The following is a 46,351-nucleotide window of genomic DNA, read 5'->3' as shown; positions in this document are numbered from 1 at the left end:
GAGGCGCTGGCGCACGGTCTGCTCGACGAGGACATCGGGCGAGAGCAGGCCCGCTTGCACGAGTAGATGCAGCGCGGCCGCGGTGGCGTCCTCGTCGCGGCCGATCTCGTCGAAGATCAGGCGCGGCGCGGGCTCGTCGACACCGAAATTCACGTCGACGAGGTCCTCGATGACGTGCGCGTTGGTGATATCGCGGATGAGCTCGGCCTCGGCCTGCACCGACTCGACGAAGGTGTTCTGCTGCACCGATGCCAGCGCGTACGAGCCGCCGCCGGACAGGTTCAGGAAGTGGGCGAGACCGCTGATCGCGATCATCTGGTCGTGGTAGGCGACCGCGGCGCGGATGTCGGGCAGATTGCCCTGCACGCCAAGCAATTCCAGTTTCGCGCCGTAGGGCAGGCCCGCGCCGGAGTGCTCGCCGACGCGGTACGCCTGCGCCATCTCCGCGAGCTTGTCGACATCGGCCTGCGTCGCGCCCTCGGCCGCGGTGCCGACCGGCACGCCGACGCCGTTGCGCCGCGCGGCGACTGCCTCGATACGCAAGAACTCGTCTTTGAGCAGCCAGTGCTTATATGACGGGCGGAGCAGCGACTTGCCGATCCACTTGCCCGGTTCCATTTGCCGCGAGTACACGACCAATCGACTGATCGGGATCGTCAGCGGCGAGACGCCATAGACCACGGTGCCCGTCGAGGCCGGTGCCGCCTGCTCGATGGACTCGAGGCCACCGTCGAGGGCGACATTCCACGCTGAGATGGTGGCCTGTGGGCGCGGCGCGAGCTTGTGCAGCCACACGCGGCCGTCGCCGTAGTCCCGATAGACCTGCTCGAAAACGCTGTGCCCGAACTGGAGCGACTCGAGGGCCCACACGAGGTGCTGCGACCACGAGAACCGCCCCTTGCGGCGGATCGGCTCGGGCAGGTCGTCGCCGCCGTCGATCGGTAGCCCGAGATTGCGGGCGACGAACTCGGTCACCTCGTCGCGCGCGCCCGCCGACGCGATCCGCCAGCGGGTGCGCCGGATCGGCAGCCCGATCGCGGCCAGCAGCGACGTCACACGCGAGTCCTCGCGCTCCATGCGAGTGTAGATCCCGATCGAGGCGGGCCATTGCAGTTCCGGGACGCGTTCGAACTGCTCCCACTGGGAGAAATCGCCGACCCCGTGGCTGCCGTGTTGGCCGTAGACGTAGCCCTTTTCGCGAAAAGCGGGCTTGGCGGGCTTGATCTCGGTCGGCACCGGTCACCTCCTCAGAACGCAGTAGCGAACACGTCGAGCTCGGGCGTGGTTGAGGCCGCGGCCCTGCCGGGCGTACCTCGTGACGGGGTCGGTGGCGGGGCGAGGATCGTGCCGTAGGTCAGCAGCGCCCAGCGGGCCAGCGACACCGCTTGCAGGGCAATCGCATTCGGGGCGTTGTAGTCCCAGCGGAACGCGCCGCCCGCGAGCGGAACCGTGGGCGTGGTCTTGAGCGCCTCGGTGAGGCGGGGGTCGTCGGCGTGCGAGATGCCGCCAGCGGTCGCGGCGTCGACTAGTCCACCGGCGGCCTGTGCCGCCTGCATCTTCGTGGTCAGTTCCGGCGCGATGCCGACCTCGGTCAACTGCGAGGTGAGCGCGGCCGCCGGACTTGAGCTGTTGATCACCACCGCGCACGGATCCCACCGGTCGACCAGGTCGACGATCCGGGCTACGACCGGGCCGGGCGGCCCGTAGTAGCCGATCTCGACACGGACGCGTTCGGGCTCTGCCGCGGTTCGGGTGGCGGCGGCGATGAGGCACACGCGCCGGTCGTTCGACATCTCCACCGCGAGCGCGATCGGGCCGCGCACGCGAACCTGACCGGTTTCGGCCAGGCGCGCCCACAGCTCGAGGTTGATCTTGGGTTCGACCTCGTCGACCTCGCTCGGCCAGTCACCGCGGCCGAGGTACTCGACGTCGAAACTCTTGCGTCCGGCTTCGGTCGAGAACTTGCGCAGCTCGGCGGCGAGCTTCTTGTCGGTCTGGATGACGCCATAGCTGGGGTTCGCGATGCGCCAGGTCTTCGGGTCGGCGCGGTCCAGATGCGCCGGTGCCATCCATTCGGCGAACAGCAAGCCCTCTTCGCCCTCGAGGCCGCGACGACGCACCGCCGCGAGCACCTTGCCGTTCGGGTGCTGCTCGGCGTTGACCGCGCTCGAGGTGTAGATCGTCTGCGGATCGCCCGCGGCCATCTTCGTCGGCGACAGCGCGGCCATATCGGCCTCGGTGAGGTCGTATGCCTCGTCGTAGATCTCGAGGTCGACCTTGTCCAGGCCGCGCCCGGCGTTCGCCGAGCGGGTGGTGAACACGACCTGTGCGCCGGACTCGAGCACGATCGTCCCGCGACCCTGCGAGCAGGTATGCGACACAACGTGTTTGAGCATCCACGGCGTCGCCTTAACGATCGCCCAGGTACGTTTCCACAGCGATTTCGCTGTCTCCCACTGCTGGGCGCTGAAAATGATGTTCTCGCCGAGCTTGAACAGCCCGTAGAGAACGCGCAGCGAGAGAACGAGGGACTTGCCCGCCTGGCGCGGCACGATCAGGCAGCACTCGGGGTGTGTCCAGGTGCCGTCGGGGTTCTTGGACAGGATCCGCTCGAGCGACCAGCGCTGCCAGGGCATGACGCGGATGCGCATCGCCGACCGGCGGCCGAGTTCGGCGGCCTTGCGACCGAGTTCAGGGTCGCCGGGGGTGTAGCAGACCGATTCGGGGCTCTGCCGCCCGGTCAGTTTCGGCCATTCGGCGGCGATGATGTCCGCGAATGCCGCGTCGATATCGACGTCAGAGATCGTCGAGAGGGTCATATCCACCGGTGCCGCCCTCTTGGCCGCGCCGTCGCGCGATCTCGGCGAGCATCTGCCGGAACACGGTCGCCAGCTGACGCGCCTCGGTCAGCGCGGAGTCGATCCGGACCTCGAGCACGGTGTCATCGCCGCCGCGCGCGGTCACCAGCCGCGCCCACAACTCGTCTTCGCCGGAGATCAGGCGGTCGAGCCGGTCGAGCCGGTCCTTGATCCGAGCGGCCTCGACGATCAGCGCGGACAACTCGGCCGAATCGCCCTCGGTGCCGAGGGATTCGGCCAGCAGCGCGCCGCCAGCGGCGAAATCGGTGTCCACGACCACCCCCCGTGCGCCGTAGGTTTCGCCCCTCGTACAAAAAACATGACTCACCGCGGCGGAGTCAGGCGGCCGGGGGGTCGAATAATCGCAGGTCAGGGCGTTTTACCAGGTCAGCGCGTTCGCTACGGGCCCGGTGCGCGACCGTTCCGGCGGTGTCACCGGGGGCCGGTGACCGCGGTCGGGCTGCCCGGATCCAACGCGGTCGGCGGCGGCTGGCGGTCCCTGCTCGTACCACTGTTTGACGACCTGCTGCATACGCCAGGGACGTTCGCGCTTGACCCGCTCCATGACCACCTCGCGGCCGGGGTCGATGACAACCACTTCGGCACCGCGGGCCCGGTATCGGGCGAGCAGCGCGGGCGAGGGAGTCGAGTGGATCAGGTAGACGTCGCAGCCGGTGAGGGCGAACGCGCGGTCGATGGCGGCCTGCCGCGCGGCCTTCGTGACGGCGGTGACGGTCGGCGGGTGGTCGTGTCCGTCCTCGGTGCGTGGCGAGAGCGCGCAGGCGAGCCGGTCGAAGTCGATGATGACGTCGTCGTCGTGCGCGCGCTGGCGGCACCATGTCGACTTACCCGCGGCGGGTGGTCCGATGACGACGTAGATCATGCGGGCCCGCCCCAGTCGAGCGTGTTGTCGGCGTGCCCGCCCGTGCGCCGGGTGAGCGCGGGCCGGAGGTGGTCGCGGGAGCCGTCGCCGCGTTCCTTGTTGCACAGATCGTGCAGCAGCCGGTCGGCGACGGTGCCGCCGTGGGCCCGCGACAGCGTGTGGTCGGCGGCGAGCTGCTGCACGCGGTACATGGGCTCCCCGCACCACCAGCAGGGCGTGCCGTCGCGGTGCCGGGCGAGCAGCGCGGCGCGCTGCTGCTGGTGCCGCCAGCCGAGGCCCTTCTGCGTAGTGGTGCGGCGCGCCATCAGCAGTGTGTGATCGCAACGATGTCGCGGCTGCACACGAGTGTCGGGGCGAGCTGCTCGTATAGCTCGCCGTGGTCGATGTACACGTGGTCGACCGACAGGCCGCGGCCGCCGCCGTTGTGGACCACGCTGGCGTAGCTGCGGAAGACGATCGACCCGCCCCCGGGCGCGGCGACCCGCTGGCTGCCGTAGGTGCGCCAGGCGGTCTCGCCCTCGCGCAGTTGACCGGCCACGGCCGCGACGTGATCGGCGATCGTGTCGTTGCTCGCTGCGACGACGAGAACGACACGGCCCTCGCGCATATCGGCGAGGGCGCGGTCGAGTGCGGTGGACATCAGTTCAGCCACAGCGGGTTACGGAGTCCAGCCGGGTACGTCGAGCTGCACAGCCTTGACGAGGTCGCCGACGAATCCGGGGTTGCCGTACGGGAGAATGCCGCCGTCACCGAAGATCACGGCCTGCGAGGGCTCCAGGTCGCCGTACGCGGCGTAGTCCCGAACGATCGGCCCCTTGGCGACGAGTGCACTGGTGTACGCCCGTACCGCTGCGGTGGTGGTCGCTTCGGTTGGGGTGCCGCCGAGGACATAGGCGGGGTCGTCGACACGGATGGCCTGATACAGCCGCCCCGCTTCCCGCTGAAGCCGGTTGGCGACGGTGTTGGAATCGTAGTTTTCCCACCGGTCTTTCGCCTGCACGACGGCGAGCGCGTCAGTAAGGAATGCCTTGGTGTTGGCGAGTTGGTCGGTCACGGTGTCAGCCCTTCGCGGTGCCGTAGTACCACCAGGCCAGGACGACGTCCGGCCACAGCGGCGCGAGTATTCGCAGTGTCGGAAAGTGCAGGATCATTTCTCGGCCCTACCTTGGGGAGTTCGATCGCCTGCCGCGCAGGTCACGAGCGTGTGCAATCTGCTTCTGCCGAACCTGCGCGGTTGAATAAGCGCGACAGAGCGCCCTTCGGCATGCTCGGCGATGATGGCGGCGGCGAGTTCGCGCGCCCACGGCGCGGCCGTCATGCCCTCGGCGGCCAGGACCAATGTCCCGGCGTCGGCTCCTCGGCGTAGGGCACGTCTGCCTTGTCAGAGGTGCCGTTGCCGTACAGGACGTGCAGCGAGACGTGCGGGCAGCCGTCGCGGCCGAGGGTGGCGTCGCAGCCTTTCGCCTTGGTCACGATGGCCGCGAGGGTCTCGGGCGGGTGTTCGCCGCCGGGTGTCCCGTAGGTCTGGTAGTGGACGATGCGCCCGACCGTTGGATGCATCAGAAAATGGCGTCGAGCAGGGCGAGGGCGATGGTGCCGAGGCCCTGGGCGACCTTGCCCCAGTCGACGGCGGTCAGGGCGGCGGAAAGGGTGGTCAGCATGGCTACTCCTCGAATGCTGTTGCGGGGGAAGGGGAATGCAGCGCGCAGCAACACCGCCCGGCGTTGTCGCGGGACCGGGTTTGCGGAGCGGGGAGGGGCTCGTTGGGTGCGCTTGCCGATTCGGATAGTGCCCTCGGTTGACGCGCTGCAAGCATGAGAAATCCCCACCCTGACCGTTTTTGGGGTGCCTTGGTCAGTGGCGGGGATTTGTGCCAACAGTAGCGACCAGGCGGTTTGCTCGCAACATGCCTGCGCGGCACGACCGGCCGAGGGGGCGAGTTCGGTGCGAGCTTCCTCGCCGCAGCGCTGTACAACGATACGCGAATGCTGTATTGTGATACATGTCGGGAGGGATTGGAACCGCCCGACAGACCGAATACAAGTCACAAGGAGAACGCAATGGACAACCGCCAGGCATTCGAAATCCGCTTCCAGCTCCGCGCGCAGGACGTCTACAACCGGCTCACGAAGCGGCTGCCCGCGAACGTCTTCCCGCCTATCGAGCTGGAGCCCTACATTCCAGGTGTCGTCACTCCCGAGCAGCTGATTCAGAGCGCGCAGCTCGCTGTGAACGCCATCCCGGACACCCTCGGCGACGGCATCATCCGCCGCCTGCTGTCGGACTGCCTCGAGGATTGGCTGAGCGGGATGGCGCTGTACAAGATGAGCACCGCCGACGACGGACAGTTGTGGATGGTTCGCTCGGCGCTCGCCGCCGCGAACCGGGCAACGGACCACATTGAGCGGGTCGAGGAAATCCTCCAGGCCGAGCAGGACGACCAGGAGTAGCGAGTCGCGGGGGTCCGGGAAACCGGGCCCCCGCCCCCGTATGAACGATTGGCCGACGGGACGGGGCGCAAGCGCCCTGAAATTGGAATCCCGTCGGCCAGACCGAACACCCACGAAGGAGTGCACTAGCGATGGTAGACGCGACGCCTACGCCCCCGCCAGACGCGCCCCCGCTGACGACAAGCGAGATCGCACAGCGCTACGGCCGAGCACTGAACACGGTGCAAAAACACTGGGTCACGCACCAGGATTGGCCCGCGCCGGTCGGCAAACGCGGCCGATGGAAGGTCTACGACGCGGCCGCCGTCGACGCTGTGGTGCGCGCGCTGTTCGTACCCGAGGCGAGCGAGCCGACCGGAAACCCTGACGAGCTGCTCACGCGCGCCGAGGTCGCCGCCTACCGGGGTATCGCAGAGTCGACGCTGCGCTCGTACATCACGCGCGGGCAGTTCATCGAGCCCGACGACACGACTGGCGGCGTGGACCGCTGGCGGCGGTCGACTCTCGACGCGCACCCGCCGACTCGGCGGCGGCGCGCTACACGCGCGGATCGTTGACGAGCCGGAAGTCGCGCAGGCCCTTCTCGTCGCCGATGCCCGTGTATTCGCGCCCGCACACCTCGCGCAGCGGTAGGTCGCAGTCTCGCGCGATCTCGACCGCGTCAAGGGTCATGGGCGCGTTGCCGTCGTGCCAGGGCGTGAGGGCCTTGGCTTCCTCGCCGACGGTAAGGATGACGCGAAACTCCACGCGCCCATCAGGCCGTACCGAATAGGTACGCGCCGGGGTGTTCCACTCCCACAGATCGCCGCTCACTCCGTCGTCCCTCCGAGCTCTGCTCTGATCGCCAGGGCCGCCGCGTCCAGCGCCCGTACCGCGTTCTGTAATGCAGCCCGATAGCCCGCGTCGGAGGTGTCGCGACCGATCGCGCGCAAGTTCATGATGTCCGACAGTCGATCGGCTGCGGTGTCGAGCTGCTGGAAGAACGGGTCTGTATCCGGATCGCTCATGCCGCCGATCCTCCCTCGTCATCGCCGCGCCGCGCCAGGGCCCGGACATCGCCGAGCCGGAATACCGGCTGGTCGCGCTCGCCGCGCGGGTGGTCGGTGATCCGGACGCCGTACCGGTCGGCGTGCAACCACCCGCGCGGCTCGATCTTGCCCTCGCGCCGCCACCGGTACAGCGTCGTCCGTGGCACTGGCTCACCGACGGCAGCGAGGATACGCAGCACTTCGCCGAGGGTGTACAGGTATTCGTCGGCGGCCGAGGCCGCCGCACGTTCCAGGGTGCGCACGTCGTGCTGTGTCCGGCACCGGCGGCACCGGACCCAATCCACGGTGCGTTCGGCGAGCAGCTCGGCCGCGCACGTGCTGCCGTCGCGCAGGATGCCCGGACAGGGGCCGAGGTAGCGCAGATCCGGCGGCAGGTCGACGACGCGGCGCACGGCGGTCGTCGCACCGGTGATGTCGGCGAGCATGTCCCCAGCGGCCTCGTGCGCCCGTAGCTCGTGCGGGTGGCAGGCCATCCACACCGCCGCCTGCTCCAGGGCGCTGGCGGGCTCGGTGAGCGCGTCGGCGTGCCGGTGGCCGAGGCGGGCCCGGGGCCGCCCGGTGCCGGTCGCCGGGTCGCGCACGGTCCATCGCACAACGACGCTGTCGGTCCGGTCGGCGGCGCTGCGGTGCCCGCCGGCCATTCCATCGTGGCGCGGGACGGCCCGCCGGCCATTGGCGACCATCTGCGCGAGCGCCGGTGCGCCGATCGGGATGTCGACGCGCAGCCAGTCGGCCAGCACGCGCGCCCACGTGCCGAGGGTGCCCTGTAGTCGCTCGAGGGCACGGTCGCCGCGCAGCTCCGCGCCTACGGGGTCTTGCGGTGCGTCTTCGGGTGCGTCGCGGGCGACGGACTGTACGAGCATCGGCGAGCCGGTCGGTCGGGTGCCGGTGTGCTGTGTGGCGAGGCGGCCGAGTCCGGCGCGGGTGATGGTGAGGTCGGCGAGCAGGCCGGGCACGGCGAGTAGCTCGTCGACCAGCCGTGCGCCGCACAGCGGGCACAGCGGTAGCGCGTCCGGCACGGGCCGGTCGCACCCGGCGCACAGGACGTCGTCAGCCATGGTCATGCCTCCTCGGGTCGTTGTCCGGTCAGTAGCGCGACAAGGTCGCGCATGGTCATGAGCACCCATTGATCGCCGAATTGCCTGGTGCCCATGCGTTTCGCGACGACCAGGCCGACGAGGGCGTCGTCGTTGCCACGCTCGGTCTCGGCCTCGCGGGTCCATTCGGCGGCCTTGATCTGGCCGCCGTGGTCTTTGCACTCGACGACGATCCGGCCGCCGCCGAGGGTGCGCAGTCCGGCAATGTCGCCGCGGTCGCGCGCCCCGTTGCGGACGCGGCGCTCGATCCGGTCGTCGTCGAGCGCGTCGGCCAGGCCGCGGGCGACGAGGGTCTCGAACGCGCTGCCCGCCTGGCGGGCGCTGCGGCGTGAGCGGGTCACAGCGTCACCACCAGGACCAGGCCGACAGTGGCGAGCATGATCACGAGCGTGCAGGCGAGCCCGAATCCGACCGCCTGGAAGCGTTCGCGCCACACCGCGTTCGGTGCGGCCTGTCCTGCGATGGCGAATGCGGCGATGGCGACCAGCCAGACGCCGATGGGGACGGCTGCGCTGTTCACGCGATGACCCCGATCTCGCGCAGCCGCCGCTCGACGCCCTCGTGTAAGGCCGGATCGCTGTAGGCGGCGACTACGCACTCGGTCACGTATTCGGCGGGCAGGACAGCGGCAGCGACGCCAACCAGCCGGGCAATGTGGTCGTTCATCGTGGCGTCGAAGTGCCCGCCGATGTACGCCGCGACCACACGCCGCTGTAACTCGCGGACGGTGCCGCGCAGGTTGAGCAGTTCGCTCGCCACGGCGTCGATGACGGTCTCGAGTTCTTCCTTGTCGATCGGGACGTGCCCGTTCTCGATCCAGTCGGCGAGCTGCTCGTCGGTGATGGGTTCGGTCACGGTTGGTCTCCTTGGTCGAAGTCGAGGGCGGGCTGTTCGCCCCGCGGCGTGGCCTGCAGCTGCGCCTCGCGGATCCGGCGTTGGGCTATGTCGGCGAAGTGGGCGACGAACTCGATGCCGATGAAACGGCGGCCCTCGAGGATCGCGGCGACGCCCGTGGTGCCGCTGCCCATGAACGGATCCAGGACCAGGCCGTCTCGGGGTGCGATCTTGACCAGCTCGCGCATCACCTCGACCGGCTTCTGGGTGATGTGTTCCCGCTCGCGCGGTGCGCTGATCTGGAAGAACCCGTCGTAGGCGTTGGGGAGAGTGTCCAGTGGCCGCGGGCCCGCGGTGCCCCACACGACGTACTCGCAGTTGTTCGCGAATCGGCCCTGCACCCGGCGACCGTTCGGCTTGTGCCAGGGGACGATTCCGCGCCATACGAATCCGCCTGCCTGCATGGCGTCGGTTGTCACGGGCAGTTGTCGCCAGTCGCAGAACATCGCGAGGACGCCGCCGGGTTTGGCGAGGCGTAGGCATTCGCTGATCCAGAGTTGGCACCAGTAGGCGTAGCCGCGCTGATCGCGGTTGTCACCGGCGAATGCCGCGAGCGCGCCGCCGCCGGTGCCGCGATGAATCTGCTCGGACTGCACGTATTTCGTGTGCACGTCCATCGTTCGATCGCTCCGTGTGAAGCCGCCCGACGAGTAGGGCGGGTCGGTGATGATCGCGTCGGCGCAGGCGTCGGGCAGGTCCGCGAGCACGGCCAGCGCTTCGCCGCGGTAGAGGCTCGCGCGGTCGTCCTGGTAGCTCAGTGCGGTCATGGGCGTAGCTCCTCGACGACGGCAGCGTGCCGGGTACGGATTGCGGGGTCAGGCATGGTCGGGCTCCTCGGTCGGTCGGGGTTCGTCGTCGGGGATGCGCGCGAGCCACTGCTCGAGCGTCATGGGGGTGTGGTCGCAGCGGATCGCGGGCAGGTCGTGGCCGACGAGTTCGGGCGGCTCGTTGCGCCAGCCCTGGGCGTCGCATTCGCGGCACGCGTCGAGTGCGGCGCGGCGCTGGCGGCGGCGTTCGGCCGCGGGGTCGGGCTGCGCGGCGCTCCAGGCTTCCCACCGCAGTCGAGCGTCACGGCACGCACCGCACGGGGCTTGCGTGCCGAGGGGGTGGCGGTCGCAGTGGGGGGAGGGTGGTTCGTTGCTCGCGGGCGCGCTCGCGCGTAGTGACGTTCCCCCGTTACGCAACCCACCAGGTGATGGGTCGTAGGTGGAGGGTGGTCTGGTAGCTGGTAGGAAATGGACCGAATCGGATTGGTAATCCGATTGGTAATCCTCGTCCGGTGAATCACCAATCTCATCAGCGGAATTGGTGTTGTCCACCGATCCGGCATCGTCGTTCGGCACCGACGCGGCATCACCGTTCGCGACCGGTCCGGCATCGGCATTCGGCTCCGGTGCGGGATTAGCGTTCGCGACCGCATCGGCAACGGTCTTCGCGACCGCATCGGCATAGCCGATCGGTTCGGCGTAGGCGTAGGCGTAGCCGACCGTTTCAGCATTGGGGCGGCGAAGGATTCGCGATAGCCCTTCGGCCGAGATGGTGTGCGTCCACGATGACCAATCGGGATGCTCGGCGTGTTCGCGCGCGATCCCTGTGACGACCATGGCCCGCAGCTCGGGTGATGCGACATCCTGGTAGGCGCGGATGACCGCTATGGCGGCCTTGGGATTACGCATCGACTCGTCGTGGCGCACATAGGTGCGCGCGAGCGCTTCCTCGGTTTCGAGGTCGAATAGCGCGAACCGGTGCCGCTCCAGATCGGCGGCCGCGGCGAGGATCCGCTCGAGGGTCATGTCCTTGGCCTTGCGCAGCAGCTTGCGCGGCCGCCAGTCCATGACGCCGCACGCCGACATGGTCGGGTGGGTGAGCATCACCCGGAAGTAGAGCCATTGCGCGTCAGCGGTGAGCGCGTCGAGGTCGGGGTCATCGTTGATGCTGAGCTTCAGCGGGGCGTACTTACGCGCCACGGCGCGCCTCCTCTGAGTTCGTGGGGTTGGGCTCCGCGGCGGCGAAGTCGAAGCCGATTTCCATGGGCTTGGACAGCCGGGCCCTGATCAGTGGCAGATAGTCGGGCTCGCGCTCGATCGCGATGCACCGGAGATGTTCATGAATGCACGCCTCCGCGGTCGTGCCGGATCCGGCGAAGGGGTCCAGCACGAGACCGCCCGGCGGCGTGACCAGACGCACGAGCCACCGCATCAGCTCGAGCGGCTTCACGGTCGGATGCCGAATGCCGTTGACCTCGGGGCGTTCGCTGGCGTCAGCCTTGGCCGTGTACTTGAAGACGGGAAAGAACTTGGACGCGCCGCCCTCGTCGTAGGTGACGCGCTCGCCAGCCGTCCCACGCTGACTGCCGCCGTACCCGAGACCGGACCGCATCGCGGGGGCCACGCCCGGCGGGCGGTCGCCACTCTGGCGGTCAAGCTCGGCCGCCGCCGCCTCGTCCAGCACGACGTTCGCGGGCCAACGGCCAACCACCACGGGGCCGGGAACTCTGGCGGTGTTGTGGCCTCTCATCGACGAGTTGCCGCTGACCGGAGTACCTGCGGACCTCTCGGACTGTCGCTCTCGGTTTCCCACGCGGCAACCGTCGATGTTGAGCGCGCCGGTGCCGTGCTCGACAACGTTCTGCGCCACCGTGCCGCGGATCGGCTTACGCGCCAACACGATCGGCTCGAATGCGGGCTTGAGTGCAGTCCCCCATCCTTCCCATTTCTGCGCAGCCTCGGTTGCCGCTGCGGTGGCGATCGGTATGTATTCGCGCCCGTCGTCCTTGATCCATGAGCCCGTGCGGCCCTGGTCGGCACCGGGGATCATCCGCTTGACCGGCTGACCGGACGCGAGGACTTCACGCTCGGCACCGGCGGCCTTGTCGATTGCGGCCGACACGTCGAGGGACTTCGGGAATCCGGACCCGTAAATCCACATCAGGCTGTCGCGAATCTCGAACCCCGCCAACCGAATCGCCAACGCCATCAAGTCGTGCGTGCGCGAGCCAGCGAAGGCCACGAGATAGCCGCCGGGCTTGATCACTCGCAGACACTCATCCCATACCGCTGGGGGCGGCACGAAGGAGTCCCACGCCTTGCCCATGAACCCGGACCCGGCAGGGGTCCATGATCGGTCGCCGTCGAGCCAGTTCCGGACCGCGTCGGTGGTCTGAGCCGGGGAGGTGGCCGAGAGTCCATAGGGCGGGTCGGTGACGACGGAATTGACCGAGGCATCGGGTATATCGCGGAGCACGCCGAGGCAATCGCCCGGGTAGACCGTTACTGCGGCGTCGGTATAGAACGGCTTCACAACAGCGCCTCCGGGGTAAACAGGGTGGGTTCGGGATCTGGGCGACACTGCTGGCACAGGCGGTCGCGCGGCACCGGTACGTCGGGTGCCCAGGGGATGCGGCATTCGCGGCAGTCCATGAGGACGAGGGGGCCGTGCTTGCCGACTCGGTAGCGGTGAGGGATCGGGCGCGGCGGCGAGGGCCGCGCCGGGCCCGCGGCCTGGACGCTGCCAGGCCACGGGCCGACGACGACCGTGCGGTCGGTCATCGCAAGGCGTTGACCGACCCGCTGAGGGGCGCGTCGCTGGCGGTGTCGCTCACGGGGTTTCCTCCGGTGTGATGGGTTGGACGATCGAGAGGATGTGCCGCCGGATGTAGGCGCGGGCGGCCTGGCGCTCGGCGTCGGTGAGAGTCGCCGCGCCGGTCACAATGGCGTTGACGACGGTCATGAGTTGCTGGTGGGCGACCAGTTCGCCGAGGCGGCGCTCGACGGCGAGCAGCGCGGTCGCGGTCGCGAGGCCGTTCATGGTCGCGAGCATCGCGATCGAGTCGGCGTCGACCGGCTCCGTACTTTCGCCGAGTTCTCCGCAGGTCTCGCCGATTCCGGCGAGCAGCTTCTCGGTGCTGACGCGCTCGGGGTTCGCGGTCACTGCGCGCCGCCGTCGGCCTCGGCGTGCACGACCTCGGCCGCGGCGACGACGCGTTCCTCGAATGCCTCCACCGAGCGAGCGTCAGCCAGCTCGGCGAGCAACCAGTCGGCCTCGGCGTGGGTGAGCGTCGCACCATCGGTGACCTCGCGGCCGAGGATGCTAGAAGCCAGTCGCAGCCGGTCGGCCCGGTCAGTGAGACCGAGGGCCGCGAAATGCTGGTCGGCCTGGGCGAGCTGCTCCGGGGTGATCAACGGGGCGGCGGCCTTCTTCGCACGGCCGCGCTTCGCTGGCGCGGTGTTCTCGGCAGGTCCGGCTGTGACCGTCGCCGAACCCTGCACCGGCGGCGTGTCCGGATTCTCGGCCGGATCGGTTCGCGGTACCGACCTGTCATCCGTGGTCGGGTGCCACGGCTGCACGGTCGGGCCCGTCGATGCAGTGGCGGTCAGCTCGCCCGCACTGAGGCGCTGCGCTTGTGCGCGGACTGGCGCAGCCTCGCCGTTCGGGTCGATGACGAGCGCTGCATCCTCGAGGTGGAGGTTGGAGAAATCATCCGGGTAGGCGCGACGCCACGCTTGGGCCTCGGCGCACTTCGCCAACTGGTTGGCTGGCATCTTCGACCACATGGCGTTCGGCCGTGCCTGGCTGCCGTAACCAGTGGTCTGGACGAATTCGCTGTAGTTGGCGATGCCGGTATACGGCTCGCCGTTGACGAAGATCGTGTACTTCGCGGCGGCCGGGGGTTTGGTGCCGCCGAGCCATACATCGGACCAACCGTTGCCGTCGTGCCAGTACGGGCCATCCAAGCCGAGCCGGTCGCCTGCCTGCTTCGCGGCCCGCTTGCCGTTGAGGCGGTAGCCGTCGATACCGGTCTGGATCGTGTACTTCGTCTCGTACCGTTCGGGTTCCCCGTTGTACCCGCCGACCTTCGTTCGGCGGCCGATGAGATGGATCTGTCTGGAGAACGGATCGAGGCGGGTCACCTGACAGCGGTGGTGGAACAGGTCGAGCTGCGCAACCGGCACATCCTCGAGGCCGAGCTGTTTCAGCGCAGCGACCTGTTGCGGGGTGAATTCGGTTTGCTCAGCGGTCATCTCGATCGCCGATCGTGCGGCGACGCGGGTTGCGATGGCGTTGGTTTCCTGCGTGGCGAGCTCGGTGCTCATGCGTATTCCTCTCTGCGGTACGCCCGTTCGGGCAGATCAATGGGGAGAAGGCCGGTGGCATGGGTCGGCCACTCGTCGACCGCGCTACAGGCGGCGTAGATGTCGAGAGCGCGACGGTTACGGCGAGCACCGAGTTCGACCGCGCGGGCAGGCAACTCGACGACGTAGACCTCATGTGGCGGCGCGGTGCAGACGACAATGAACACGAACGCGGTGTCGATGCCGTTCTCGCCGAAAACGGCTTGGTACCAGTCTTGTTGGCAGTGGTAGCCGAACTTGTCGACGCTCCACTCGAAGTCGTTCGGGCCCGATTCTGACGAGGTCTTGAGATCGCCGATGACGGCCGAACACTCCCCCGTCCAGTGCACCCAGTCGCCGCGAGCCCGCATCATGACGCCGGTTTCCGGATCGCGGCAGTACGCGGTCAGCTCGGGCACACCCGAGGCGAACAGCTGCGCGGCGTAGGGGTGTGCCATGACGTTCGCAGCAGCGGCGTGTGCGGTTGCGAAGTCCTTTGGTCGCAGCGGGATACCGCCCGCGGCCCGGATGCGTGCCACCTCGGCTTTGGCGTCGTTGGTGCTCCACTTGTCGTAACCGCTGTCGACGACCGGCGCGCCGGTGCCGAGCACGATGGTGTGGACCGCAGTACCGAGGTCGAATGCATCCGTGGGGGGATCCGGATTGTCCTGCTCGAACTTCCAGCGCCATGGCGTCACCTTGAGCAGCCGCCGCGCACCCGATGACGACAGACTGTTGCGGTCGCCGTGGTAGACCGCTTCCGGCACACCGGAGTACAGGCCCGGCGCGGTCGGCGCGGCCGTGCTCATATCGCCCACCTCGCCGCGTCGGCGCGAGCGTCGGCGACGGCCTCGGCGCGGTCCGCCAGCGTGCTCGGCGCGGCCTCGAACGGCACCCACACCGCCAGGCACAAGAGCACTTGGATCATTCGCTCGGGATCCTGGCGGCACTTCGCGACGAGGGAGTCGTACAGGAATTTCGGGCCGACGTCCGGGTCGCGCACGTCCTCGCAGACGCCGAGTGCTTGCTTGGCGATCTCGTCGTGATCGTTGTGCCGCGCCATCAGACCGACATCGCTTTCTGGCATGGCCGACACCGGTAGCGGTACTCGCGCCCGTGCGAGGTGGTCGCGGTGATCGGCAGTTCGCCGCCGCAGTCCTGGCAGCGGCCCGGTGCGGTCTCGCTGGCCGCGTCGAGCCCGAGTATCGCGAGCAACTCCGCACAGTCGGCGGCGTCGGTCGCGTTGCTAGCGACGACGCGTCGGGCGCGGGTCCGCTGCTCGGCCGTCGGGCCAGGGGCAAGCGGGAGCCCGGTGTCGATCATGTCTCGGCTCACAGCGCCCCCATGGCGTCGGCGACCGCGCGGTCGTGCGCCCGGTCCTCGGGCTCGTCGGTGACGAGCGGCCCGTCGGTGCGCTCGTCGACCCACGTATCCATCACGAGGCGACGCAGACGCTCGGCGAGCCTCACGGGATCCACTCCAGCCGGAGCACCCGCGAGTTCGTCGGCGAACTCGAGGACGCGCGTCGTCAGGTCGCGCGGCGAGGGCTGCGGTTGCATGAGTCCGCAGTCGACCGTGCTCATGAACGGCTGGTCAGGGTCCGGCGTCAGCAGCGCGAGAACCGCCGCGTGGTCGACCTCGTGGGTCCGGTCCGCGTACGCGTAGATGCGATGGTTGACGGCGATGCGCCCGTCGCTCGGGTGCACGGTCGCGCAGTCCGGCATGTCGGCGGTCTCGACGATGAGCTGTCGGAGGTCGGACAGGTAGATCTCGCCGACGGTCGGTTCGGGCTGCAAGGTGACCGTTGCGTCGGCGAACCGGCTGGCGTCGATGCGGTTGCCGGTCTCGGGGTCTGTCCACGGCGTCACCGGGTCACCGCCTCGGCGCGGACGCGGGCGAGTTCGCTGGTGGTGATGATCGGCAGCGGTAGCGTCGGTGCTTCCCACGCGATGCGGGCCGCGAGGGCGGGGAAGGGGATGCGCGCGGGTCCGGCCTGATGGCGGCGGGTGGCTCGACGTCCCATGTAGGGTCTCCTTGATCTCTGGGATTGCGCCCCGTCGAGGTGGATCTCGACGGGGCGGCGGCATGTCAGGGGTTGGGCAGGTCACCCGACGCAGGGGCGTCGACACCGGCGTCGGGCGACCCGATCCCCGGCTCGGCGGCCGGGGACGACTTGAATGCGCCGAGGGCGGCGCGGGCCAGATGGGCGATGGCGCGCGGCAGCAGCAGCACGCCGGTAAACCAGCTGCTCGCGTCGATCGCGTCGCTGGTGGTCAGCCAGTCGTCATCGTCGACGTCGCCGGGCGGGGGTCCGAAGGGTCCGTGCTCGGCCTCGTGGGCCTGGCGCAGCTTGGCGGCGGCGTCGAGGTCGGCCATCCATGCAGGGGTGGGGTGCGTGCTCGTCATCGGCGACGCCCCACGATCACGACAGCCATTCCGGCGAATCCCAGTGCCAGCCAGACGAATGCGACGATCCCCCACCCGATCACGGCGTCACCCCCGCACAAGCGGTCAGAGCCACGCTCAGCAGGTACGTGGCGAGCATTCCGGCGGCGATGACGGCGAGCCAGCCGTACATGGCGAGGGCGTGCCGGTTGATGTGCGGGCGATTCATGCGGCATCGCCCTCACCCTCGAGCGCGGCCCGTGCAGCCTCACGAGCGATGCGGCGTCGGTTATCCTTGGCGATCTCGCGGCCGAGGATCGTGGCGGGCGTGACGATTCCGCGCGCCGCGCGCCGAGCCTCGCCGGCGGCGATTTCGGATTCCATCAACGCGGCGGACCCGAAACCGAATGCACGCGCGATCATCTCGGCGACTTTGGGAGGTACGGGCGTGCCATCGCGGAAGAGGCACGGAATAGGTTCGGTCATTGTGGGCAGTCCCGTTTCGTAGTGGTGTAGGTGCGCGCCCCGGAGGGCGAGGTGAGGGGTCCTCGGCGGTCCCCTCCGGGGCTGCGCGGTCCCGTGCCGGTGTCGGCATTCCGGCACGGGAAGTCGTAGTCGTGTTAGGCGGACCGTTTACCGAGGCGGCGTCGGCTGCCAGGCGTCATGCTCAGGGGGTTGGGAACGACCAGGGCGGGACTGGCGAGCAGGTGGATGGACTCGGTGATGTCGCATTCGGTCATGCGCCAGACGCCGCGGGTTATCCGGCGGCCGGGGAGTTTCCTAGCGCGGAGTTTGCGCAGCAACCAGTCCTCGCTCGGTGCGCCGATCCGTTCGGCGGCTTCCGCTAGCGAGTAGGTGCGGTCCTCGTTCGCGGTGGTCATGACGCGACCGCTTCCGGGCGGGCGACCAGGATTTCGACGCGCACCTTGAGTACTCGGGCAATGGTGCCGATCTCGTCGGTGGTGAACGGGTACTCGCAGCGCAATCGGCGGCCGAGGGTGTTGGCTGTGATGCCGGTGAGTTGTGAGAGTCGTCGGCGGGTGATCCCTTGTCGCGCCATCTCGGCTTTGATGTTGGACGCAATATGCGACCTGAAAGCCTCGGAGCTGTCTTCCATGTATGGAACGTTAGCCGCTCACTATGGGTGTTGCAATCAGTGGTGGTCGATGAATCTGCTCCACCTATGAGACGGCAGCGCTCGACCTGCGCAAACAGTGGGCCATCTATGGAATGGGACGTATCAAGACTGTTCTATGTTCCATAGGTGGGGATACACTCGCCCTCATGGGATACACACGTCCACGGGGGCCATGGAACCGGGCCTTCGCGCAGGAAGTCGTTCACCGACGGCACTCCGCCGGATTGTCACAACGCGAGGTATACGAGCGCGCCGGACTGTCGCGATCGACCTACACCAAGTTCGAACTGGATCAGACCGTTCTCACCATGGACCAGATCGCGCTGGTCGCCGAAACGCTCGGCGTCCACGTCGACGATCTGGCCCGCGGTGCCCGCTTCCGCGTGGAAGCCGCCGAACACCTGGACCTGCCGGAGTCGGACATCCGCGCGATGTCCTCGGACACGCTGGAACGGCTACTCGGAGAACGAAATTCGTTCACCCGCTCCGTAGCTGCCGGAATCCGGGGTGAGCTGGCGCGGCGCGGCATGACGATGGAAGACCTGGCGGTAGCCGCGCGTATGGAACTCGACCACCTGACACCGCGTTTGCGTGGCGAGCAGGCGCTCGACTTGGACGACATCACCTCCATCGCCCGCGCCTTCGACCTTCACCACGACGATCTCCTGCGCCTGGCCGCCACCGCGGCGCGCCCCCCTGCGCATCCCGAGCAGATGCCCGCGCCGGTCGAATCGGCGCTGGTCTACCACACCGAGGACTGACAGCCGCGGTGCAGGCGGCGGATGCCCGGACAGATGATCCCGGGTTTCTCGTGGGGGAGCGCCGCACGCCACACCGCGCACCGTCGTACCGACTCGCCATCTGGAATCGGCGATGCCCACAGCTTCCGCAGCATCAGCGAAGCGTCGCCGAACAGGATCGCCTCGTCGCGCTCACTGGCGTTCGAACATGGCATCGCGCGAATCCGCTCCGGGTGAATCTCGAGCCGCCCGATCTGCGTCATCAGCAATCCATTGGGTTGCCGCCGGACCTCCAGCGGTCCAACCATCCCCCTGAGCACCTGGATGCCGATCGCGGCCAATTCCTCGGCGGTCGCCCACAATAGGTTGGCGCTCCGCAGAACCTCCATCAAGTCCCCTCGCTCAACATCATCCCCAGCCGCGCCGCTGCGGTCGGGCTTGCTGCAGGTGACCCACCGACGCCGCGCGTCGCACTTCGCCGCCTCGTGACGTTCACCATGGCAGACCATCGGCCTCTCAGCTATCAATGCTGGTCAACTGCGTGATCATCATCCAAACACTGAATTTGTCCAGAATTCAAGGGACGCACAGATTTTCGAGTCCTCAGTTTTTGAGTAGCGAATTCCTCTGTACTCACGATGTGAAGAGTCAAGGAGACGTGAAGGGGTTGCTGTATGGGTGCTGAATTTCAGATGCCGACACTCGGCGGCTACGCCAAGTGGCTCAGAAATCGCCGCAGCTGGACCCAGCTGCAGCTCGCGCAACGGGTCAGGATCGGCAAGAGCACCTATGAGCGGATCGAACAAGGGGCGACTGCCAGATACCGTGACGGCGTCCTTGAGAAGCTCGCAAATGTGTTGTGCGACAACGAGCATGAGCTGGCGCACTGGTGGGCGCTCGCGGGCCAGCCGATCTCGGCACTCGGTGAGGTCACCTCTCCTGCCGATATCGGAGCACTCCTCGATGGCCTGTCGCCGTTGCCCGCCGCATGGATTGATAACTGGCGCGTCGCCGAAGCGAACGCGCGGCATCGCGAGCTGATGCCGGGCCTGCACGAGGCTGAAACCCTGCCGCACTGGGTGTTCGGCGATGTTCGCGCCAAGCTGGTGTGCCCGGACTGGCAGCGCGAGGCGACGATCGTCACCGGGCTGCTGCGCCACTACGCCGTTTCACACCGTGGGCGGGGCGCGACTCCGGATGTCATCGCGTCACTGATGGCGTATCCGGAGTTCCGTTACCTCTGGGAATCCGGGATCGTCTACGCGCGGCGACCGGAACCCAACCGGCGGATCTGGTCACCGTCTACCCAGACGATGACTGTCGTGCGCGAAGCGATCATCCCGACATCGGCGGCAGGTCAGCTGATCGTCGGCTTTCCGGCCGACAACGACTAGACGGGTAGGCCGTCGAGGAACTCCCGCACTATCGGGTTCACCAGCTCCGGGTGCGTCCAATTGCAGATATGAGTCACGGTGTCGGCGGTGATCGTGTCGAACCGCACCGGACCGCCGAGCCCGTCGGCCAACTCCTGCATCCGCTCCGGCGAGAACGCCTGATCTCCGATACCGCGAATCAGTAACGCGGGCGCGGTGATCTCACCAATCAACGGGGTCAGATCCTCGCGGTCGATGAGACACCGCGCCGCCAGCGCCAGACGCGAGCGGTCGGACGCGATCCACTTGTCCATCCACACACGCTGATGCCGTTCACGGTCGCCGCCGATCATCACCGACGCCATCGACAGAATCAGACCGTTCGGAGTCTCCGGACTGTTCACCCAACCGTCGACGATCGTGGCCTCATAGCCCGCGCGCTCCCTATCGGTGTAGGCAGCCGCGCCGGTACCGATCAACACCAGCCCGCGCACGCGCTGCGGCTGCAACAACGCCATCCGCTGCGCGATGAAACCGCCCTGAGACAAGCCACCGACGACAATGCGGTCCAGACCGAGCGCGTCAGCCACGCCCCATGCGTCCCACGCCTGCTCCCAATATGTGAACGGTTCGCCAGCGTCCTCGGTCTGTCCGTGACCGCGAGCGTCGAGGGCGATCACGCGGTAGGTGTCGGCCAGTGCCTCCATCTGCGGTGCCCACATCTCCGCGTCCATGAAGAATCCGTGCCCGAGCAATACCGCCGGGCCATCGGTCTCGGTATCGAGGTAGTGCACCTTCGTCCCATTGATGTTGGCGAACGGCATAGTCCCTCCCATTGCTAAGCGTGCCCGCACGATACCCGACAGCAGGAACGGGTTCTAGTAAACGTCCGGCGGAGGTCTCGCACGACGCCGGGCGACCTGCGCGAGCGTCGCCAGCCCTGGACGCTCCGGCGCGACCGCCGACCGGTTGACGGCGTTGACGGCGTCAACAGGCACCCGTAAACTCCCAGGTCGTACCAAGCGCTACCGTTCACTCTGAGGCGTTCCGGCGCTGGTCCAGGCGTTATCGCAGGGAACTTCGTGGGGTTCAAATCCCTCCGCTTCCGCCAAGCCCGAGCCGGTCGTCACCAGTTCCGGAACCGGTGACGACCGCCGGTCACCACAGCGGTCGACGGGCGACCGGTGGATCGGATCACCCCCGGTGCTACCGATGAAAGCCCTTCGGCCGCTTCCGAACTCGTGCCCCGCGTAAGCCGCCGCCCGGTATCCCGATCGGTCGGCTTGTGTGCGGTTTCACGACACGATCGCCGCGGCGTCACGCCTGCCCCACGCCGCCTCTGGCAGACTGGCGACCGTGCCCCGCCACCAGTGGTGTCGTCTCGTCGGCGCGATCGCCTGCGCCGCACTGATACTCGGTGTGGCGTCTCCGTCCGCTGCTCGTCCACCTGCGGATTCCGGTTCGGCGGAAGGCAATTCGGCCGTCCCGGAGGTCTCCGTCGCCGCCGCGCCCACCGTCGAACGGGTGGAACCCATCGGCGACCGCTTCCTCACGGTCTTCGTGCGCTCCCCGGCCATGGGCCGTGTCGTCTCCGTTCAGGTGCTGCTGCCCGCCGACCGCAGCCGACCCCGCCCCACCCTCTACATGCTCGACGGCCGCAGCGCCGCCGAGGACGTGAACAACTGGACCGCCCGGGGCGGCGCCCTCGAATTCTTCGCCGACAAGCCGGTGAACGTGGTCTTCACCCTCGGCGGCGCGTCCAGCTACTACACCGACTGGAAACGCCCCGACCCGAACCTCGGCGTGAACCGGTGGGAAACGTTCCTCACCCGCGAACTGCCGCCCCTGATCGACGCCCACTTCGACGGCAACGGCCGCTACGCCGTCCAGGGCGTCTCCATGGGCGCGGAGGCCGCCATGATGCTGGCCGTGCGCCGCCCCGGCCACTTCTCCGCCATCGCCGCCCACAGCGGTTGCTACGCGATCAGCTCCGACTACGGCCGCGCCCAGGCTCAGGCCGTCGTCACCACCGACGGCGGCGATACCGCCAATATGTTCGGCGAGGAGGACGACCCCCAGTGGGCCGCCCACGACGTCCACGCCCACGCGGAAGCCCTGCGCGGCACCAGAATCTACCTCTCCGCCGGCATCGGCCTGCCCGGCCTGCACGACCTCCCCGGCACCCCGGAATACCCCGACTCCATCCTCTTCGGCGGCCCCTTGGAGGCCGGCGCCTACGCCTGCACCCTCCAACTCATCGACCGCCTCAGCCAGATCGGCATCCCCATCACCGCCAACCTCCGCCCCACCGGCACCCACTCCTGGCCGTACTGGCGGGACGAATTGCCCCGCGCCTGGCCCACTCTCGCCGCGGGGCTCGGCATCGGCTGACTGCCGCGGTCAGAGCGTGTCGCGTAACGGTACGAGGCGGTAGGTGACCCACGAGCTGAACGGGAAATGCGGTTTGTCGATCTTGACGCGCAGCCTGCGGATCTCTCCGGTGGCGGGCATCGCGACGGGCAGCTCCGGGCGCGCCGCGACGGGGTCGGGCGGATCGGTGATCCACATGCGTTCGAAGTCCGGATGCGCGCGACAGCGGTCGACGATCTCGGTAATAGCGGTCTCTGGCACCGAGATCGGACCCATGACGCGCAGCCCGTAAGCGAAACCGTGTGCCAGCTGCTCCCAGGTCGGCAGAATCTCGCTCGCCTGCGGTGCGGTGAACAGCCAGATGAGCAGATTCGATGTGGTCTCCGCCCCCGGAAAGGTCTCGGCCCACGCGGAATTGGCGCCGAGCACCTCGCCCTCGGGCAGGGTGAGGTAGGCCGCCGGATACGGCAGATCCTCGAGGTCGGCGATGGCGTCGGCATCGGGTCGGCTCGGTGACGGCCCCAGAATGCGGGTGAGCGTCCCCGGATACAGCGCGGCGATGATCCGCTCCCGATAGATGTAGGCGATGGCGAGCGCGTCGAACAGCGCCCCCACGAACTCCAGACTCGGTACCAGCCGCCCCGCCTCGACCTTCTCGATCGAGGATTTCGACCACCCGGTCGTCGCCGCCAGCTGCGCCTGCGTCATCCCCAGCGCCTTCCGCCGGGTCCGCACGAACTCGGCCAACCGCCCTCTGGACATCGAACTTCCACTCTCCTGTAGGCCAACTCACAGCATCCCCGACCCGAAGTCGCACCCGTACTGCGACTCCGGTGCGTTGACACCACCGCCACCGGAAACCAGGCTCTATCCGGAGCTCGATCGAGCCCGCGCACCGGGGGTCGGTGCCCTGGAGGGGAGCGCACCGACCCCCGTCCGAGCAACCCGAACCACCACCCGGACACACGAAAACCCCCACAGCCATTGGCAGCGGGGGTTTTTCACTGCGCGCCCGGAGAGACTCGAACTCCCAACCTTCTGATCCGTAGTCAGATGCTCTATCCGTTGAGCTACGGGCGCAGGACTATTCATTTGTGGACGCCCGGCGAACCGGGCTTGGCGGAGGCGAGAGGATTTGAACCTCCGGTCCCCGTGAAGGGACAACTCATTAGCAGTGAGTCCCATTCGGCCGCTCTGGCACGCCTCCTGGACGCCTTCTTGCGAGGCCGCCGGTCCTTTCGAACCGCCGGGGACAAAGGTTACACAGCAGCCGACCAAGACGCAAAACGGCTGGTCAGAGAAATGAAATGGGGGTCAGCGCAGGTGGCTGTCGAACCAGTCGAAAATTCGGGTCTGGGCGTCGACGACCGCGTCGTCGTCGAAGGCGTCGCGGTCGAAGCCGGGATGGTCGGGGCGGTGGTGCAAGCCGGGATAGCTGACCACCAGGGTGGCGACGGCGGCGCGGGCGGCGGCGTCGCGCAGCTGTTCCACATGGTCGGGCGGGGTGACGGGGTCGTCCTCGCCGTAGAGACCGAGCCAGGGGGCCTTCAGTTTCGGTGCGGCGTGGACGAGCGCGTCGGCCTGCGGCGTCAGCGGGCTGCCGATGCCGGGGGCGGCGATGCTCACGGCCGCGCCGATCGGTCGACTGGTCGCCACCAACAGCGCCGCGGTACCGGCGGAGTCGAAGCCGAGCACGCCGACACAGTCGCGGAAGACACCGTGCCCGATCAGCCAGTCGAAGCAGGCGTCGAAGTCGGCGAACAGGTCGTCGCCGAAGACCTTGTCGGCCTGCGCGCCATTGGTGCGGTGGAACAGGTCCGGGGCCAGCACCGTCCAGCCGTCGTCGGCCAGGGACCGCATCATGTCCAGCAATGGATCGGTGAACTCGCGTGATTCGTGCAGCACCACGATGCCGCCCCGGGCGTGACCATCCGGTTCGATCACGGTGACGGGGACCCTGGTGGTGTCGTGCACAGGGGCCAGATCTCGGTAAACGCCCGACATAAAGCCAGGGTAGTGAAGCTAGGTAAAGTTCCGGATAAATCCTGGGCCGACATAGGGTGGAGGCGTGAGCGCGCACATTCGTCCGGACCTCGACGCCATCCCCGCGTACGTCGCGGGCCGCAGCCTGCCCGGTGTGGTGAAACTGGCCAGCAACGAGACCACCTTCCCGCCGCTGCCGTCGGTGGCCAAGGCCATCGCCGAGGCCGCCGAACAGGCCAACCGGTACCCGGATATCACCGCCACCGAACTGCGCACCGCCATCGCCGAATTCCATGGCGTCGGCATCGAGAACGTCGCGGTCGGCTGCGGCAGTGTGGCGTTGTGCCAGGAGATCATCCAGATCACCTGCGGCGAGCACACCGACGAGGTGGTGTTCGCGTGGCGCTCCTTCGAGGCATATCCGATCGTCACCCGCATCGCCGGGGCGCGCGCCGTCCAGGTGCCGCTGGACCTCGACTACGCGCACGATCTCGACGCCCTCGCCGCCGCCGTCACCCCGAACACCCGGGCGGTGTTCGTGTGCAACCCCAACAACCCGACCGGGACCGCGCACGGCCGCGCCGCCATCGAACGCTTCCTCGACACCATCCCGGACACCGTGCTGGTCGTCCTGGACGAGGCGTACTACGAATACCTGCGCTTCCCGGCCGATCAGCATCCCGACGGTGTCGAACTCGGCCGCACCCGCCCGAATGTGCTTGTGCTGCGCACCTTCTCGAAGGCGTACGGACTCGCGGGCCTGCGCGTCGGCTATGCCGTGGGCGATCCGGCCGTGGTCACCGCGCTCATGAAGGTGCGGGTTCCGTTCAGCGTCAACCGGCTCGCCCAGGCCGCCGCCATCGCCTCACTGGACGCCCGCCACGAACTCCTGGAGCGCACCGACGCCGTGATCGCCGAACGCGAGCGCATGCGCACGGCCCTGGCAGCGGCGGGCTACCGGGTGGCCGACAGCCACGCCAACTTCCTCTGGCTCCCCCTCGGCGACCGCAGCGCCGAATACGGTGAGGCCAGCGCCGCGGCGGGCGTCCTCGTCCGCCCCTACGGCACCGACGGCGTCCGCGTCACCGCCGGTGACCCACACGAGAACGACCAGTTCCTCGCCTTCGCCACCCACGCCGACACCGTTGCCCGCTTCCTGGGCTGACCCCCGCCCGCGATGAAGTTCAGGGTCAGTGCGGGCGCAGCGGCGGTCGTGGTTCGCTTCGAGCCCGCCGGACAGGAGTACGCCCTCGCGGCGGGCGATCACATCGTCGTGGAGTTCGTCGCGTACCCGGACGGTGCAACTGGCTTCGCCGGGGACATTCAGCACGAGCCCGGGGAGATCGTGCTCTGCGCGCCACGGGGCCACCACATGCGAGTGTGGGATTCGTCAGGCGTGGCCTTCGATCCCGAGTGCTGACCGGGTTGTCCCGCGCCTGAGGTGGTGCGGGACAACGGAGTTCACTTCCACGCAGCCAGATCGGGCAGGTCGCCCTTCAGGTCCGAGCCGTCGGAGCGGCCGATCAGCCAGGTGGCGAGAGCCGTTGCGGTGCCGGTGATCTCGGTGACGGCGGTGGAGCCGACGGTGGCGGTGTAGCCGGTATCGGTCGCGGTGACGGTGAAACCGGGCGCGTCGGGGTCGGCGGTGCGGGCGCGGTCGGCGAGCGCCTCGGTGAGCAGGCGGGTGGTGAACGGGGTGGGCCAGTCGGCGGGGGAGTAGGCCACCGCCAGATCCACATGGTGGATCTCCACCTCCAGCAGGCGCATCCACACGATGCGGGTGGCCGGGATCTCCGTGCCCTGGCGGTTGCGGACGGAGGTGGCCCAGCGGTCCTCGGGCAGCACCCGGGCCAGGTCCAGCCAGCGGTCGGAGGCGGCTCGCAGATCGTCGAGCTGTTCGCGCAGCGGACGCGGCGCACCGGCCTCGATATCGGCGTCGCGCAGGTACGCGCTGGCGTACTGCGGGGTCTCTATGCCGGTGCGGGCCCACAGCAGCAGGTTGACCAAACTGTCCGCATTGCGGGACAGGTGGGACAGCACATGGCCGCGGGTCCAGCCGGGCAGGAGCGAGGGTTCCACCAGATCGGCGTCGCGCAGGTCGGCGACGGTGGTGAGCAGGCGCTCGGTCGCGGTGGCGACAGTGTCGAGCTGCGTGGGGATCGCGGTGAATTCCGGTGCGTCGCTGGTCACATCACCCGACCATACCCACGGGCGGGGTGGCGCGCCGGTTCGCCGCCGCGACCTGCGCGCCGAGCGCCAGCAGCCACAGCGACATCGCCCCCACCTGCACCCGCTGCGCGATCCCGAGCCCGTGATCGCCGGGCAGATTGTCCGCGATGAGCAGCCACGCCGTGGCCACCGAGCCGATCACCAGAATCCACAGCCCCGCATGCCGCACGATCGGCCACTGCCGATACCGGAACGCCGCCACCGTGAACGCCAGCATGGCGACGAAGATCGAGAACACCGCCAACGTGCTGGTCAGCGCGTGGACCTGATGCAACTGCGGAAACAGCGGACTCTCCCCGGCGGGCACCTCGGCCGCCGGATCCAACGGCGCCTGCGCATCGGCGATGGTGGCTGCCCCGAAACATCCCAGGGCGACCCAGCCGACGGTGGTGTACCCGCGCCGCGGGAACAACAGCAGCCCGCCACTCGCGGCGACCACCAGCATGGCCCCGGTCAGCGTGTCCGCCGTGGTGAAGACACCGCGAAACGGCGCCCCGCGCTCGGCGAGCTGGCTGAGAAACGAGGTGAACGGATCGATCCCCACCGGCAACACGAACTCCAGCACCCACGACGAGTAGCTGCACCCCGCCAACCCGACGAGCACCGCGAGCCCCCACCGCAGCACCCGCCGGAAACGCGATTCCGACGCTTGTCGGCCCGCACCCGCGGCCACGTCGCCCGCGTCCTCACCCCGCTCATTCTCGGGAGGCGTCATCGCCACTCGCTTTCGCCGCCGCACCGCCCTTCGTCACGCGCACCGCCACCGCACGGACGGCCCGGCACATCACGCACTCCAGACCGCCCAGGCGGTTTCCCCATTCTCGCCCATCCAGCCGCCCTCGCCGCCGCGCCGCGCGGGGCTCACCGCATCCCATCGGCAAGCGCCACCCGCTCCAGCGTGGGCCAGGTTGCGGCCTGCCGGCTTGCCACCCAGCACATCGCAGTCTGTTGTCGCGGCAGAAGTCGTTCGCCGCTCGATCCGGTGTCCGCTGCGTTCGACTCGGTTCGGTGGTGCACCCTGCGGGCACAACTCGCTGGTCCGCACCCGACCCACGCGAGCGCGCCTCACCCCGTGCGCCCCAACGCCTTCCACACCAGATCAGCCGCGCTCTCGGCTCGCTCGTGCTCCCACACCCGAACGACCGTCCACCCCGCCTCCCGCAACCGCGCATCGGTATCGCGGTCGCGCGCCACATTGCCCGCCAGCTTCTCGGCCCACCATTCGGCATTGTTCTTGGGAGATGTGGCGTGCTCGGGACAGCTGTGCCAGAAGCAGCCGTCCACGTACACCGCTACCTTGCGGCGCGGGAACACGATGTCGGCCCGCCGCCGCAGCCCCCGCATCGGAGCCCGGTCCACGAAGAACCGCGCCCCCCGCCGATGCAGTTCCCGCCGCAGCGCGATCTCCGGCGCGGTCCCCACGCGCCGCTGCCGCGCCATCCGCGCACTCGTTGCCGCATCCGTCTGCGGCCGTCCCGTCGTCCGCGCTGTCTCGCTCATCCGACCTCCCGGATCGATCCCCATCCTCTCGCCGGGAGCGCACCGCCCACCACCCGGGCGCCCGACGGGGAACTGGTGGCGGCATCGCCCGGGAGGGCTCCGCCACCAATTCCCCTCGGTGCTACGCCGCCTCGCTGGGGCGGCCGCCCATGCGGTCGAGGTGGTTTTCGACGTCGTCGATGAAGCCGGGTGGGAAGCGGAGGGAGCCCATGCGGGTGCGGCGGAGGAAGCCGGCGGTGGCGCGGGCGGACAGGAGGCTGGAGTCGTCGAGGAACCAGCGCAGGTCCTCGTAGGGCGCGTGCACCGGCCAGGTGGAGACCGGGACGCGGTGCACGGTGCCCGCGTGGCCCCAGGCGGCGGTGGGCCAGCGCTGGCCGGGCAGCAGGGGTTCGCCGGGGATGGCGTCGGTGGCGGGGGCGGACAGGCAGGCGCCCACCCAGGAGGCCATGCGCACCGCCACGGCATTGCCGACGAGTTTCCAGCGGTGGCCTTTGCGCACGGTGGGCACCGACAGCGCGGGGGCGGTCCAGTCGCGGTCGAAACCCTGGAGGCGTTCGGCGTCGGTGATGCCCGGGGTGACGATCTCCCCGGAGGGCAGCCGCACCGCGGGCGGGCTCGCGATGCCCAGCGCGGAACCGCCCTTCAAGGTCGGCACGGCGTTGACGGCCCAGCCCAGCCCGCGGGTGCCCTCGGTCCAGTAGAAGCCGCACGGATCGTGATCGGCGGAGCCGACCACCCGCTCACCGGCGTCGGTCCCGAACAACACCGGCCGGGGATCCTCGGTGCGTGAGGCCAGCATGAGCACTCGCTCGCGCCGCTGCGGCAGTCCGAACGCCCGCGCGTCCACCACCCGGTACGCCCACAGGTAGCCGAGTTCCTCCAGGGCGGTGGTGATGTGCCGCATGGCCGCCCCGCCGCCCAGTTGCAGCATGAACGGCACATTCTCGATGAGCAGCCAGCGCGGCCCGCGTTTGCGCCGCACCAGCCGGAACACCTCGTCCACCAAACCCGAACGGGAGCCGGTGATTCCGGCGGTGCGCCCGGCCTGCGACAGATCCTGGCACGGGAATCCGGCGGCCACCAGTTCGGTCCCGGCTGGCAGCGCGCGCAGCCGGGTGACGTCGGAATGCACGGGCACATCCGGGAAGTGCGCGCTCAACACCGCCTGCGCGCCCTGGTCGATCTCGCACAGCAGTTCACTGCGCCAACCGTGCGCGGCGAGCCCGAGTTCCAGTCCGCCGATACCGGCGAACAGGCCCACCATCCGCGCCACAGCTGTCCTTTCACCCCGAGTACCGATATGTCGTCAGAACGTTACTCGAGTCGCGACGAACCGGCGCTGATCCACACCGCGCCCACCACCCGCCCGGCCCCCGCGCTCGACAACACGCCGACGGAATACATCGCCCCGCATGGCCTGTCGAGCATGTCGCTCCGGGGAACGGGTGATGCCGCGCCGAGGGGCGATATGCGGAGCCCGATCGGCGAATGGCCGCGACCGCGCCCGGTGATACGCGCCACCGGACGCGTCCGCGGCCCTACCACTCCCCAGGGGCGAGCGCACGCGAGGCCGCGGCGTGACGGCGCAACCCGGACACGCCGTGGCGAACTCGCTGAACGCCGCCGTGTGTTCGCCGGGCGAGCGGGGCGTGGACGTACGGTAGAGGCGTGACGACGGACAGCAACGGCGAGGAAATCCGGGCCGGGGGCGCCCGGTGGCCCGCGATCCTCACCTGGCGGGCGCACAACGGGTCCCGGATGGAGTCGGTGCGGGTGGTGCTGAACGGCAACCGGATTCGCGCGGCGGGCCGCATCATCGCCGGCGCGACCGAGGAGAGCGAGGCGTTCAGCGCCTCCTACGACCTCGTCACCGACGAGAACGGGGTGACCAAGCGCCTGTCCCTGCGCAGCACGGTCGCGGCGGGGGAGCGGCACGCCTCCATCGCCCGCGACGAGGAGAACTACTGGCTCATCGACGCGGGCGCCACGCACGTGCGCTCCACTTTCGGCGGCGCGCTCGATGTCGACATGGTGCTGAGCCCGTTCTTCAATACGCTGCCGATTCGCCGCCACGGCCTGGCGCACACCTCCGAGGACATCCAGGTCCCGGTGGTCTACGTGCGGCTGCCGGACCTGCTGGTGCAGGAGGCCAGTCTCACCTACAGCTCCGGCCCGGACGGTATCCACGTGCTGTCCCCGGTCTCCAGCGCCACGGTCACCGTCGACGCCGACGGCTTCCTGCTCGACTACCCGGGGCTGGCCGAGCGCATCTAGGGCTACTCCAGGGCTTCGATGACGCCGCCGCGGCGTCCGGCGTCGGCCAGCTTCGCCAGCCAGTCGTGGTCGCCGGGCCGAATGCCCGCGATCGCCCACCGCTGGAAGGTGTCGTAGTCGTTGCGCGCGTCGTGTCCGGCCTCGGTGAGCTGGGCCAGGGAGTCGGTGTCGCGCAGGCTGTCCCGGGCGGCGGTGAGCACCCGCAGGGTGTCGTCGAGCACCTCGAGCAGCGCGTCGGCATTGGGTTCGCAGATGGCGCGGACCAGGGCGGGCGCGGTGGCAGCCACCCTGGTGCCGTCGCGGAAGGACCCGGCGGCCAGCCCGAGTGCCAGCGCGCCGCCGCCCGCGCCCTGGATGGCGAGGGCTTCGGCCAGCACGTGCGGCAGGTGTGAGATGCGGGCGACGGCGCTGTCGTGTTCGGCGGAGAGCACCGGCACCACCACGGCCCCGCAGTCCAGCGCCAGCCGCGCCACCCGGGTCCACGGGTCGGCGTGTACGCCCGGATCGACGCTGATCGCCCAGGCCGCGCCCTTGAACAGGTCGGATGTGGATGCGGCCCAGCCGGATTCGCTGGTCCCGGCCATGGGGTGCCCGCCGACGAAGTGCGCGCCCAGTTCGTGCCGGTGCACGGCATCCAGTACGGGCTTCTTCACACTGGTCACATCGGTGAGCGGACACGCCGGGGCGAAACTGCGCACATCCGAGAGCACGGTGTCGAGGGCGGGCTGCGGCACGCCGATCACGATCAGCGCGTCGCGGTCCGCGGCCCGGCCCAGTACCGCCCCGATGTCGGCGCTCACGTCGAAGCCGTCGGCGCGCGCGGCCCGCACACCCGGCTCCGACCGGTTGAATCCCCACGCCTCGTACCCCGCGGCGACGGCGGCACGCAGCACCGAACCGCCGATCAAACCCGTCCCGAGGACGCAGACAGCTGGTTTCCGATCGCCCGTCATGGCACCAGATTCGCATACGACTTCAACATTTCCCCCGAAGCGGACTACCGTTGCGCCCATGGCAGCACAGCGCTCGAGCACGAATAGGGCGACGTCGGACGATTACGACGACGTGGAAGGGTTCGCAGTGGCGGTTGTCCGCGAAGAGGCCACCTGGAAGGTCACGCCGTTGACTCAGGCGGCACTCTCCAGTTTGACCGAGGCCGAGCGAGAATTGCGCGAGTTGCGCAGTTCCGGCGCGGTATTCGGTCTGCTCGACGTAGACGACGAATTCTTCATCGTCCTGCGTCCAGCGCCGACCGGCAGCCGTCTGCTGCTGTCGGACGCCACCGCCGCCATCGACTACGACATCGCCGCCGAGGTGTTGGAGGCGCTGAATGTCGACATCCCGGATATCGATCCGGACGAACTCGACGATATCGAGCCGTGGGAGGAGGGCGACCTCGGCGTGCTGGCCGACCTCGGACTGCCGGAGCCGGTGCTGAGCGTCATCCTCGCCGAAACCGACCTCTACCCCGACGAGCAGCTCGGCATGATCGCCCAGCGCCTGGGTTTCGCCAACGAGTTCTCGGCGGTCCTGGACAAGCTCCCTCGCTGAATGAGCGCGGCCGGATCTCGCGGTGCCGCCGAGCGGGCCGACGAGACGCTGATCCGCGCGGCGATCGCGGCCGCCGCGGCCGCGGACCCGCGCGACGTCCCGGTGGGCGCGGTGGTCTTCGACGCCGCGGGCCGCGAGCTGGCGCGTGCCGCCAACGCCCGCGAGGCCCTCGGCGATCCCACCGCGCACGCCGAGGTCCTGGCCCTGCGCCGGGCCGCCGCCGTACACGGCGACGGCTGGCGGCTGGAGGGCTGCACTCTCGCGGTCACCCTGGAGCCCTGCACCATGTGCGCGGGCGCGCTCACCCTCGCCCGCATCGGCCGCCTGGTCTTCGGTGCCTGGGAACCCAAAACCGGTGCGGTCGGCTCCCTGTGGGACGTCGTCCGTGACCGACGTCTCAATCATCGCCCCGAGGTCCGCGGCGGTGTCCTCGAATCCGATTGCGCCGCACTGCTCGACACCTTCTTCCACGCCCAGCGCCCCTGAGGAGGCGATTTCGGTTTCCGCGGGGTCGTCCGGTAAAGTCACCAGCGGTGGCGTGTCCGAGCGGCCTAAGGAGCACGCCTCGAAAGCGTGTGAGGGGTAACCCCCCTCCGAGGGTTCAAATCCCTCCGCCACCGCTTCCGCCCCTCACCTGCTCGCGCAGGTGAGGGGCTTTTTGCTGGCTCAGCGACGAGGTGATCGGCGGTACGGTCAGCTCATGGCGAGCTGGCCGCGCCCGTCACCGGATGAGCAGCTTCGCCACCGTTTCCGGGTGGTACACGAATCCCGCGTGGCTGGTATCGAGGGTGTCCACCTCGAAGTGATTCCCGGGCGTCGCCGCGTCCGCTTCCGCGATGAGCCGGTCCTGCATGTCGATGGGGAGGGACCGGTCCCGGGTCAGCCGCACGTATTGCCGACGGACCTGCCCGCCGAGATCGGGGTGCAGGCGGGCGTCGCCCATCATCGCGGCCAGGGATTCGTCGGGTTGCAGGGCATTGAGGAAGGCGAGGAATTCCTGTTCGCTGCGGTCGGCCATCAGTGCGGCGTGCAGGCGTGCGAGTTGGTCTCGGTCGGCGCCGCGGTAGTTGGCGCGTCCTACGCCGAGTTCCATCGCATCCCCGACGTTCAGGTCGGCGAGTCCGGGTAGCAGGCTCCGGGTGAACTCGGGTTCGGACATGTACTCGATCGGATTCGCCAATGTGGTGCAGGCCCACGCGGAGATGTACACGATCCGGTCCAGCAGATCCGGTACCTGGTTGGCGACGACGCTGATACTCGTGCCGCCGAGGCTCGCGCCGACGAGTACGACCGGGCCGTACTCGTGCATTCGCTCGACCACGGTTCGCACCGCGTCGGCATTGTCCTCGAGGGTGACCGCGGCGAGTGCGGACGGCTCGGTGGCGAGCCGGTCGGGCTGCTGCGGCGCCTGATAGGCAACCGGGAACTGGGCCTCGAACCCGTGCCCCGGCAGGTCGACGGCGAGACAGCGCTGTCCCCGCAGCGCCAGTTCCCGTTGGATGGGTGTCCACATGAACGAGCTCGTTCCCGAGCCGTGGACGAAGACGAAGGTGGGCATGCCAAAGGCAGAGTTACGCATAGGAATTCCTGTCGAGTGCGGAATCGGCTACTCGACGGCACGAACGTGGCGACGCGGGTACGCGGCCACGCTGGCAGCCACGACGGGCTGCGGAGTGCGTCGAGTCAGCCGACGCGCAGGCGCATGAATTCGATGAGCACGGGTCGACTGTATCCGATCTTGATAGGCGTCGCCATCCGGAATTGCCTACCGCCCACCCGATCCGGGGGTGACCAGCCCGGATTCATACGCGAGCACGACCAGTTGCGAGCGGCCGCGCGCACCGAGCGCGGCCAGCCCTGCTCAGCGGCCAGTTCCTGCTGTCGGTGCTGTATCAGTGGCCGCGGGCCTCGGTGCTGTTCGACGAGCGCGCCAGCCATACCCTGGCCGAAATCGAGCGTGCGGCAACGGAATTCCAGCTCGGTCAGTACCTACGCCTGACCGCGGCCGGATTGTCCGCGCTGTTCGCGATCCTCGCGGCGCTGGAATGCCATCGGGCGTGGGCGCGGTCGACCGTCGCCCGCGGGTGACCGAATGCACCGTCCCCGAAAACAACTGCCCCCGAAAACAACTCGCCCCCCATCCGATGGATGAGGGGCGAGTCGTCGATGAGCGGCGTCAGACGCCCGCTGTTTCCTTCTCCAGTGCGGCCGCGTCGTCCCGCGACTTGTTCTCCCGCATCGCGGTGAGCTTCGCGCCCTCCACGTCGATATCGGGGAGGATGCGGTCCAGCCACTTCGGGATCCACCAGGCGTAGGGGCCCATGAGCACCAGCAGCGCCGGGATCACGACCATGCGGACGATGAAGGCGTCGAAGAAGACGCCCGCCGCCAGGGCGAAGCCCATGGACTTGGCCACCACGTTCTCCTGGAGCATGAACGCGCCGAAGACGGAGATCATGATGATGGCCGCCGAGGTCACGACGCGGGCGCCGTGGTGGTAGCCGCTGATCATGGCGTGCTTGGAGGACTTGCCGTGCACGTACTCCTCGCGCATGCGGGTCACCAGGAACACCTGGTAATCCATGGCCAGGCCGAATACCAGGCCGATCAGCATGATCGGCAGGAAGCTGACCAGCGGATGGCCCTCGAACAGCCCGAACGCGCCCTCCTGGAAGATCAGCACGGTCGCGCCGAAGGTGGCCGCCATGGACAGCAGGAAGCCGAGCGCGGCGGTCAGCGGCACCAGGATGGACCGGAACACCAGCACCAGCAGCAGGAACGCGGCCCCGGCCACCAGCGACAGGTACGGGACGACGGCCTTCAGCAGCGCCGCCGACACATCCGCGTAGATGGCGGTGGTCCCGGTGATGCCGTACTCCATGCCGTACTTGTCGTGGAACTCCCGCTCGGCGTCGCGGGCGTGCTCGACCAGATCCTTGGTGGTCTGATCGTTGGGTCCGGCATCGGGGACACCGGTGAACAGCGCCGCGTTGCCGTCCTCGCTCGGCATGGTCGCGGTCAGGTAGTCCATGCCCTCGTAGCCCGCCAGCCGCTCACGCAGGTCGGTGACCGCGGCCTCGCGCTGGTCCTGCGGCACATTCGTCAGATCCACCGCCACCATCAGGGTGCCGTTGGAGCCCTCGCCGAAGCCCTTGGTCTGCAACTCGTACGCCTCGCGCATCGGGTTGCCCGCGGGGTACGAGTCACCGCCGGGCAGGCCCAGCTGCATATTCGCGGCGGGTGCGGCCAGCAGGCCGAGCACCACCACACCGGCGGCCAACGCCAGCACCGGAGCCTTGGCGATCAGACGGGCGAACCGCATGCCGTTGGTGACGGCGGTGTCGTCCTCGGGATCGTGCTTGGCGACCAGCGGCAGCTTCGGCTTGAACAGGTACTTGCCGAACGCGCCCAGCAGCGCGGGCAGCAGGGTGACGGCCACCAGCACCGCGAACGCCGCCGCGACCGCGCCGAAGATACCCATGTAGGTGAGGAATCCGACGCCGACGATACTCAGCGCGGCCAGGGCGATGACGACCGTCAGACCCGCGAAGATAACCGCGGAGCCGGCGGTGCCGACCGCGGTGCCGGCGGCCTCCTCCGGCGAATCCGCCACGCTCAGCTCGTGCTTGTAGCGCGAGACGATGAACATGGCGTAGTCGATGGACAGCGCCAGGCCGATCATGGACGCCAGGATCGGCGTGAAGGTCGGCAGGGTGAGCCAGTGGGTGCCGAACAGGATCACCGAGATCGCGGAGCCCAGGCCGATGAGGGCCGTCAGCACCGGCACGAAAGCCGCCACGATGGCGCCGAAGGCCACCGCCATCACCACCAGCGCCACCGCGATACCGATGAGCTCGGCCGCGCCGCCGGTTTCCGGCTCCTGGGCGATGCTGCCGGTCAGGTACACCTCGAGTCCGGCCGCCTGCGCATCCGCGGCGACGTCGTGCGCCTTCTCCCGGTCGGCGGGGGTGACATCGGCGAAACTCGGAATCGAGTACTTGACCTCGACGGTCGCCACCGAGTCCGGCACGGTCTCGCTGAGTACGTTCAGCGGCGCGCTGGCGCAGACGGCGGTGAAGCCCGGACTGTCACGATCGCCGGTGAGGCAGTTGATATCCGCGGGTTTGCCGATCTCCTCGGTGGCGGTGATCGGATTGACGACGGGCTTGCTCTTGTCGACGATGTCGAGGGCGGACAGCTTGTCCACGAACGCCTGCAGCGCCGCCGCGTTCCGCGGATCGGTGAGCTTCTCGCCCTCGGGTGCGCCGACCACATAGGTGCCGGTGACCACATTCATGTCGAAGGCGGCCGACATGCCGGGGAAGTGCTCGTCGAGGATTTCGGTGGCCCGCTCGGACGGCAGTCCGGGCATGGTGAACTGGTCCTGGAACGGTTTGGAGAGCGCACCGCCGATACCGCCGAGCAGTATCAGCAGGGTCAACCACACCGGTATGACTATCCACTTTCTGCGGAAGGCGAACCTTCCCCAGCGGTAGAGGTATACGGACACGAGGGTCTCCTGGCGATTGGCTGTGCGTGTGCTGGTGTCGAGCTACTCGTAGACAGCACTCCCTGCGGGTGCCGCGTGCGCACTCCGCCTCCAGACTGACGTTTTCTGCCTACCGTGCGGTAGGTAGACTACCCAGCGCCTAAGCGGAGGAACAACCTCAATTCCGGTGGCGCTACTCGCAGTACAGACTAGTGGTGAGAGGATCATCCCATGACCGGACGAGAACCTGCTGTAGATATCGCCGCAGGTAGAGGCACTAAAGACGTCATCAGGGATGTGGCACTTCGGCTCTTCTCCACCAGGGGCTTCGAGCAGACGAGCTTGCGGGAGGTCGCCGATGAGGTGGGAATCACAAAGGCGTCCCTCTACTATCATTACTCCTCGAAACAGGATCTGCTGCTGGCCGTGATCGAACCGGTCTTCGAGGACATGCGCGCCATGGCCGCCGAGATCGACGAGCGGGAATACAGCCGTGACGCCGTCCGCGAGATCCTCACCCGCCAGTTGCGCTCCATGCTCGATCACCGCCCCATCGGCCGGATGTTCGTCAACGACGGCGTCGCGGTCGGCAATGCCATCGGCCACAACTACGAGCAGATGCTCGAGATGCACAGCAAGCTGTGCCGGTGGCTGGCCGGACCGGATGCCGATCCCGAAGCGCTGCTGCGGGCCAGCGCGGCCCTGGACGTCGTCAAAACCGCGCTGTTGTCGCAGCAGATCGCGCCGGATGTGGATGAGGAGCTGGTCGAACGCGTACTCCTGGACGCGGCGCTCGGAGTTCTGATCCCGGCGCGCTAAATTCTTCTTTCGCCGTACCGAACTCAGGAGCCCCTTGTGCACATCACCGCGAAAGTCGACTACGCGGTGCGGATACTCGTCGAAATCGCCCGGGCGCAATCGCAATCGGTGAAGGCCGACGTGATCGTGGCCGCCCAGGAGATCCCGCCGAAGGTGCTGGAGTCGGTGGTCGCCGAATTGCGCAAGGCGGGACTGGTCACCAGCCGCCGCGGTCCCGAGGGCGGCTACCGGCTGGCCCGGCCCGCCCGCGAGATCAGCGTGGCCGATGTGATTCGCGCGGTGGAGGGGCCGCTGGCCTCGGTGCGCGGGCAGCGGCCCGAGGACGTGGTGTACCCTGGGGTGGCCGAGCCGTTGCAGCGGGTGTGGATCGCGCTGCGGGTGAACATCCGCTCGGTGCTGGAGCGGGTGAGCATCGCCGATATCGGCAACGATCTGCTGCCGACCTTCCTGGATGAACTGCTGCGCGATCCCGATGCCTGGACCCGGCGTCCGCGCCCGCTGGACACCGCCCCGCACGGGGAATGGCGCGACCCGGAGGCGGGCCCGCACGGCGAGTGGCGCGACCTGGACCGTCCGGATATCTGACCCGCCTGCGGAAGGCTTCGTTTCACTTTTCTGGGCGGCGGTGCGCTGCCCCCACAATTCTCGGGGACGGGTGCGCCGCATCGGGGGTAGCCTGCGAACATCATGTTGATCAGACTTCTCCGCACCTTCCTGGCGCCCTACCGGTCACAGCTGGCCGGGGTCGTTGTGCTTCAGCTGATCTCGGTCCTCGCCATGCTCTACCTGCCCAGGCTCAACGCCGACATCATCGACTACGGCGTCACCCAGGGCGATATCGGTTACATCTGGAACACCGGCCTGTGGATGCTGGCCGTGACCGGTGTGCAGATCGTCGCGCAGGCATCCTCGGTGTACCTGGGCGCGCAGGCCGCCATGGGCGCGGGACGCGATATGCGCGCGGCCCTGCTGCACCGCGTCGGCAGCTTCTCCGCGCGCGAGGTGGGCATGTTCGGCGCGCCCTCGCTGATCACCCGCAACACCAATGACGTGAACCAGGTGCAGCTGCTCATCCTGATGAGCGCCACCATCCTGGTGATGGCCCCGATCATGTGCGTGGGCGGCATCATCATGGCGCTGCGCGAGGATCTGGGCCTGTCCTGGCTGCTGCTCATCGCGGTGCCCGCGCTGGGGCTGTCGATGGCCTTCATCATCACCCGCATGGTGCCCGGCTTCCGGCGCATGCAGGAGCGGATCGACGCGGTGAACCGGGTGCTGCGCGAGCAGATCACCGGTATCCGCGTGGTGCGGGCCTTCGTGCGGGAGCGGCAGGAGACCTGGCGCTTCGGCGTCGCCAATTCCGAGCTGACCGAACAGGCGCTGTACGTAGGCCGCTATATGGCGCTGATGTTCCCGCTGGTCATGCTGATCTCCAATGTGACCGCGGTGGGCGTGATCTGGTTCGGCGGCCACCATGTGGACGCCGGGACCATGCAGATCGGTTCGCTCACCGCCATGCTGTCCTACATCATGCAGATCCTGACGGCGGTCATGATGGCCTCCTTCCTGGCCATGATGGCCCCGCGCGCCGCGGTGTCGGGCGAGCGCATCGGGGCGGTGCTGGACACCGAATCCTCGGTGCTGCCGCCGCCGCTGCCGCGGCCGTTCGAATCCGATCCGGGTTCGGTGGATTTCGCCTTCGCCGAATTCAAGTTCCCGGGTGCGGAGAAGCCGGTGCTGCGGGCCATCCGGTTCCGGGTGGATCCCGGCACCACCACCGCGGTGGTGGGCTCGACCGGTTCCGGCAAGACCACGCTGATCAATCTGATTCCGCGGCTCGTCGACGTCACCGACGGGGCGGTCTACGTGGGTGGCACCGATGTGCGGCATATCGACCTCGAGCAGTTGCGCGCGCAGATCGGCCTGGTGCCGCAGAAGGCGTACCTGTTCTCCGGGACGATCGCGTCGAATCTGCGCTACGGCAAGCCCGACGCCACCGACGCCGAACTCTGGCACGCCCTGGAGATCGCGCAGGCGGCCGACTTCGTGCGGGATATGCCGCAGGGCCTGGAAACGCCGGTGGCACAGGGCGGTACGACGGTGTCGGGCGGCCAACGCCAGCGCCTCGCCATCGCCCGCGCCCTGGTGCGCAAACCGCGCATCTACCTGTTCGACGACTGCTTCTCGGCCCTGGACGTGGCCACCGACGCCCGGGTCCGCGAGGCGCTGCGGCCGGAGACCGCGAATGCGGCGGTGATCACTGTGGCGCAACGGATTTCGACCGTGCGCGAGGCCGACCAGATCGTGGTGCTGGAGGACGGCGCGATCGTCGGCCTCGGCACCCACGACCGACTGCTGCGCGACTGCACCGAATACCGCGAGATCGTGGAATCGCAGCCGAGCCCGGAGGAGGCGCGATGAGACACACTGGGCGGAGCCTCTCGTCGTGCCGACCGGGTGCGGGTGTCCCGCAGGAAGGAGCGGCGCGATGAGACACACTGGGCGGAGCCTCTCGTCGTGCCGACCGGGTGTGGGTGTCCCGCAGGGAAGGGCGGCGCGATGAGGCCCGGGGCACCGAATCCGGGCGCTCCGGACGCGAAAGCCAAATCGTTCGGTCCGTCGCTGAAGCGGCTGCTGCGGCGGCTCGCGCCCGAACGGGCCTCGCTCACAGTCATTTTCGTGCTCGCGGTGGTCTCGGTGGTGCTGAACACCCTGGGGCCGCAGATCCTGGGCAAGGCCACCAACCTCATCTTCGACGGTGTGGTGGGCAAACAGCTTCCGGCCGGACAGTCCAAGGAGCAGGTGGTCGAGCAGCTGCGCGCCAGCGGCGACACCACCTTCGCCGACATGCTCTCCGGCATGGACGTGGTTCCCGGTGTGGGCGTGGACTTCTCGGCCGTCGGCATGGTCCTCACCGGGGTGCTGCTGCTGTTCATCGGCGCGTCGCTGTTCGGCTGGCTCCAGTCGTACCTGCTCAATATCGTCATCAACCGCACCGTGAAGCGGTTGCGCGGCGATATCGAGGCCAAGATCCACCGGCTGCCGCTGCGCTACTTCGACCAGCTGCCGCGCGGTGATCTGCTCTCGCGCGTCACCAATGACGTCGACAATGTGTCACAGACGTTGCAGCAGACCATGAGTCAGCTGGTCACCTCCACGCTGACGGTGATCGGCGTGCTGTTCATGATGTTCTGGATCTCGCCGCTGCTGGCGCTGATCGCGCTGCTGACGGTGCCGCTGGCGGTCATCGTGACCGCCCAGATCGCCAAGCGCTCCAAACCGCACTTCGTGGACCAGTGGAAGTACACCGGCCAGGTCAACGCCCAGGTCGAGGAGGCCTTCACCGGCCACGAGATCGTCACCGCCTTCGGCCGCGGCCGCGAGGTGGGCGCGGAGTTCGACAAGACCAACGCCAAGCTCTACCACGCCGCGTTCCGGTCGCAGTTCATCTCCGGCCTGATCATGCCCGCCATCATGTTCCTGGGGAACCTGAACTACGTGCTCATTGCCGTGGTGGGCGGTCTGCGCGTGGCCTCGGGCAATCTGTCGCTGGGCGAGGTGCAGGCGTTCATCCAGTACTCGCGCGGTTTCACCCAGCCGCTCACCCAGATCGGCTCCATGATCAATCTCTTGCAGTCGGGGGTGGCGTCGGCCGAGCGCATCTTCGAGATCCTGGACGCCGAGGAGCAGGTGCCCGACCCCGAGGTGGAGGATTCGCGGCCGGTGGACCGCGGCCGGGTGGCCTTCGAGGAGGTGTCGTTCCGCTACGAGCCCGACACCCCCGTCATCGAGGAGCTGTCCCTGGTCGCCGAACCCGGTCACGTGGTCGCGATCGTCGGCCCGACCGGTGCGGGCAAGACCACGCTGGTGAACCTGCTCATGCGCTTCTACGAGCTGGACGCGGGCGCGATCACCATCGACGGCGTGGACATCACCCGCATCACCCGCGACCACCTGCGCGAACGCATCGGCATGGTGTTGCAGGACACCTGGCTGTTCGGCGGCACGATCCGGGAGAACATCGCCTATGGCAATCCGGAGGCGTCCGAGGAGGAGATTCTGGAGGCGGCGCGGGCGGCCTACGTGGACCGTTTCGTGCATGCGCTGCCGCACGGTTACGACACGGTCATCGACGAGGAGGGCTCCGGCGTCTCGGCGGGTGAGAAGCAGCTCATCACCATCGCCCGCGCCTTCCTGGCCAAACCGTCCATCCTCATCCTGGACGAGGCCACCAGCTCGGTGGACACCCGCACCGAACTGCTGGTGCAGCAGGCCATGGCGGCGCTGCGCCGGGACCGCACGAGCTTCGTCATCGCGCACCGCCTGTCCACCATCCGCGATGCGGACCAGATCGTGGTCATGGAGCAGGGCCGCATCGTCGAAATCGGCACCCACGAACGCCTGCTCGCCGCCCGTGGCGCGTACTACCGGCTCTACAACGCCCAGTTCGCCGCCGCCATCACCGACGAAGGCGGTGCGGACGAGCCGGACGCGGACGCGGTACCGCTGGCGAAGTTCTGACGTGCGTCGGCCGGGCCCCGCTGCCTGCTCGCCCTGTGCGCTGTGCCCGCCCGCGTGCCACGCTCCGTGCCCGCTGTCGCACTGGCGCGCGCGGCCCCGCCCTGCTTTACTCGCTAGAGTAATGCTCTAGCGAAAGGGGTGTCATGTCCGACACCGCGCCCATGCGTGTCCTCATACTCGGCGGCTACGGCACCGTCGGCCGCGAAGCTGCCGCACATCTGGTCGCGTCGGGCCAGCGGGTGATCCTCGCGGGGCGCAATCCCGAGCGGGCGCGACCGGTGCCGGGAGCCGAACTGCTGCGCGTCGACGTGGCCGACCCCGACCAGGTGGCCGCCGCGCTGGCCGATGCCGATGTCGTGCTCATGTGCGCCGAACTCGACAATGCCCGCATCGCCCGGGCGTGCTTCGAGCGCGGCATCGCCTACCTGGATGTCACGGCCACGCTCGAGGTGATCACCGCGCTCGAGGAGTTGCGCGACCTCGCCACGGCGGCGGGCGCGACCGGCGTGCTCAGCGTCGGCCTCATCCCCGGGGTGTCGAACCTGCTCGCCCGTCAGGTCGTCGCCGCGTCGGGGCTGCGTACGGTGCGCATCGGCGCGATGCTCGGCTCCGGCGAGGCGCACGGCCCGGCCGCCGTGCGCTGGACGCTGAACGGCCTCGGCCAGCTCACCGGCTCCTGGCGGATGCGCTTCCCGAAAGGCACGCGCACGGTGCACCGCTTCCCCTTCTCGGACCAGTACACCCTGCGCCGCACCCTCGGCCTCGATACCGCCGACACCGGCCTCGCCCTCGACTCCCGCGCCGTCACCGCCGTGCTGGCCGCTGCCCGCCGCCCCACACTGGCCCGACTGCTGCGCGGTCGCACCGTCGAACGCCTCCTCACCCGAGTCCACCTCGGCTCCGACCGCTTCGCGGTGGTGGCCGAATCCGGTTCCGCCGGTGCCTGGTTCATAGGCAACCGGCAGAGCCGCGCCACCGGTCTGGTGGCGGCCCTGCTCGTCCAGCGCGTCTCCGAGTTCCCCGCGGGTATCCATCACATCGAGGAGTTGGTGGAGCCCGCCGATTTCCTGTCCGCCGTCGCCGCCCACGGTTACGACCTGCGCCTCACCTGGCCCCGCGAGGGCTGACGTGGGTGCGGCCGCTGACCCGTCTCGGGTGCGCGGCGGGGAGCTGGGAGGATGTCTGGGTGTCTTCCCCCGAATCCTTCGCTTTCAAGGTCGGCACCCGGTTGGACGGTCGGCACGGCCGCACGGGTGTGATCAGCACGCCGCACGGCGATATCGCCACGCCCGCCTTCATTCCGGTGGGCACCAAGGCGACCGTGAAGGCGGTGCTGCCCGAGGCCATGAAGGAGCTGGGGTCGCAGGCATTGCTGGCCAACGCCTACCACCTGTATCTACAGCCGGGTCCCGACATCGTGGACGAGGCCGGTGGGCTGTCGAGCTTCATGAACTGGCCGGGACCGACCTTCACCGACAGCGGCGGCTTCCAGGTCATGTCGCTGGGCGTGGGCTTCAAGAAGGTGCTCGCCATGGAGGCCGTGGGCGTGCAGAACGACGACGTGATCGCCAAGGGCAAGGAGCGGCTGGCCCACGTGGACGATGACGGCGTCACCTTCCGCTCCCACCTGGACGGGTCGAAGCACCGCTTCACCCCCGAGGTGTCCATGGGCATCCAGCATCAGCTGGGCGCGGACATCATGTTCGCCTTCGACGAACTCACCACTCTCATGAATACCCGTGGCTACCAGGAGGAATCACTGGAGCGCACCCGGCGCTGGGCGCAGCGCTGCCTGGATGAGCACGAGCGGCTCACCGCGGCCCGCGCGCACCGGCCCTATCAGGCGCTGTTCGGCGTCATCCAGGGTGCGCAGTACGAGGACCTGCGGCGCAAGGCATGTCGCGATCTGGAGGAGTTGCGCGGCGCCGCCGGAACGGGTTTCGACGGATACGGCATCGGCGGTGCGCTGGAGAAGCACAATCTCGGCACCATCGTGCGGTGGTGCTGTGACGAACTGCCCGAGCACAAGCCGCGGCACATGCTCGGCATCAGCGAGCCCGAGGACATGTTCACGGCGGTGGAGAACGGCGCCGACACCTTCGACTGCGTGAACCCCTCGCGGGTGGCGCGCAATGCGGCCATCTACGTCGACGAGGGCCGATTCAATATCAACACCAGTCGTTTCCGCCGCGACTTCACCCCCATCGACGACACCTGCGACTGCTACACCTGCGCCAACTACACCCGGGCCTACCTGCACCACCTGTTCAAGGCCAAGGAGATCCTCGCCGCCACCCTGTGCACCATCCACAACGAACGCTTCACCGTCCGGCTGGTGGACCGTATCCGCGGCAGTATCGAGCGCGGTGAATTCGACGCCTACAAGACCGACTTCCTCGGTCGGTGGAAGGGCCGAATCAAGGCTCCGGCCAACTGATCTCGGCCGGGTGTGGGAGCCGGAGCCCCCACACCCGGTGCGGTCAGCTCGCGAGCGCCGATTCCGCGCGCGGCGCGTAGGACGGCTCGTGCCGCTTCAGGTACCCGATCACCCAGTAGGTGAGGGGCAGCACGATGACCTCCGCGAGGGTCTTCCACAGGAACCCGACGATCACGTAGTTGATGAACGAGCCCCACGTGCTGATGCCGATGGCCGTCGCCGCGATGGAGCAGAAGATCAGCGTGTCACCGAATTCGCCGACCACGGTGGAGCCGAGCAGTCGCGCCCACAGGTGCTTCTCCTTGGTCTTCTCCTTGATCGCGACCAGCGTGGCCGAGTTCAGCATCTCGCCCACGAAGTATCCGGCCAGTCCGGCCAGCACCAGTTGCGGCGTGGTGCCGAGCACACTGCGGAAGGCTTCCTGGTTCTCGTAGAACCCGGCCGGGGGCAGCTCGATGGCGATCTTGAACGCCACCACCATCAGCAGCAGGATGCCGAAGCCGTAGTAGATGGCCCGCCGCGCGGCCTTGAAGCCGTACACCTCGCTGAGCACGTCGCCGATGATGTAGGCGAGCGGGAAGAGGAACCACGCGCCGTCGGTGGTGATCGGGAGGAGTTCGATCGGCCCGAGGCTGAACGAGTGGTCGGAGAGGAACTGCACGCCCTTGGTGGCGCAGATATTCGAAATGATCAGAACTGCCGTGAACAGTGCCACGACCGGTGTGTAGTAGCCCCCCGCCGCCTTCGCGAATGCCGCGTGTTCGGTGGCGGGGCGTCCAGGTCCGACCGTCTCGGCCGGTAATGCATCACTCACGAAGTGAAGAGGATACCGGTCACTGCCATCGGTGGAATAGGCTGGGCAAATGACGAATAGCGGTGACTCCGACGAGTGGTGGAAGCAGTACGGGGGTGAGGGCGTCACGCCCGATTCGCCTTCCTCGCCGTCGGTACCGCAGCCCCCGGTCGCCGGTTATTCCTCGGCGCCGCAGTACCAGGCTCCGCCGATGACACCGCCGCCGCGGCAATATCCGAATTACCCGCCGCCGCAGGCGAATCCGAGCACGCCCGGATACCCGCAGCCCACTCCCGCACCCGCCCCCGGACCGCCGTACGGCTATCAGTCCGGTGGTCAGGCACAACCGGGTTATCCCCAGGGCGGCTACGCGCCGTACGGGTACGCGCCCCAGCGGAGCACCAACGGCATGGCGATCGCGTCGCTGGTGGTGTCGATCCTGGGCTTGACGACCCTGTTCTTCTGCTTCCTGCCGATCGGATCGCTGGTCGGCCTGATTCTCGGCGTGGCCGCGCTCAACCAGGTGAAACAGTCACAGCAGGAGGGCCGCGGCCTGGCCCTGGGCGGCATCTGGGTCGGTGCGGTCGGACTGGCGCTGGGTGTGCTGGCGTGGATCTTCATCGGAGCGGCGGTCATCTCCGGCTCCTAGCCCGACCCCGGACGGACGAGAGCGGGGGCGCATCCGACCGGATGCGCCCCCGCTCTGGTGCTGTCGCCAGCTCTCGACGACTCAGCTGTCGACGACTCAGCTCTTGACGACCTGGGTGCCGCCCGCGAACTTGTCGTGCCAGCCCTGCTTGTTCGGGTCCTGCTCGATGGTGACCGCGATGTAGATCCACAGGCCGATCGAGATGAGCAAGCCCAGGCAGGGGATCATATTGGCCAGGACGAACAGGTTGCGCTTGGCCGAGGTCGCCGGATCCAGGGTGCCGCCGCCGGGGGCGAGCACGCGCATGCCGAGCAATTTCTTGCCGAGGGTCTGGCCGCCCTGCTGGGTCTCCATGAACACGAAGTAGCCGAACAGCAGCGCCGGGGTCAGCACCGACCACAGCGTGCCGAGCGTGGTGGAGCTGGAGTTGAGCACCCAGCCGATGATGCCCGCGGGGATGCCGACGATCAGGCCGTCGATGATGCGCGCGCCGAGGCGGGGCCACAGCTCACCGGGGGCCGTGCCGCCGAACGCGCCACCGAATCCCGGTGCGCCGTAACCGGGCTGCTGCCCGTACTGCGGCGGCTGGCCATACGGTTGCTGCTGCCCGTAGGGGTCCGGCTGCTGCCCGTACTGCGGCTGCTGGCCGTAGGGATCGGACGGCTGCTGTCCGTACTGCGGCGGCTGCTGGTTGTAGGGGTCGGACTGGCCGTAGGGCTGCTGCCCGTACTGCGGCTGGCCCTGGCCGTAGGGCTGGC

60 protein-coding genes and 3 tRNA genes (1 of these 63 running past the window's edge) are annotated in these 46,351 nt (G+C 68.5%); 19 read left to right on the top strand and 44 right to left on the bottom strand.

Annotation, left to right across the window (positions count from 1 at the left end):
* From QJS31_RS20625 to QJS31_RS20590, 8 genes are all read right to left on the bottom strand, one after another.
* A partial coding sequence (locus QJS31_RS20625) for a DUF935 family protein (protein WP_306357446.1) occupies positions 1 to 1,236 on the bottom strand: 1,236 nt, incomplete at its 3' end.
* Between the two features lie 11 nt (positions 1,237 to 1,247).
* The gene (locus QJS31_RS20620; RefSeq protein WP_306357445.1) at positions 1,248 to 2,819 is read right to left on the bottom strand and encodes a hypothetical protein; all 1,572 of its coding nucleotides are present in this window, start codon (positions 2,817 to 2,819) and stop codon (positions 1,248 to 1,250) included.
* Positions 2,797 to 3,132, bottom strand: coding sequence for a hypothetical protein (locus QJS31_RS20615; protein WP_306357444.1), 336 nt, complete (start codon positions 3,130 to 3,132; stop codon positions 2,797 to 2,799). The genes QJS31_RS20620 and QJS31_RS20615 overlap by 23 nt, the downstream gene beginning before the upstream one ends.
* Positions 3,133 to 3,237: 105 nt before the next feature.
* Positions 3,238 to 3,741: a hypothetical protein gene (locus QJS31_RS20610; RefSeq protein WP_306357443.1), complete on the bottom strand. Its 504-nt coding sequence runs from the start codon at positions 3,739 to 3,741 to the stop codon at positions 3,238 to 3,240.
* Positions 3,738 to 4,046, bottom strand: a complete 309-nt coding sequence (locus QJS31_RS20605) for a hypothetical protein (RefSeq protein WP_306357442.1) — start codon at positions 4,044 to 4,046, stop codon at positions 3,738 to 3,740. The genes QJS31_RS20610 and QJS31_RS20605 overlap by 4 nt, the downstream gene beginning before the upstream one ends.
* A complete protein-coding gene (locus QJS31_RS20600) occupies positions 4,046 to 4,381 on the bottom strand; it encodes a hypothetical protein (RefSeq protein ID WP_306357441.1) in 336 nt (111 codons plus the stop codon). The genes QJS31_RS20605 and QJS31_RS20600 overlap by 1 nt, the downstream gene beginning before the upstream one ends.
* Before the next feature lie 18 nt (positions 4,382 to 4,399).
* The gene (locus tag QJS31_RS20595; protein ID WP_306357440.1) at positions 4,400 to 4,795 is read right to left on the bottom strand and encodes a hypothetical protein; all 396 of its coding nucleotides are present in this window, start codon (positions 4,793 to 4,795) and stop codon (positions 4,400 to 4,402) included.
* A gap of 260 nt (positions 4,796 to 5,055) precedes the next feature.
* Positions 5,056 to 5,301, bottom strand: coding sequence for a hypothetical protein (locus tag QJS31_RS20590; protein ID WP_306357439.1), 246 nt, complete (start codon positions 5,299 to 5,301; stop codon positions 5,056 to 5,058).
* A 500-nt stretch (positions 5,302 to 5,801) separates the two neighbouring features.
* Here QJS31_RS20590 and QJS31_RS20585 point away from each other — a divergent pair, with 500 nt between their 5' ends.
* Positions 5,802 to 6,191, top strand: a complete 390-nt coding sequence (locus QJS31_RS20585) for a hypothetical protein (RefSeq protein ID WP_306357438.1) — start codon at positions 5,802 to 5,804, stop codon at positions 6,189 to 6,191.
* Between the two features lie 131 nt (positions 6,192 to 6,322).
* Positions 6,323 to 6,748 carry an AlpA family transcriptional regulator gene (locus QJS31_RS20580; protein WP_306357437.1) on the top strand — a complete coding sequence of 142 codons (426 nt, stop codon included), beginning with the start codon at positions 6,323 to 6,325 and terminating at the stop codon, positions 6,746 to 6,748.
* Here the strand turns inward: QJS31_RS20580 and QJS31_RS20575 are convergent.
* The 21 genes from QJS31_RS20575 to QJS31_RS20475 all read right to left on the bottom strand — a co-directional run bounded on the left by QJS31_RS20575 (position 6,729) and on the right by QJS31_RS20475 (position 17,844).
* On the bottom strand, positions 6,729 to 7,004 hold the full coding sequence (locus QJS31_RS20575; protein ID WP_306357436.1) for a hypothetical protein: 276 nt from the start codon (positions 7,002 to 7,004) through the stop codon (positions 6,729 to 6,731). The two genes, QJS31_RS20580 and QJS31_RS20575, sit on opposite strands and share 20 nt — an antisense overlap.
* Positions 7,001 to 7,198, bottom strand: a complete 198-nt coding sequence (locus tag QJS31_RS20570) for a hypothetical protein (protein ID WP_306357435.1) — start codon at positions 7,196 to 7,198, stop codon at positions 7,001 to 7,003. Before QJS31_RS20570 ends, QJS31_RS20575 begins: the two co-directional genes overlap by 4 nt.
* Positions 7,195 to 8,298 carry a hypothetical protein gene (locus QJS31_RS20565; protein WP_306357434.1) on the bottom strand — a complete coding sequence of 368 codons (1,104 nt, stop codon included), beginning with the start codon at positions 8,296 to 8,298 and terminating at the stop codon, positions 7,195 to 7,197. Before QJS31_RS20565 ends, QJS31_RS20570 begins: the two co-directional genes overlap by 4 nt.
* 2 nt (positions 8,299 to 8,300) lie before the next feature.
* Positions 8,301 to 8,678, bottom strand: coding sequence for a hypothetical protein (locus tag QJS31_RS20560; RefSeq protein WP_306357433.1), 378 nt, complete (start codon positions 8,676 to 8,678; stop codon positions 8,301 to 8,303).
* The gene (locus QJS31_RS20555; RefSeq protein WP_306357432.1) at positions 8,675 to 8,857 is read right to left on the bottom strand and encodes a hypothetical protein; all 183 of its coding nucleotides are present in this window, start codon (positions 8,855 to 8,857) and stop codon (positions 8,675 to 8,677) included. The genes QJS31_RS20560 and QJS31_RS20555 overlap by 4 nt, the downstream gene beginning before the upstream one ends.
* Complete coding sequence (locus QJS31_RS20550; RefSeq protein ID WP_306357431.1) at positions 8,854 to 9,192, bottom strand: hypothetical protein; 339 nt, start codon at positions 9,190 to 9,192, stop codon at positions 8,854 to 8,856. Before QJS31_RS20550 ends, QJS31_RS20555 begins: the two co-directional genes overlap by 4 nt.
* Entirely contained in the window at positions 9,189 to 9,998 is an 810-nt protein-coding gene (locus QJS31_RS20545) for a site-specific DNA-methyltransferase (protein WP_306357430.1), read from the bottom strand. Before QJS31_RS20545 ends, QJS31_RS20550 begins: the two co-directional genes overlap by 4 nt.
* Positions 9,999 to 10,046: 48 nt before the next feature.
* Positions 10,047 to 11,198 (bottom strand): hypothetical protein, encoded by a 1,152-nt coding sequence (locus tag QJS31_RS20540; protein ID WP_306357429.1) that lies wholly within the window; start codon positions 11,196 to 11,198, stop codon positions 10,047 to 10,049.
* Positions 11,188 to 12,531 carry a site-specific DNA-methyltransferase gene (locus QJS31_RS20535; RefSeq protein WP_306357428.1) on the bottom strand — a complete coding sequence of 448 codons (1,344 nt, stop codon included), beginning with the start codon at positions 12,529 to 12,531 and terminating at the stop codon, positions 11,188 to 11,190. The genes QJS31_RS20540 and QJS31_RS20535 overlap by 11 nt, the downstream gene beginning before the upstream one ends.
* Positions 12,532 to 12,828: 297 nt before the next feature.
* Complete coding sequence (locus QJS31_RS20530) at positions 12,829 to 13,161, bottom strand: hypothetical protein (RefSeq protein ID WP_306357427.1); 333 nt, start codon at positions 13,159 to 13,161, stop codon at positions 12,829 to 12,831.
* Positions 13,158 to 14,324, bottom strand: a complete 1,167-nt coding sequence (locus QJS31_RS20525; RefSeq protein ID WP_306357426.1) for a recombinase RecT — start codon at positions 14,322 to 14,324, stop codon at positions 13,158 to 13,160. Before QJS31_RS20525 ends, QJS31_RS20530 begins: the two co-directional genes overlap by 4 nt.
* The gene (locus QJS31_RS20520) at positions 14,321 to 15,151 is read right to left on the bottom strand and encodes a PD-(D/E)XK nuclease-like domain-containing protein (protein ID WP_306357425.1); all 831 of its coding nucleotides are present in this window, start codon (positions 15,149 to 15,151) and stop codon (positions 14,321 to 14,323) included. The genes QJS31_RS20525 and QJS31_RS20520 overlap by 4 nt, the downstream gene beginning before the upstream one ends.
* Positions 15,148 to 15,429 (bottom strand): hypothetical protein, encoded by a 282-nt coding sequence (locus QJS31_RS20515; protein ID WP_306357424.1) that lies wholly within the window; start codon positions 15,427 to 15,429, stop codon positions 15,148 to 15,150. Before QJS31_RS20515 ends, QJS31_RS20520 begins: the two co-directional genes overlap by 4 nt.
* A complete protein-coding gene (locus tag QJS31_RS20510; protein WP_306357423.1) occupies positions 15,405 to 15,665 on the bottom strand; it encodes a hypothetical protein in 261 nt (86 codons plus the stop codon). Before QJS31_RS20510 ends, QJS31_RS20515 begins: the two co-directional genes overlap by 25 nt.
* An 8-nt stretch (positions 15,666 to 15,673) precedes the next feature.
* Positions 15,674 to 16,210, bottom strand: a complete 537-nt coding sequence (locus QJS31_RS20505; RefSeq protein WP_306357422.1) for a hypothetical protein — start codon at positions 16,208 to 16,210, stop codon at positions 15,674 to 15,676.
* A complete protein-coding gene (locus tag QJS31_RS20500) occupies positions 16,207 to 16,365 on the bottom strand; it encodes a hypothetical protein (protein WP_306357421.1) in 159 nt (52 codons plus the stop codon). Before QJS31_RS20500 ends, QJS31_RS20505 begins: the two co-directional genes overlap by 4 nt.
* Before the next feature lie 65 nt (positions 16,366 to 16,430).
* Positions 16,431 to 16,748, bottom strand: coding sequence for a hypothetical protein (locus QJS31_RS20495; RefSeq protein ID WP_306357420.1), 318 nt, complete (start codon positions 16,746 to 16,748; stop codon positions 16,431 to 16,433).
* A 79-nt stretch (positions 16,749 to 16,827) separates the two neighbouring features.
* Positions 16,828 to 16,956: a hypothetical protein gene (locus QJS31_RS20490; protein ID WP_306357419.1), complete on the bottom strand. Its 129-nt coding sequence runs from the start codon at positions 16,954 to 16,956 to the stop codon at positions 16,828 to 16,830.
* Entirely contained in the window at positions 16,953 to 17,150 is a 198-nt protein-coding gene (locus QJS31_RS20485; RefSeq protein WP_306357418.1) for a hypothetical protein, read from the bottom strand. The genes QJS31_RS20490 and QJS31_RS20485 overlap by 4 nt, the downstream gene beginning before the upstream one ends.
* Positions 17,151 to 17,347: 197 nt before the next feature.
* Positions 17,348 to 17,608: a hypothetical protein gene (locus QJS31_RS20480; RefSeq protein ID WP_306357417.1), complete on the bottom strand. Its 261-nt coding sequence runs from the start codon at positions 17,606 to 17,608 to the stop codon at positions 17,348 to 17,350.
* The gene (locus QJS31_RS20475; protein WP_306357416.1) at positions 17,605 to 17,844 is read right to left on the bottom strand and encodes a helix-turn-helix transcriptional regulator; all 240 of its coding nucleotides are present in this window, start codon (positions 17,842 to 17,844) and stop codon (positions 17,605 to 17,607) included. The genes QJS31_RS20480 and QJS31_RS20475 overlap by 4 nt, the downstream gene beginning before the upstream one ends.
* Positions 17,845 to 18,011: 167 nt before the next feature.
* On the opposite strand from QJS31_RS20475, the gene QJS31_RS20470 reads away from it, so the two are divergent.
* Positions 18,012 to 18,626 (top strand): helix-turn-helix domain-containing protein, encoded by a 615-nt coding sequence (locus QJS31_RS20470; RefSeq protein WP_306357415.1) that lies wholly within the window; start codon positions 18,012 to 18,014, stop codon positions 18,624 to 18,626.
* Here the strand turns inward: QJS31_RS20470 and QJS31_RS20465 are convergent.
* Positions 18,608 to 18,994, bottom strand: a complete 387-nt coding sequence (locus QJS31_RS20465) for a hypothetical protein (protein ID WP_306357414.1) — start codon at positions 18,992 to 18,994, stop codon at positions 18,608 to 18,610. The genes QJS31_RS20470 and QJS31_RS20465 overlap by 19 nt on opposite strands.
* Positions 18,995 to 19,279: 285 nt before the next feature.
* Here QJS31_RS20465 and QJS31_RS20460 point away from each other — a divergent pair, with 285 nt between their 5' ends.
* Entirely contained in the window at positions 19,280 to 19,999 is a 720-nt protein-coding gene (locus QJS31_RS20460; protein WP_306357413.1) for a helix-turn-helix domain-containing protein, read from the top strand.
* Here the strand turns inward: QJS31_RS20460 and QJS31_RS20455 are convergent.
* Positions 19,996 to 20,802 carry an alpha/beta fold hydrolase gene (locus QJS31_RS20455; protein ID WP_306357412.1) on the bottom strand — a complete coding sequence of 269 codons (807 nt, stop codon included), beginning with the start codon at positions 20,800 to 20,802 and terminating at the stop codon, positions 19,996 to 19,998. The two genes, QJS31_RS20460 and QJS31_RS20455, sit on opposite strands and share 4 nt — an antisense overlap.
* A 532-nt stretch (positions 20,803 to 21,334) precedes the next feature.
* Here QJS31_RS20455 and QJS31_RS20450 point away from each other — a divergent pair.
* Positions 21,335 to 22,369, top strand: coding sequence for an alpha/beta hydrolase family protein (locus QJS31_RS20450; RefSeq protein WP_306357411.1), 1,035 nt, complete (start codon positions 21,335 to 21,337; stop codon positions 22,367 to 22,369).
* A gap of 9 nt (positions 22,370 to 22,378) precedes the next feature.
* On the opposite strand, the gene QJS31_RS20445 is transcribed toward QJS31_RS20450, so the two are convergent.
* The 4 genes from QJS31_RS20445 to QJS31_RS20430 form a co-directional block, all read right to left on the bottom strand.
* Complete coding sequence (locus tag QJS31_RS20445) at positions 22,379 to 23,110, bottom strand: helix-turn-helix domain-containing protein (protein WP_282785261.1); 732 nt, start codon at positions 23,108 to 23,110, stop codon at positions 22,379 to 22,381.
* Between the two features lie 245 nt (positions 23,111 to 23,355).
* Positions 23,356 to 23,428: transfer RNA gene (locus tag QJS31_RS20440), tRNA-Arg, on the bottom strand.
* Between the two features lie 37 nt (positions 23,429 to 23,465).
* A tRNA-Ser gene (locus tag QJS31_RS20435) sits at positions 23,466 to 23,555 on the bottom strand.
* A 107-nt stretch (positions 23,556 to 23,662) separates the two neighbouring features.
* Positions 23,663 to 24,352, bottom strand: coding sequence for a dienelactone hydrolase family protein (locus QJS31_RS20430; RefSeq protein WP_306357410.1), 690 nt, complete (start codon positions 24,350 to 24,352; stop codon positions 23,663 to 23,665).
* Positions 24,353 to 24,416: 64 nt separating this feature from the next.
* Between QJS31_RS20430 and hisC the strand changes: the two genes are divergently transcribed.
* Positions 24,417 to 25,496, top strand: a complete 1,080-nt coding sequence (hisC, locus tag QJS31_RS20425; protein WP_306357409.1) for a histidinol-phosphate transaminase — start codon at positions 24,417 to 24,419, stop codon at positions 25,494 to 25,496.
* Positions 25,497 to 25,508: 12 nt separating this feature from the next.
* A complete protein-coding gene (locus tag QJS31_RS20420) occupies positions 25,509 to 25,751 on the top strand; it encodes a hypothetical protein (protein ID WP_306357408.1) in 243 nt (80 codons plus the stop codon).
* Between the two features lie 41 nt (positions 25,752 to 25,792).
* Here the strand turns inward: QJS31_RS20420 and QJS31_RS20415 are convergent, their stop codons facing one another.
* From QJS31_RS20415 to QJS31_RS20400, 4 genes are all read right to left on the bottom strand, one after another.
* Positions 25,793 to 26,521: a maleylpyruvate isomerase family mycothiol-dependent enzyme gene (locus QJS31_RS20415; protein WP_306357407.1), complete on the bottom strand. Its 729-nt coding sequence runs from the start codon at positions 26,519 to 26,521 to the stop codon at positions 25,793 to 25,795.
* A gap of 1 nt (position 26,522) precedes the next feature.
* The gene (locus QJS31_RS20410; RefSeq protein WP_306357406.1) at positions 26,523 to 27,275 is read right to left on the bottom strand and encodes a DUF998 domain-containing protein; all 753 of its coding nucleotides are present in this window, start codon (positions 27,273 to 27,275) and stop codon (positions 26,523 to 26,525) included.
* 350 nt (positions 27,276 to 27,625) lie between these two features.
* Positions 27,626 to 28,060 (bottom strand): very short patch repair endonuclease, encoded by a 435-nt coding sequence (locus QJS31_RS20405; RefSeq protein WP_306357405.1) that lies wholly within the window; start codon positions 28,058 to 28,060, stop codon positions 27,626 to 27,628.
* A gap of 121 nt (positions 28,061 to 28,181) precedes the next feature.
* Entirely contained in the window at positions 28,182 to 29,324 is a 1,143-nt protein-coding gene (locus QJS31_RS20400; RefSeq protein ID WP_143984414.1) for a DNA cytosine methyltransferase, read from the bottom strand.
* 404 nt (positions 29,325 to 29,728) lie between these two features.
* Here QJS31_RS20400 and QJS31_RS20395 point away from each other — a divergent pair, with 404 nt between their 5' ends.
* Positions 29,729 to 30,334: a putative glycolipid-binding domain-containing protein gene (locus QJS31_RS20395; RefSeq protein WP_268746745.1), complete on the top strand. Its 606-nt coding sequence runs from the start codon at positions 29,729 to 29,731 to the stop codon at positions 30,332 to 30,334.
* 2 nt (positions 30,335 to 30,336) lie between these two features.
* Here QJS31_RS20395 and QJS31_RS20390 read toward each other — a convergent pair whose 3' ends face one another.
* On the bottom strand, positions 30,337 to 31,287 hold the full coding sequence (locus tag QJS31_RS20390; protein WP_306357404.1) for a prephenate dehydrogenase: 951 nt from the start codon (positions 31,285 to 31,287) through the stop codon (positions 30,337 to 30,339).
* 58 nt (positions 31,288 to 31,345) lie between these two features.
* Here QJS31_RS20390 and QJS31_RS20385 point away from each other — a divergent pair, with 58 nt between their 5' ends.
* The 3 genes from QJS31_RS20385 to QJS31_RS20375 all read left to right on the top strand — a co-directional run bounded on the left by QJS31_RS20385 (position 31,346) and on the right by QJS31_RS20375 (position 32,505).
* Entirely contained in the window at positions 31,346 to 31,885 is a 540-nt protein-coding gene (locus QJS31_RS20385) for a tRNA adenosine deaminase-associated protein (RefSeq protein ID WP_282784502.1), read from the top strand.
* Positions 31,886 to 32,371 carry a nucleoside deaminase gene (locus tag QJS31_RS20380; RefSeq protein ID WP_051036661.1) on the top strand — a complete coding sequence of 162 codons (486 nt, stop codon included), beginning with the start codon at positions 31,886 to 31,888 and terminating at the stop codon, positions 32,369 to 32,371.
* 46 nt (positions 32,372 to 32,417) lie between these two features.
* Positions 32,418 to 32,505: transfer RNA gene (locus tag QJS31_RS20375), tRNA-Ser, on the top strand.
* 101 nt (positions 32,506 to 32,606) lie between these two features.
* On the opposite strand, the gene QJS31_RS20370 is transcribed toward QJS31_RS20375, so the two are convergent.
* Complete coding sequence (locus QJS31_RS20370; RefSeq protein WP_306357454.1) at positions 32,607 to 33,443, bottom strand: alpha/beta fold hydrolase; 837 nt, start codon at positions 33,441 to 33,443, stop codon at positions 32,607 to 32,609.
* 326 nt (positions 33,444 to 33,769) lie between these two features.
* Between QJS31_RS20370 and QJS31_RS20365 the strand changes: the two genes are divergently transcribed.
* Positions 33,770 to 33,973 (top strand): hypothetical protein, encoded by a 204-nt coding sequence (locus QJS31_RS20365; protein ID WP_282782816.1) that lies wholly within the window; start codon positions 33,770 to 33,772, stop codon positions 33,971 to 33,973.
* An 88-nt stretch (positions 33,974 to 34,061) separates the two neighbouring features.
* Here QJS31_RS20365 and QJS31_RS20360 read toward each other — a convergent pair whose 3' ends face one another.
* Entirely contained in the window at positions 34,062 to 36,395 is a 2,334-nt protein-coding gene (locus QJS31_RS20360) for an MMPL family transporter (protein ID WP_282782818.1), read from the bottom strand.
* A gap of 276 nt (positions 36,396 to 36,671) precedes the next feature.
* Between QJS31_RS20360 and QJS31_RS20355 the strand changes: the two genes are divergently transcribed.
* From QJS31_RS20355 to tgt, 6 genes are all read left to right on the top strand, one after another.
* On the top strand, positions 36,672 to 37,193 hold the full coding sequence (locus QJS31_RS20355; RefSeq protein WP_282782820.1) for a TetR/AcrR family transcriptional regulator: 522 nt from the start codon (positions 36,672 to 36,674) through the stop codon (positions 37,191 to 37,193).
* A gap of 36 nt (positions 37,194 to 37,229) precedes the next feature.
* Complete coding sequence (locus QJS31_RS20350; RefSeq protein WP_081592155.1) at positions 37,230 to 37,778, top strand: Rrf2 family transcriptional regulator; 549 nt, start codon at positions 37,230 to 37,232, stop codon at positions 37,776 to 37,778.
* Between the two features lie 102 nt (positions 37,779 to 37,880).
* Positions 37,881 to 39,614, top strand: coding sequence for an ABC transporter ATP-binding protein (locus QJS31_RS20345; protein ID WP_306357403.1), 1,734 nt, complete (start codon positions 37,881 to 37,883; stop codon positions 39,612 to 39,614).
* Between the two features lie 138 nt (positions 39,615 to 39,752).
* The gene (locus QJS31_RS20340) at positions 39,753 to 41,714 is read left to right on the top strand and encodes an ABC transporter ATP-binding protein (protein WP_306357402.1); all 1,962 of its coding nucleotides are present in this window, start codon (positions 39,753 to 39,755) and stop codon (positions 41,712 to 41,714) included.
* Positions 41,715 to 41,857: 143 nt separating this feature from the next.
* Positions 41,858 to 42,841 (top strand): saccharopine dehydrogenase NADP-binding domain-containing protein, encoded by a 984-nt coding sequence (locus QJS31_RS20335; RefSeq protein ID WP_306357401.1) that lies wholly within the window; start codon positions 41,858 to 41,860, stop codon positions 42,839 to 42,841.
* A gap of 59 nt (positions 42,842 to 42,900) precedes the next feature.
* Entirely contained in the window at positions 42,901 to 44,151 is a 1,251-nt protein-coding gene (tgt, locus tag QJS31_RS20330) for a tRNA guanosine(34) transglycosylase Tgt (RefSeq protein ID WP_282782830.1), read from the top strand.
* 43 nt (positions 44,152 to 44,194) lie between these two features.
* Here the strand turns inward: tgt and QJS31_RS20325 are convergent, their stop codons facing one another.
* Entirely contained in the window at positions 44,195 to 44,965 is a 771-nt protein-coding gene (locus tag QJS31_RS20325; protein ID WP_143983237.1) for a queuosine precursor transporter, read from the bottom strand.
* Positions 44,966 to 45,014: 49 nt separating this feature from the next.
* Here QJS31_RS20325 and QJS31_RS20320 point away from each other — a divergent pair, with 49 nt between their 5' ends.
* Positions 45,015 to 45,593 (top strand): DUF4190 domain-containing protein, encoded by a 579-nt coding sequence (locus QJS31_RS20320; RefSeq protein WP_306357400.1) that lies wholly within the window; start codon positions 45,015 to 45,017, stop codon positions 45,591 to 45,593.
* Between the two features lie 96 nt (positions 45,594 to 45,689).
* Here QJS31_RS20320 and QJS31_RS20315 read toward each other — a convergent pair whose 3' ends face one another.
* Positions 45,690 to 46,351, bottom strand: partial view of an RDD family protein gene (locus QJS31_RS20315; protein ID WP_306357399.1) — the 3' portion only. It continues 70 nt past the right edge of the window; only the last 662 of its 732 coding nucleotides appear in the window; its start codon lies beyond the right edge, outside the window — the gene reads right to left on this strand; it ends in the stop codon at positions 45,690 to 45,692.

Origin of the sequence: Nocardia sp. CC213A (genome assembly GCF_030766805.1) — a bacterium.
Taxonomy (GTDB): Bacteria; Actinomycetota; Actinomycetes; order Mycobacteriales; family Mycobacteriaceae; genus Nocardia; species Nocardia otitidiscaviarum.
This window is presented reverse-complemented; position numbering and strand designations above follow the sequence as displayed.

What these genes read in the sequence shown, in the direction of transcription:
- QJS31_RS20620 (WP_306357445.1), bottom strand. Translation starts at nt 2,819, where the DNA reads ATGACCCTCTCGACGATCTCTGACGTCGATATCGACGCGGCATTCGCG.
- QJS31_RS20610 (WP_306357443.1), bottom strand. Translation starts at nt 3,741, where the DNA reads ATGATCTACGTCGTCATCGGACCACCCGCCGCGGGTAAGTCGACATGG.
- QJS31_RS20605 (WP_306357442.1), bottom strand. Translation starts at nt 4,046, where the DNA reads ATGGCGCGCCGCACCACTACGCAGAAGGGCCTCGGCTGGCGGCACCAG.
- QJS31_RS20600 (WP_306357441.1), bottom strand. Translation starts at nt 4,381, where the DNA reads ATGTCCACCGCACTCGACCGCGCCCTCGCCGATATGCGCGAGGGCCGT.
- QJS31_RS20590 (WP_306357439.1), bottom strand. Translation starts at nt 5,301, where the DNA reads ATGCATCCAACGGTCGGGCGCATCGTCCACTACCAGACCTACGGGACA.
- QJS31_RS20585 (WP_306357438.1), top strand. Translation starts at nt 5,802, where the DNA reads ATGGACAACCGCCAGGCATTCGAAATCCGCTTCCAGCTCCGCGCGCAG.
- QJS31_RS20580 (WP_306357437.1), top strand. Translation starts at nt 6,323, where the DNA reads ATGGTAGACGCGACGCCTACGCCCCCGCCAGACGCGCCCCCGCTGACG.
- QJS31_RS20570 (WP_306357435.1), bottom strand. Translation starts at nt 7,198, where the DNA reads ATGAGCGATCCGGATACAGACCCGTTCTTCCAGCAGCTCGACACCGCA.
- QJS31_RS20565 (WP_306357434.1), bottom strand. Translation starts at nt 8,298, where the DNA reads ATGGCTGACGACGTCCTGTGCGCCGGGTGCGACCGGCCCGTGCCGGAC.
- QJS31_RS20545 (WP_306357430.1), bottom strand. Translation starts at nt 9,998, where the DNA reads ATGACCGCACTGAGCTACCAGGACGACCGCGCGAGCCTCTACCGCGGC.
- QJS31_RS20525 (WP_306357426.1), bottom strand. Translation starts at nt 14,324, where the DNA reads ATGAGCACCGAGCTCGCCACGCAGGAAACCAACGCCATCGCAACCCGC.
- QJS31_RS20520 (WP_306357425.1), bottom strand. Translation starts at nt 15,151, where the DNA reads ATGAGCACGGCCGCGCCGACCGCGCCGGGCCTGTACTCCGGTGTGCCG.
- QJS31_RS20515 (WP_306357424.1), bottom strand. Translation starts at nt 15,429, where the DNA reads ATGCCAGAAAGCGATGTCGGTCTGATGGCGCGGCACAACGATCACGAC.
- QJS31_RS20510 (WP_306357423.1), bottom strand. Translation starts at nt 15,665, where the DNA reads ATGATCGACACCGGGCTCCCGCTTGCCCCTGGCCCGACGGCCGAGCAG.
- QJS31_RS20500 (WP_306357421.1), bottom strand. Translation starts at nt 16,365, where the DNA reads ATGGGACGTCGAGCCACCCGCCGCCATCAGGCCGGACCCGCGCGCATC.
- QJS31_RS20495 (WP_306357420.1), bottom strand. Translation starts at nt 16,748, where the DNA reads ATGACGAGCACGCACCCCACCCCTGCATGGATGGCCGACCTCGACGCC.
- QJS31_RS20490 (WP_306357419.1), bottom strand. Translation starts at nt 16,956, where the DNA reads ATGAATCGCCCGCACATCAACCGGCACGCCCTCGCCATGTACGGCTGG.
- QJS31_RS20485 (WP_306357418.1), bottom strand. Translation starts at nt 17,150, where the DNA reads ATGATCGCGCGTGCATTCGGTTTCGGGTCCGCCGCGTTGATGGAATCC.
- QJS31_RS20480 (WP_306357417.1), bottom strand. Translation starts at nt 17,608, where the DNA reads ATGACCACCGCGAACGAGGACCGCACCTACTCGCTAGCGGAAGCCGCC.
- QJS31_RS20475 (WP_306357416.1), bottom strand. Translation starts at nt 17,844, where the DNA reads ATGGAAGACAGCTCCGAGGCTTTCAGGTCGCATATTGCGTCCAACATC.
- QJS31_RS20470 (WP_306357415.1), top strand. Translation starts at nt 18,012, where the DNA reads ATGGGATACACACGTCCACGGGGGCCATGGAACCGGGCCTTCGCGCAG.
- QJS31_RS20465 (WP_306357414.1), bottom strand. Translation starts at nt 18,994, where the DNA reads ATGGAGGTTCTGCGGAGCGCCAACCTATTGTGGGCGACCGCCGAGGAA.
- QJS31_RS20460 (WP_306357413.1), top strand. Translation starts at nt 19,280, where the DNA reads ATGGGTGCTGAATTTCAGATGCCGACACTCGGCGGCTACGCCAAGTGG.
- QJS31_RS20455 (WP_306357412.1), bottom strand. Translation starts at nt 20,802, where the DNA reads ATGCCGTTCGCCAACATCAATGGGACGAAGGTGCACTACCTCGATACC.
- QJS31_RS20445 (WP_282785261.1), bottom strand. Translation starts at nt 23,110, where the DNA reads ATGTCCAGAGGGCGGTTGGCCGAGTTCGTGCGGACCCGGCGGAAGGCG.
- QJS31_RS20430 (WP_306357410.1), bottom strand. Translation starts at nt 24,352, where the DNA reads ATGTCGGGCGTTTACCGAGATCTGGCCCCTGTGCACGACACCACCAGG.
- QJS31_RS20420 (WP_306357408.1), top strand. Translation starts at nt 25,509, where the DNA reads ATGAAGTTCAGGGTCAGTGCGGGCGCAGCGGCGGTCGTGGTTCGCTTC.
- QJS31_RS20410 (WP_306357406.1), bottom strand. Translation starts at nt 27,275, where the DNA reads ATGACGCCTCCCGAGAATGAGCGGGGTGAGGACGCGGGCGACGTGGCC.
- QJS31_RS20405 (WP_306357405.1), bottom strand. Translation starts at nt 28,060, where the DNA reads ATGAGCGAGACAGCGCGGACGACGGGACGGCCGCAGACGGATGCGGCA.
- QJS31_RS20400 (WP_143984414.1), bottom strand. Translation starts at nt 29,324, where the DNA reads ATGGTGGGCCTGTTCGCCGGTATCGGCGGACTGGAACTCGGGCTCGCC.
- QJS31_RS20390 (WP_306357404.1), bottom strand. Translation starts at nt 31,287, where the DNA reads ATGACGGGCGATCGGAAACCAGCTGTCTGCGTCCTCGGGACGGGTTTG.
- QJS31_RS20385 (WP_282784502.1), top strand. Translation starts at nt 31,346, where the DNA reads ATGGCAGCACAGCGCTCGAGCACGAATAGGGCGACGTCGGACGATTAC.
- QJS31_RS20380 (WP_051036661.1), top strand. Translation starts at nt 31,886, where the DNA reads ATGAGCGCGGCCGGATCTCGCGGTGCCGCCGAGCGGGCCGACGAGACG.
- QJS31_RS20370 (WP_306357454.1), bottom strand. Translation starts at nt 33,443, where the DNA reads ATGCCCACCTTCGTCTTCGTCCACGGCTCGGGAACGAGCTCGTTCATG.
- QJS31_RS20345 (WP_306357403.1), top strand. Translation starts at nt 37,881, where the DNA reads ATGTTGATCAGACTTCTCCGCACCTTCCTGGCGCCCTACCGGTCACAG.
- QJS31_RS20340 (WP_306357402.1), top strand. Translation starts at nt 39,753, where the DNA reads ATGAGGCCCGGGGCACCGAATCCGGGCGCTCCGGACGCGAAAGCCAAA.
- QJS31_RS20335 (WP_306357401.1), top strand. Translation starts at nt 41,858, where the DNA reads ATGTCCGACACCGCGCCCATGCGTGTCCTCATACTCGGCGGCTACGGC.
- QJS31_RS20320 (WP_306357400.1), top strand. Translation starts at nt 45,015, where the DNA reads ATGACGAATAGCGGTGACTCCGACGAGTGGTGGAAGCAGTACGGGGGT.